This is a genomic window from Mycobacterium sp. E740 (assembly GCF_001672895.1).
Classification (GTDB): domain Bacteria; phylum Actinomycetota; class Actinomycetes; order Mycobacteriales; family Mycobacteriaceae; genus Mycobacterium.
On the sequence record NZ_LZKP01000008.1, the window covers coordinates 1 to 47,282 of the forward strand.

At 67.6% G+C, this 47,282-nt stretch carries 47 protein-coding genes and 3 pseudogenes; 25 read left to right on the forward strand and 25 right to left on the reverse strand.

The features are described from left to right. Positions 1–179: aldehyde dehydrogenase family protein (locus A5663_RS22410; RefSeq protein WP_369816568.1), on the reverse strand; the 179-nt coding region annotated here is incomplete at its 3' end. Between A5663_RS22410 and A5663_RS00420 the strand changes: the two are divergent. Together A5663_RS00420 and A5663_RS00425 are read left to right on the forward strand one after the other, a co-directional pair. Beyond that, positions 149–790, forward strand: a pseudogene (locus tag A5663_RS00420) (aldehyde dehydrogenase family protein); the annotation flags it as partial. The gene A5663_RS22410 and the pseudogene A5663_RS00420 overlap by 31 nt on opposite strands. Before the next feature lie 26 nt (positions 791–816). Next, positions 817–1,236, forward strand: a complete 420-nt coding sequence (locus tag A5663_RS00425; protein ID WP_068142938.1) for a nuclear transport factor 2 family protein — start codon at positions 817–819, stop codon at positions 1,234–1,236. 86 nt (positions 1,237–1,322) lie between these two features. Here the strand turns inward: A5663_RS00425 and rlmN are convergent, their stop codons facing one another. Both rlmN and A5663_RS00435 read right to left on the reverse strand, forming a co-directional pair. Next, on the reverse strand, positions 1,323–2,456 hold the full coding sequence (gene rlmN / locus A5663_RS00430) for a 23S rRNA (adenine(2503)-C(2))-methyltransferase RlmN (RefSeq protein WP_068142978.1): 1,134 nt from the start codon (positions 2,454–2,456) through the stop codon (positions 1,323–1,325). A gap of 37 nt (positions 2,457–2,493) precedes the next feature. After that, positions 2,494–2,964, reverse strand: a complete 471-nt coding sequence (locus A5663_RS00435; protein ID WP_068142939.1) for a MarR family winged helix-turn-helix transcriptional regulator — start codon at positions 2,962–2,964, stop codon at positions 2,494–2,496. Between the two features lie 87 nt (positions 2,965–3,051). Here A5663_RS00435 and A5663_RS00440 point away from each other — a divergent pair, with 87 nt between their 5' ends. The 10 genes from A5663_RS00440 to A5663_RS00485 all read left to right on the forward strand — a co-directional run bounded on the left by A5663_RS00440 (position 3,052) and on the right by A5663_RS00485 (position 14,722). Next, positions 3,052–4,110: a glucose 1-dehydrogenase gene (locus A5663_RS00440; RefSeq protein WP_068142940.1), complete on the forward strand. Its 1,059-nt coding sequence runs from the start codon at positions 3,052–3,054 to the stop codon at positions 4,108–4,110. Then, positions 4,107–5,921, forward strand: coding sequence for a glycoside hydrolase family 15 protein (locus tag A5663_RS00445; RefSeq protein WP_197503251.1), 1,815 nt, complete (start codon positions 4,107–4,109; stop codon positions 5,919–5,921). The genes A5663_RS00440 and A5663_RS00445 overlap by 4 nt, the downstream gene beginning before the upstream one ends. A gap of 118 nt (positions 5,922–6,039) precedes the next feature. Next, a complete protein-coding gene (locus A5663_RS00450; RefSeq protein WP_068142942.1) occupies positions 6,040–7,833 on the forward strand; it encodes a thiamine pyrophosphate-requiring protein in 1,794 nt (597 codons plus the stop codon). Further along, positions 7,830–8,972, forward strand: a complete 1,143-nt coding sequence (locus A5663_RS00455; protein WP_068142943.1) for an enolase C-terminal domain-like protein — start codon at positions 7,830–7,832, stop codon at positions 8,970–8,972. The genes A5663_RS00450 and A5663_RS00455 overlap by 4 nt, the downstream gene beginning before the upstream one ends. A 19-nt stretch (positions 8,973–8,991) precedes the next feature. Then, positions 8,992–11,883: an FAD-binding and (Fe-S)-binding domain-containing protein gene (locus A5663_RS00460; RefSeq protein ID WP_068142944.1), complete on the forward strand. Its 2,892-nt coding sequence runs from the start codon at positions 8,992–8,994 to the stop codon at positions 11,881–11,883. Next, complete coding sequence (locus tag A5663_RS00465; protein WP_068142945.1) at positions 11,880–12,209, forward strand: ANTAR domain-containing response regulator; 330 nt, start codon at positions 11,880–11,882, stop codon at positions 12,207–12,209. Before A5663_RS00460 ends, A5663_RS00465 begins: the two co-directional genes overlap by 4 nt. A gap of 84 nt (positions 12,210–12,293) precedes the next feature. Further along, positions 12,294–12,773 carry a hypothetical protein gene (locus A5663_RS00470; RefSeq protein ID WP_231976639.1) on the forward strand — a complete coding sequence of 160 codons (480 nt, stop codon included), beginning with the start codon at positions 12,294–12,296 and terminating at the stop codon, positions 12,771–12,773. After that, positions 12,770–13,999, forward strand: coding sequence for an NRAMP family divalent metal transporter (locus A5663_RS00475; RefSeq protein ID WP_068142946.1), 1,230 nt, complete (start codon positions 12,770–12,772; stop codon positions 13,997–13,999). The genes A5663_RS00470 and A5663_RS00475 overlap by 4 nt, the downstream gene beginning before the upstream one ends. After that, entirely contained in the window at positions 13,996–14,397 is a 402-nt protein-coding gene (locus A5663_RS00480) for a hypothetical protein (protein WP_068142947.1), read from the forward strand. Before A5663_RS00475 ends, A5663_RS00480 begins: the two co-directional genes overlap by 4 nt. Beyond that, complete coding sequence (locus A5663_RS00485; protein WP_068142948.1) at positions 14,384–14,722, forward strand: hypothetical protein; 339 nt, start codon at positions 14,384–14,386, stop codon at positions 14,720–14,722. Before A5663_RS00480 ends, A5663_RS00485 begins: the two co-directional genes overlap by 14 nt. A 9-nt stretch (positions 14,723–14,731) precedes the next feature. On the opposite strand, the gene A5663_RS00490 is transcribed toward A5663_RS00485, so the two are convergent. From A5663_RS00490 to A5663_RS00505, 4 genes are all read right to left on the reverse strand, one after another. Beyond that, positions 14,732–15,610 carry a phosphatidate cytidylyltransferase gene (locus tag A5663_RS00490; protein WP_068142949.1) on the reverse strand — a complete coding sequence of 293 codons (879 nt, stop codon included), beginning with the start codon at positions 15,608–15,610 and terminating at the stop codon, positions 14,732–14,734. Next, positions 15,610–16,167 (reverse strand): ribosome recycling factor, encoded by a 558-nt coding sequence (gene frr, locus A5663_RS00495; protein ID WP_068142950.1) that lies wholly within the window; start codon positions 16,165–16,167, stop codon positions 15,610–15,612. The genes A5663_RS00490 and frr overlap by 1 nt, the downstream gene beginning before the upstream one ends. A 66-nt stretch (positions 16,168–16,233) precedes the next feature. Continuing rightward, the gene (gene pyrH, locus A5663_RS00500; protein ID WP_068142951.1) at positions 16,234–17,019 is read right to left on the reverse strand and encodes a UMP kinase; all 786 of its coding nucleotides are present in this window, start codon (positions 17,017–17,019) and stop codon (positions 16,234–16,236) included. An 88-nt stretch (positions 17,020–17,107) separates the two neighbouring features. Then, positions 17,108–17,785: a class I SAM-dependent methyltransferase gene (locus A5663_RS00505; RefSeq protein WP_068142952.1), complete on the reverse strand. Its 678-nt coding sequence runs from the start codon at positions 17,783–17,785 to the stop codon at positions 17,108–17,110. 45 nt (positions 17,786–17,830) lie between these two features. Between A5663_RS00505 and A5663_RS00510 the strand changes: the two genes are divergently transcribed. Both A5663_RS00510 and A5663_RS00515 read left to right on the forward strand, forming a co-directional pair. Beyond that, the gene (locus A5663_RS00510; protein ID WP_068142953.1) at positions 17,831–18,256 is read left to right on the forward strand and encodes a MarR family winged helix-turn-helix transcriptional regulator; all 426 of its coding nucleotides are present in this window, start codon (positions 17,831–17,833) and stop codon (positions 18,254–18,256) included. 20 nt (positions 18,257–18,276) lie between these two features. Continuing rightward, a complete protein-coding gene (locus A5663_RS00515) occupies positions 18,277–19,401 on the forward strand; it encodes a glycerate kinase (protein ID WP_068142954.1) in 1,125 nt (374 codons plus the stop codon). A gap of 10 nt (positions 19,402–19,411) precedes the next feature. Here the strand turns inward: A5663_RS00515 and A5663_RS00520 are convergent, their stop codons facing one another. Genes A5663_RS00520 through rpsB form a run of 3 tightly spaced genes read right to left on the reverse strand, consistent with a single transcriptional unit; the run spans position 19,412 to position 22,570 of the window. Next, positions 19,412–20,818 (reverse strand): amidase, encoded by a 1,407-nt coding sequence (locus A5663_RS00520; protein ID WP_068142955.1) that lies wholly within the window; start codon positions 20,816–20,818, stop codon positions 19,412–19,414. Positions 20,819–20,876: 58 nt separating this feature from the next. Then, positions 20,877–21,692 carry a translation elongation factor Ts gene (gene tsf, locus A5663_RS00525; RefSeq protein WP_068142956.1) on the reverse strand — a complete coding sequence of 272 codons (816 nt, stop codon included), beginning with the start codon at positions 21,690–21,692 and terminating at the stop codon, positions 20,877–20,879. Between the two features lie 11 nt (positions 21,693–21,703). Continuing rightward, on the reverse strand, positions 21,704–22,570 hold the full coding sequence (rpsB, locus tag A5663_RS00530) for a 30S ribosomal protein S2 (protein WP_068142957.1): 867 nt from the start codon (positions 22,568–22,570) through the stop codon (positions 21,704–21,706). A gap of 291 nt (positions 22,571–22,861) precedes the next feature. Between rpsB and A5663_RS00535 the strand changes: the two genes are divergently transcribed. Further along, positions 22,862–23,365 carry a M23 family metallopeptidase gene (locus tag A5663_RS00535; RefSeq protein WP_068142958.1) on the forward strand — a complete coding sequence of 168 codons (504 nt, stop codon included), beginning with the start codon at positions 22,862–22,864 and terminating at the stop codon, positions 23,363–23,365. Positions 23,366–23,440: 75 nt separating this feature from the next. On the opposite strand, the gene A5663_RS00540 is transcribed toward A5663_RS00535, so the two are convergent. The 7 genes and pseudogenes from A5663_RS00540 to A5663_RS00570 all read right to left on the reverse strand — a co-directional run bounded on the left by A5663_RS00540 (position 23,441) and on the right by A5663_RS00570 (position 30,822). Beyond that, entirely contained in the window at positions 23,441–24,340 is a 900-nt protein-coding gene (locus A5663_RS00540) for a tyrosine recombinase XerC (RefSeq protein ID WP_068142959.1), read from the reverse strand. Positions 24,341–24,371: 31 nt separating this feature from the next. Further along, positions 24,372–25,532 carry a lactate 2-monooxygenase gene (locus A5663_RS00545; protein WP_068142960.1) on the reverse strand — a complete coding sequence of 387 codons (1,161 nt, stop codon included), beginning with the start codon at positions 25,530–25,532 and terminating at the stop codon, positions 24,372–24,374. 227 nt (positions 25,533–25,759) lie between these two features. Continuing rightward, complete coding sequence (locus A5663_RS00550; protein WP_156744220.1) at positions 25,760–26,851, reverse strand: hypothetical protein; 1,092 nt, start codon at positions 26,849–26,851, stop codon at positions 25,760–25,762. Positions 26,852–26,947: 96 nt separating this feature from the next. Beyond that, a complete protein-coding gene (locus A5663_RS00555; protein WP_068142980.1) occupies positions 26,948–27,805 on the reverse strand; it encodes a siderophore-interacting protein in 858 nt (285 codons plus the stop codon). A gap of 41 nt (positions 27,806–27,846) precedes the next feature. Continuing rightward, a pseudogene (dprA, locus tag A5663_RS00560) lies at positions 27,847–28,946 on the reverse strand (DNA-processing protein DprA). Continuing rightward, entirely contained in the window at positions 28,943–30,454 is a 1,512-nt protein-coding gene (locus A5663_RS00565; protein WP_068142962.1) for a YifB family Mg chelatase-like AAA ATPase, read from the reverse strand. The pseudogene dprA and the gene A5663_RS00565 overlap by 4 nt, the downstream one beginning before the upstream one ends. Continuing rightward, on the reverse strand, positions 30,454–30,822 hold the full coding sequence (locus A5663_RS00570) for a YraN family protein (RefSeq protein WP_068142963.1): 369 nt from the start codon (positions 30,820–30,822) through the stop codon (positions 30,454–30,456). Before A5663_RS00570 ends, A5663_RS00565 begins: the two co-directional genes overlap by 1 nt. 137 nt (positions 30,823–30,959) lie before the next feature. On the opposite strand from A5663_RS00570, the gene A5663_RS00575 reads away from it, so the two are divergent. Further along, positions 30,960–31,778 carry a DUF1206 domain-containing protein gene (locus A5663_RS00575; RefSeq protein ID WP_068142964.1) on the forward strand — a complete coding sequence of 273 codons (819 nt, stop codon included), beginning with the start codon at positions 30,960–30,962 and terminating at the stop codon, positions 31,776–31,778. Here the strand turns inward: A5663_RS00575 and A5663_RS00580 are convergent, their stop codons facing one another. Then, positions 31,779–32,150, reverse strand: coding sequence for a heme-binding protein (locus A5663_RS00580; RefSeq protein ID WP_068142965.1), 372 nt, complete (start codon positions 32,148–32,150; stop codon positions 31,779–31,781). A gap of 201 nt (positions 32,151–32,351) precedes the next feature. Here A5663_RS00580 and A5663_RS00585 point away from each other — a divergent pair, with 201 nt between their 5' ends. The 4 genes from A5663_RS00585 to A5663_RS00600 are packed head-to-tail and all read left to right on the forward strand — an operon-like array spanning position 32,352 to position 38,469. After that, on the forward strand, positions 32,352–33,368 hold the full coding sequence (locus tag A5663_RS00585) for an iron ABC transporter substrate-binding protein (protein ID WP_068142966.1): 1,017 nt from the start codon (positions 32,352–32,354) through the stop codon (positions 33,366–33,368). Continuing rightward, on the forward strand, positions 33,369–34,949 hold the full coding sequence (locus tag A5663_RS00590) for an iron ABC transporter permease (RefSeq protein ID WP_068142967.1): 1,581 nt from the start codon (positions 33,369–33,371) through the stop codon (positions 34,947–34,949). It abuts the gene before it with no gap. Further along, positions 34,946–35,995 carry an ABC transporter ATP-binding protein gene (locus A5663_RS00595; protein WP_068142968.1) on the forward strand — a complete coding sequence of 350 codons (1,050 nt, stop codon included), beginning with the start codon at positions 34,946–34,948 and terminating at the stop codon, positions 35,993–35,995. Before A5663_RS00590 ends, A5663_RS00595 begins: the two co-directional genes overlap by 4 nt. Next, positions 35,992–38,469: an AMP-binding protein gene (locus A5663_RS00600; RefSeq protein ID WP_068142969.1), complete on the forward strand. Its 2,478-nt coding sequence runs from the start codon at positions 35,992–35,994 to the stop codon at positions 38,467–38,469. The genes A5663_RS00595 and A5663_RS00600 overlap by 4 nt, the downstream gene beginning before the upstream one ends. Here A5663_RS00600 and A5663_RS00605 read toward each other — a convergent pair. From A5663_RS00605 to A5663_RS22415, 4 genes are read right to left on the reverse strand one after another with little or no spacing between them, the layout of a single operon-like run. Next, positions 38,447–39,250 (reverse strand): acyl-CoA thioesterase II, encoded by an 804-nt coding sequence (locus A5663_RS00605; protein WP_068142970.1) that lies wholly within the window; start codon positions 39,248–39,250, stop codon positions 38,447–38,449. The two genes, A5663_RS00600 and A5663_RS00605, sit on opposite strands and share 23 nt — an antisense overlap. Next, complete coding sequence (locus tag A5663_RS00610; protein ID WP_068142971.1) at positions 39,247–40,467, reverse strand: CoA transferase; 1,221 nt, start codon at positions 40,465–40,467, stop codon at positions 39,247–39,249. Before A5663_RS00610 ends, A5663_RS00605 begins: the two co-directional genes overlap by 4 nt. Positions 40,468–40,508: 41 nt before the next feature. Further along, the gene (locus tag A5663_RS00615) at positions 40,509–40,853 is read right to left on the reverse strand and encodes a heme-binding protein (RefSeq protein ID WP_156744228.1); all 345 of its coding nucleotides are present in this window, start codon (positions 40,851–40,853) and stop codon (positions 40,509–40,511) included. 33 nt (positions 40,854–40,886) lie between these two features. Then, entirely contained in the window at positions 40,887–41,183 is a 297-nt protein-coding gene (locus A5663_RS22415) for a hypothetical protein (protein ID WP_082973867.1), read from the reverse strand. A 288-nt stretch (positions 41,184–41,471) separates the two neighbouring features. Between A5663_RS22415 and A5663_RS00620 the strand changes: the two genes are divergently transcribed. From A5663_RS00620 to A5663_RS00630, 3 genes are read left to right on the forward strand one after another with little or no spacing between them, the layout of a single operon-like run. After that, positions 41,472–42,032, forward strand: coding sequence for a hypothetical protein (locus tag A5663_RS00620; RefSeq protein ID WP_068142973.1), 561 nt, complete (start codon positions 41,472–41,474; stop codon positions 42,030–42,032). Positions 42,033–42,040: 8 nt separating this feature from the next. After that, the gene (locus A5663_RS00625) at positions 42,041–43,378 is read left to right on the forward strand and encodes a peroxidase (RefSeq protein WP_068142981.1); all 1,338 of its coding nucleotides are present in this window, start codon (positions 42,041–42,043) and stop codon (positions 43,376–43,378) included. After that, entirely contained in the window at positions 43,375–44,388 is a 1,014-nt protein-coding gene (locus A5663_RS00630) for a hypothetical protein (protein WP_068142974.1), read from the forward strand. Before A5663_RS00625 ends, A5663_RS00630 begins: the two co-directional genes overlap by 4 nt. A gap of 14 nt (positions 44,389–44,402) precedes the next feature. On the opposite strand, the gene A5663_RS00635 is transcribed toward A5663_RS00630, so the two are convergent. Together A5663_RS00635 and A5663_RS23710 are read right to left on the reverse strand one after the other, a co-directional pair. Continuing rightward, positions 44,403–45,191, reverse strand: a complete 789-nt coding sequence (locus A5663_RS00635) for a spirocyclase AveC family protein (RefSeq protein ID WP_068142975.1) — start codon at positions 45,189–45,191, stop codon at positions 44,403–44,405. Beyond that, the gene (locus tag A5663_RS23710; protein WP_255396083.1) at positions 45,188–45,316 is read right to left on the reverse strand and encodes a hypothetical protein; all 129 of its coding nucleotides are present in this window, start codon (positions 45,314–45,316) and stop codon (positions 45,188–45,190) included. Before A5663_RS23710 ends, A5663_RS00635 begins: the two co-directional genes overlap by 4 nt. 86 nt (positions 45,317–45,402) lie before the next feature. On the opposite strand from A5663_RS23710, the gene A5663_RS00640 reads away from it, so the two are divergent. After that, complete coding sequence (locus tag A5663_RS00640; RefSeq protein ID WP_068142976.1) at positions 45,403–46,059, forward strand: TetR/AcrR family transcriptional regulator; 657 nt, start codon at positions 45,403–45,405, stop codon at positions 46,057–46,059. On the opposite strand, the gene A5663_RS00645 is transcribed toward A5663_RS00640, so the two are convergent. Continuing rightward, positions 46,056–46,937, reverse strand: a complete 882-nt coding sequence (locus tag A5663_RS00645) for a mycofactocin-coupled SDR family oxidoreductase (protein WP_068142977.1) — start codon at positions 46,935–46,937, stop codon at positions 46,056–46,058. The two genes, A5663_RS00640 and A5663_RS00645, sit on opposite strands and share 4 nt — an antisense overlap. Before the next feature lie 98 nt (positions 46,938–47,035). Here A5663_RS00645 and A5663_RS00650 point away from each other — a divergent pair. Then, positions 47,036–47,282, forward strand: a pseudogene (locus tag A5663_RS00650) (cytochrome P450); the annotation flags it as partial.

Here is a 47,282-nt window from a genome sequence, read left to right on the forward strand (position 1 = left end):
AACAGGATCCGGCTGGGCAGGATGCAGCTCTGCCCCGACATCACGCATGCCATCATCACCGCCAACGGCAGAGCCGAGTTCAGGTCGGCGTCGTCGAGCACGATGTGCGCGGACTTGCCGCCCAACTCCAGCAGCGTCTTCTTCACCGTCGGCGCTGCCGATGGCGGCGATGATGGCATGCGTGATGTCGGGGCAGAGCTGCATCCTGCCCAGCCGGATCCTGTTGCCGCGCAGTCGATACGACGAAGGCGTCGAGATCCTCAAGACGATGATGGAGGGCTTCCCGGTCGGTGATCCGTGGACGCCGGGCAACATGCAGGGCCCGCAGATCAGCGAGACGCAACGGAAGAAGGTACTCGGGTTGGTCAAGAGCGGCATCGACTCGGGCGCGCGTCTCGTCACCGGCGGCGGCATTCCGGAGAACCTGCCGACCGGCTACTACACCCAGCCGACCCTGCTCGCCGACGTCGATCCCAATTCCCAAGTGGCACAGGAGGAGATCTTCGGGCCCGTTCTCACCGTCACCCCGTACGACACCGACGACGAGGCGGTCGCGATCGCCAACAACTCGATCTACGGCCTGTCCGGCGAGGTGAGCAGCACTGACGTGGACCGCGCGTTCGACGTGGCCAAGCGCATGCGCACCGGCAACGTGACGATCAACGGTAAGAGCCACTTCGGCATCGGCAGCCCGTTCGGTGGCACCAAGCAGAGCGGTCTGGGCTATCGCAACGGCGAAGAGGGATACAAGGAGTACCTGGAAGCCAAGACCATCGGCATGCCGGAGTGAGCGATGCTTGCGAGCGAACCACGGATATGAGCGACGAAGCCGAGATCTCCGCGCTGCTGTACCGCTACGCACGCGCCGTCGATACCAAGGACTGGGAGCTGTACCGCTCGGTCTTCACCGACGACGCGATCGTGGACTACTCGTCGGCGGGCATCCCGGCGGCCGGCCGCGACGAGATCGCCGAGCTGTTCAGCCAGGCGTTCACCGCGATCCCGTGGAGCATGCACTACATCACGAACATCGAGATCCTCGAGAGCGGTCCGGACACGGCGACGGTCCGCGCGATGTTCTACAACCCGATGCAGCTGTCCGGCATGACCGAGCAAAGCTCTTGTGGCGGTTACTATTTCCACGACCTGGTGCGCACCGCCGACGGCTGGCGCAGCCGCCATCTGCGCGAGGACAACGTGTGGTTCATCAACCGGCCTGACACACCTGCCTCATAACGACACGATTTGCAGCAGAAGTTCGAGAAGCGCGCGACAAAACGTTGGTCGGTGTGACAGCTCAGCTCAGCTCAGCTCAGCACAGCTCAGCTCTGCGCCGCCAGCTGCCCGCACGCGGCGGCGATCTCGCGACCGCGGGTGTCGCGCACCGTGCATGACACGCCGCGCTCCCGCACCCGTCGCACGAACTCGCGTTCGGCGGGCTTGGGACTGGCATCCCATTCGCTGCCGGGCGTCGGGTTCAGCGGTATGACGTTGACGTGGGCCAGCGCACCGAGCGCTCCATGCAGCCGCTTGCCCAAAAGGTCAGCGCGCCAAGGCTGGTCGTTGACATCGCGGATCAACGCATACTCGATCGACACCCGCCGGCCGGTCACGTCGGCGTAGTACCGGGCGGCGTCGAGCGCCTCGGACACCTTCCAGCGGTTGTTCACCGGGACGAGCGTGTCGCGCAGCTCGTCGTCGGGGGCGTGCAACGACAGCGCCAGCGTGACCCCGAGCCGTTCGTCGGCGAGCTTCCGGATCGCCGGCGCCAGCCCGACGGTCGACACGGTGACCGACCGCGCCGAGATACCGAAGCCGTTGGGCGCGGGCGCGATGATCCGCCGCACCGCGGCCAGCACGCGGTTGTAGTTCGCCAGCGGTTCGCCCATCCCCATGAACACGATGTTCGACAGCCTGCCCCCGCGCGCCACCGGCGTGATGCCCTCGCCGTCGCGGTCACGCAGCTCGACCGCGGCCGCGCGCACCTGCTCGAGGATCTCGGCGGTCGACAGGTTGCGCTTGAGGCCGCCCTGGCCGGTCGCGCAGAACGGACACGCCATTCCGCAGCCCGCTTGCGACGAGATGCACACGGTGTTGCGCTGCGGATAACGCATCAGCACCGACTCGAACGTCGTACCGTCCACGGCACGCCACAACACCTTGCGCGTCTCGCCCGCATCGGTCTCGATCTCGCGCACCGCGTGCAGCAGCTCCGGGAACAGCGCCCCGGCCACCTGGTCGCGCACGGCTGCGGGCAGGTCGGTCATCGCGTGCGAGTCCGCGATCAGCCTTCCGTAGTACTGGTTGGCCAACTGCTTGGCGCGAAACGCCGGCAACCCCAGTTCGCTGACGGCTGTGCCGCGCCCACCCTCGTCGAGGTCGGCGAAGTGCCGCGGCGGCATCGAGCGTCGCGGCGGATCGAACACGAGCGGCAGGGCCGCGGAGGGGTCGGGCATGATCGCCACCCAGTATTCCATCGGCCCCGCGAGCAGCTCAGATGAGCGCGTGCCGATGTTCGTCGAGGGGTTCGCCCGCCGCGGTCGCGAAATCCTCGAGGACCTCCGCGAGCAGGTCCCGCTGACGCGGGGGCATCTGGCGCAGCACGCCGCGGATTGCGTTGCGTCGATGGTGGATCACGCGGTCGATCAGCGCTTGCCCGTCTGCGGTGAGCGTAAGCGCGATGTTGCGCCGGTCGGCCGGATCCTCGCGCCGGTCGAGCATGCCGATCTTGAGCAGCCGGTCGCAGATCCTGCTGGCGTTGGACGGGCTGACGCCCAGACCCTCCGCAACTCCCGCGAGGTTCATCGCCCCGCGCGTGGTGATCATCATCATCACCCGCAGCTGTGGCACGGTCACCACATCGTCGACGGTGGAGATCGACGCCGCGGTGATGCCGACCAGAGCCCGCGACGCCCGCATGACCGATTCCACCTGGTCACTCGTCACACCGCCGCGTCCGGCCATGTCCGCCTCACTTCCCCGAAGATAATAGTTATCAAAGCGCAATTGTTTGGTGTTTGCAATTACTGCCGGACGGCAAGTCATCTTCGTATGCAGGCATTGACAGTCACGCCCGGCAAGGCCGGCACCCTCTCCGTCGCCGATGTGGAGGAACCGCATCGCGGATCCGATGATCTGTTGGTAGACGGCCTGGCGATCGGCGTGTGCGGCACCGACAAGGAGATCGCGAGCGGGCAGTACGGCTGGGCGCCCCCCGGCCAGGACTCGCTGGTGATCGGCCATGAATCGCTGGGGCGGGTGGCCGAGGCGCCGTCCGGCAGCACGTTCTCAGCCGGCGACCTGGTGGTGGGTGTGGTGCGCCGGCCCGACCCGGTGCCGTGTCGCGCGTGCGCACACGGCGAGTTCGACATGTGTCGCAATGGCCGCTACACCGAACGCGGCATCAAGGAGATCGACGGCTACGGCAGCAGCCGGTGGCGCGTCGAAACCGACTACGCGGTCGCGCTCGACGACAGCCTCGAGGACGTCGGCATGCTCATGGAGCCGACGACTGTGGTGGCCAAGGCTTGGGAGCAGGTGCGGCGCGTCGGCCAGCGTGCCTACTTCGAACCCGAGCGGGCGCTGATCACCGGCGCCGGTCCCATCGGCCTGCTGGCCGCCCTGCTGTCGGTCCAGCAGGGCCTGGACACCCACATCCTCGACCGCGTCACCGACGGACCCAAACCCGCGATCGCCGCGGCGCTGGGTGCGACGTATCACCACGACGACATCGACGACGTCGCGTCCCGCCTGCAGCCCGACGTGGTGATCGAGGCGACCGGGGCGGGGCCGGTGGTGTTCGGGGCCATCGCCAACACGTCTGCCTACGGCATCGTCTGCCTGACCGGCGTGTCTCCCACCGGACGACGGCTGCAGATCGACGCCGGTGCCGTCAACCGGGAACTGGTGTTGGAGAACGACGCCGTCGTGGGTTCGGTCAACGCCAACCTGCGCCACTACCGGCAGGCCGCCGACGCGCTGGCCAAAGCCGACAAGGATTGGCTCGCCAGCCTGATCACCCGGCGCGTGCCGCTGCACAAGGCCACCGACGCCTTCACCGCGCAGCCCGATGACGTGAAGGTGGTCATCACGCTCGACGACGGGCACTGACCGTGGCAGCGATCGAAGACTATGCGCTGATCGGAGATCTGCAGACCGCGGCGCTCGTCGGCCGCGACGGAGCGGTCGACTGGCTCTGCCTTCCTCACTTCGACTCACCTGCCTGTTTTGCGGCGCTGCTCGGCGGCCAGGACGCCGGGACGTGGCGCGTGGCCCCGGCCGAGGGCGGCCCCGCGACGCGCCGGCAGTACCGCGACGACTCGCTGGTGCTCGAAACCGAGTGGGACACCGACGACGGACGCGTCCGCCTCATCGACTTCATGCCACCGCGCGGAGAGGCCGCCGACGTGGTCCGCATCGTCGAGGGAGTCAGCGGCAAGGTTCCGATGACGATGACCCTGTGCCTGCGCTTCGACTACGGCCACGTGGTGCCGTGGGTGCGCCGCAGCGACGGCGGCGTGTCGGCCATCGCCGGTCCGGACGCGGTCTGGCTGCGCACGCCGGTCCAGACACACGGACACGGATTGACCACCGTCGCCGAGTTCACCGTCGCCGAGGGTCAACGCATTCCGTTCGTCCTCACCCATCAGCTCTCCCATCTGCCACCACCGAAGCCCGCCGACGCCGAGCAGGCGCTGGCGAAAACCGAACGCTGGTGGAGCGACTGGATGAAGCAGTGCCAGTACAACGGCCGCTGGCAGGCCGAGGTGCGCCGCGCCCTGCTGCTGCTCAAAGCGCTCACCTTCACCCCCACCGGCGGCATCCTCGCCGCGGCCACGACGTCACTGCCCGAGCAGGTCGGCGGCCCTCGCAACTGGGACTACCGCTACTGCTGGCTTCGCGACGCCACGTTCACGTTGCAGGCGCTGCTCGGCACCGGCTTCGTCGAGGAGGCCCGGGCGTGGCGCGAATGGCTGGTGCGCGCGGTCGCCGGAGATCCGGCCGACCTGCAGATCATGTACGGCCTCGACGGGCGGCGGCGACTGCCCGAATTCGAACTCCCGTGGCTGCCCGGATACGAGAAGTCTTCCCCGGTGCGGGTCGGCAACGCCGCCGCGGCGCAACTGCAACTCGACGTGTGGGGTGAAGTCCTCGACGGCCTGCACCTGGCCCGCGACGCCGGCCTGCCAACCGACGACACGGCCTGGGACGTCCAATGCGCACTGCTCGACTTCCTGGAGGGCAACTGGACCGAACCCGACTGCAGTCTGTGGGAAATCCGCGGCCCCAGACGCCATTTCGTGCACTCGAAGGTCATGGCGTGGGCCGGGGTGGACCGCGCGGTGCGAACCGTCGAACATCATGACCTGTCGGGACCACTGGACCGATGGCGCCAGCTGCGCGACGAGATTCACGACGACATCTGCAACCGTGGCTACAACGCCGAACGCGGAACCTTCACCCAGTCCTACGGCTCCGACGACCTCGACGCGGCACTGCTGCTGCTCCCCCGCGTCGGCTTCCTGCCCTACGACGATCCCCGCATCGTCGGCACCATCACCGCGGTGCAAGAGGAACTCAGCTGCGACGGGCTGCTGTTGCGCTACCACCCGCAGCGCAGCGACGACGGCCTGCCCGGCGGCGAAGGCGTCTTTCTCGCGTGCAGCTTCTGGCTCGTCGACGCACTGTGTGGCATCGGCCGCGACGACGAAGCCACCGCTCTCTACGAGCGACTGCTCGGGCTGCGCAACGACGTCGGAATGCTCAGCGAGGAGTACGACCCGAAAGCCCAGCGCCATCTCGGCAACACGCCCCAGGCGTTCAGCCTCGTCGGGATGATCAACAGTGCGCGACAGCTCAGCGGACACCACACCACCACCTCGGCACACAGCGGCCAACAGCATCTGCATCCCGACGACTAGGCGGTGACGGACGACAAGTCTTAATTGATTCCCAGGACGCAATCGTTGCGCAACAGCAATCAAAGGCGTAGGACGGAGATAACGGCCCACGCACGGATCGATCCGAAGAGGAGCAGCCATGCCTGATCAGACCGTCGCCGACTACCTGCTCGACCGGTTACGCGCCTGGGGAGTGCGGCAGGTGTTCGCCTATCCCGGTGACGGGATCAACGCGATCCTGGCCGCCTGGGGGCGCGCCGACGACAACCCGCAGTTCATCCAGTCCCGGCACGAGGAGATGAGCGCGTTCGAGGCCGTCGGCTATGCCAAGTTCAGCGGAACCTTCGGGGTCTGCATGGCGACGTCGGGTCCCGGCGCGGTCCATCTTCTCAACGGTCTCTACGACGCCAAACTCGACCACGTCCCGGTCGTGGCGATCGTCGGACAGACCAATCGCAGCGCGATGGGCGGCTCCTACCAGCAGGAGATAGACCTGCTCAGCCTCTACAAAGACGTCGCCGCCGACTACGTGCAGATGGTCACGGTGCCCGAGCAGCTCCCCAATGTCCTCGATCGGGCCATCCGCACCGCGGTGGGACGCCGCGCTCCGACGGCACTGATCATCCCCGCCGACGTCCAGGAGCTGCCTTACAGCCCGCCAGAGCACGCGTTCAAGATGGTGCCGTCGAGTCTCGGCGTCGACTGGCCGGCCGTCACCCCCGACGACGCCGCGATCGGTCGCGCCGCCGAAATCCTCAACGCGGGAACGAAAGTCGCCATGCTCGTCGGCAACGGCGCCCGCGGGGCCGAGGCCGAACTGTCCGAGGTCGCCGACCTGCTCGGCGCCGGAGCGGCCAAAGCGCTGCTGGGCAAGGATGTGCTGTCCGACGAACTCCCGTGGGTGACAGGTTCCATCGGCCTGCTGGGCACGCGACCCAGCTACGAGTTGATGCGCGACTGCGACACGTTGCTCACCATCGGGTCGAGTTTCCCCTACTCCCAATTCCTCCCCGAATTCGGGCAGGCGCGCAGCGTGCAGATCGACATCGACCCCACGCTGATCGGGATGCGCTACCCCTACGACGTCAATCTCGTCGCGGACGCGAAAGCCGGCCTGCGAGCGCTGATCCCCCACCTGAAACGCAAGGCCGACCGCTCGTGGCGAGAGACGATCGAGTCGAACGTCAACCGCTGGTGGGAAACGATGGCCAAGGAGGCCGGCGTCGACACCGAAGTGGTCAACCCGCTGCGCCTGTTCTCCGAATTCTCGGCGCAACTTCCCGACGACGCGATCGTCACCGCCGATTCGGGGTCCGCCGCCAACTGGTACGCCCGGCAGCTTCGCTTCCGCCCGGGCATCCGCGGTTCACTGTCGGGAACACTGGCGACGATGGGCCCCGGCGTCCCGTACGCGATCGGCGCCAAGTTCGCCCACCCCGACCGTCCCGTCGTCGCCTTCGTCGGCGACGGCGCCATGCAGATGAACGGTATGGCCGAGCTGATCACCATCAAGCACTACTACGAGCAGTGGGCCGATCCGCGGCTGATCGTGGCGATCCTGCACAACAACGACCTCAACCAGGTGACGTGGGAGATGCGCGCAATGAACGGATCGCCGAAATTCGCTGCCTCCCAGACACTTCCGGATGTCGACTTCGCCGGATTCGCGGCAAGCCTCGGACTGGGGGCATACACCGTCCGCGACCCCGGCGAGCTGGCCGACGTGTGGCGCTCGGCTCTGTCGGCCGACCGCCCCACCGTGCTCGACGTACACACCGATCCGAACATGCCGCCCATCCCGCCGCACGCCACCTTCGAACAGGCCAAGGCGACCGTCACCGCGGTGCTCAAGGGCGACGAGGACAGCCGCGGCTTCATCAAGCAAGGCCTCAAGACGAAGGTGCAAGAGTTCTTACCGCACTCCCGCTCATGACGAGCACCGACGAGGCCGTACTGCCGAAGGCCCGCGCGGTCACCCCCGCTGTCGCCGTCACCGGCCTGCACGCCGCCGCCTACACCATTCCCACCGACGTGCCGGAGGCCGACGGGACACTGGCGTGGGACCACACCACCCTGGTGGTCGCCAGCGCCGAGTGTGGGCAGGTCACCGGAACAGGGTGGACGTACGGACACCCGGCCTGTGTGGACGTCATCGCCGAGAACCTCGCCGCACACGTCGTCGGTCGCGACGCCCTCGACGTCGGCGGGGCCTTCGACGCCATGACCAAAGCCGTGCGCAACATCGGACGGGGCGGAATCGCCGGGCAGGCGCTCTCCGCGGTCGACGTGGCGCTGTGGGACCTCAAGGCAAGACTGCTCGGCACACCGCTGCACCGGCTCCTCGGCGCGGTCCGCGACACGGTACCGGTATACGGCAGTGGCGGATTCACCACCTACGACCACCATCAGCTGTGCGATCAGTTGAGAGGCTGGGTGCACGACCTCGGCATCCCGCGCGTCAAGATCAAGATCGGGCAGTCGTGGGGAACGTGCACCGCGCGCGACATGTCGCGAATGCACCAGGCCCGCGCGGTGATCGGTTCCAACGCCCAACTGTTCGTCGACGCCAATGGCGCCTACACCGCCAAACAGGCCATCCGGTTGATGTCGGCGGTCGACGAGCTCGAAGTCACCTGGCTGGAGGAACCGGTCTCGTCCGACGACCTCACCGGGCTGCGTGCGGTGCGCGACGCGGTCAGCGCCGATGTCACGGCAGGCGAATACGGTTACCGGTTAGATGATTTCGTCCCGCTGTGCGCCGTGGTGGACTGCCTGCAGGCCGACGTCTCGCGGTGCGGCGGGCTCACCGAGTGGCAGCGCGTGGCCGCCCTGGCCGCCGCGCACCACCTCGACATCTCCGGCCACTGCGCACCGTGGTTGCACGCCAGTGTCGGCGCAGCGACGCCGAACCTACGCCACCTCGAGTGGTTCCACGATCACGCGCGCATCGAGACACGGTACTTCGAGGGCGCGACGCCGCCCGTCGACGGCGCGCTGCGACCCGATCCAGCCAGCGCCGGACACGGCCTCGCCGTACGCAGTCCCGATCTCGAACCGTACCGCGTCCGTTGACACCGAAGGACTTTCGACCATGAGCGCTCTCCTCTACGACAAGCTCGCCGCCGAACTCGACCGTGAAATCGCAGGAGAGATCCGGTTCGACGCCGGATCGCGCGCCGCATACTCCACCGACGCGTCGAACTACCGCCAGGTGCCCATCGGCGTCGTCGTACCCCACACACCCGACGACGCGGCCGCTGCCGTCGCGGTGTGCCGGGACAACGACATCCCCGTGCTCTCCCGCGGCGGCGGCACCAGCCTCGCCGGGCAATGCTGCAACGCCGCAGTGGTGCTCGACTGGAGCAAATACTGCACCCGCGTCCACACCGTCGACACCGACAACGGTACGGCCGTCGTCGAACCGGGCATCAAGCTCGACGTCCTCAATGACCGGCTCGCCCCCACCGGCTGGATGGTCGGACCCAAACCGTCGACACATGTGAGCTGCACGATCGGTGGGATGATCGGCAACAACTCCTGCGGCTCCACCGCGCAGGCGTACGGCAAGATGGTCGATTCGGTTCGCGCGCTGGAGATCTTGACCTACGACGGCGTGCGGCGCTGGGTCGGTGCAGCCGACGACACCGAGGTCGAGCAGATCATCGCCACGGGCGGCCGGGTCGGCGAACTCTACGGCGGGCTACGGTCGATCATTACCGAATTCGCCGACGACATCCGGGCCAAGTACCCCCACATCCCGCGCCGGGTGTCGGGATACAACCTCGACAGCCTGTTGCCGGAGAATGGCTTTCACCTCGCCAAAGCCTTGGTCGGCAGTGAGAGCACCCTGGTCACCCTCACGCGCGCCGAGATCGAACTGGTCCGGCGGCCCGCCGCGAGCGCGCTGGTGCTGTTGGGCTTTAGCGACATCGCCGCCGCCGCGGACGCGGTCCCCGCCGTCCTGGAGCACGAGCCGTCCGCGCTGGAAGGGCTGGACCATCGGCTGGTCGAACTCGAACACTCCCGGCGGCTGGCCGAGAAGGCGCTGCACCAACTTCCGCGCGGCCGCGGCTGGCTCATGGTGCAGATGGACGGCGAAGACCAGGACGACGCCGACCACCGGGCCAAAGCCCTGATCGAGGCGCTGCAGAAGGTGGCCGACTGCGATGCCGCGGTCCTGGACGACCCGCTGCACAAGAAACAGGTGTGGGCGGCCCGCGAGGCCGGCCTCGGGGCGACGGCCTATCCACCGGTCGGCCCGGAGACGCACGAAGGGTGGGAGGACGCGGCGGTCCCGCCACAACGCCTGGGTGACTACCTGCGCGACTTCCGCAAGCTGCTGGACCGCTACGACTACGAATCATCATCCCTCTACGGGCATTTCGGGCAGGGCTGCGTGCACACCCGGATCCCGTTCGACCTGCGCACGGCCGACGGAATCGCCAAATATCGGCGGTTCGCCTACGACGCGGCCCACCTCGTCGTCGACTACGGCGGGTCATTGTCCGGTGAGCACGGCGACGGGCAGTCGCGCGGCGAACTGCTGCCGATCATGTTCGGGGAGCGCGTCGTGCACGCGTTCGAGAAGACCAAGGCACTGTTCGATCCCGGCAATCACATGAACCCGGGGAAGATCGTCCACCCCTACCGCCTCGACGAGAACCTGCGCTTCGGCACCGGGTATCTGCCGATAGAACCCGCGACGGCGTTCGCCTATGCCGAAGACGGGCACCGCTTCTCGCACGCGGCCGCGCGCTGCGTCGGTGTCGGGAAATGTCGCGGCGACGAGTCCGGTGTCATGTGTCCCAGCTATCGCGCCACCGGGGAGGAACACCACTCGACCCGCGGCCGTGCCCGGTTGCTGTTCGAGATGCTGCAAGGCGAGGTGATCACCGACGGGTGGGCCTCGACCGAGGTGCGCGACGCCCTCGACCTCTGCCTCGCCTGCAAGGGCTGCCTGAGTGACTGTCCGGTCAACGTCGACATGGCAACGTACAAGGCGGAGTTCCTCTTTCACCACTACCACCACCGACTGCGCCCGATGGCCCACTACTCGATGGGATGGATTCCGCTGTGGGCGCGGTTGGCGGCGGCGGCGCCCCGGCTGGTCAACGCCGTGGCCCACACACCGCGACTGGACGCCGCGCTCAAAGCCGCCGGCGGAATCGACGGCCACCGCGACGTGCCGCGCTTTGCGGCGCAACGCTTCACCTCGTGGTGGCGCGAGCAGCCCCGTCCGGTCGGTGACCGCGGACCGGTGCTGTTGTGGCCGGACACGTTCACCAACAACTTCGATCCGGCCATCGCGCGCGACGCCGTGGAGGTGCTGCAGTCGGCCGGCTTCACCGTCACCGTTCCCGACCGGACGCTCTGCTGTGGACTGACCTGGATCTCCACCGGTCAACTCGGCGTCGCGAAGAAGGTCCTGGGCCGGACACTGCGGGCGCTGCGGCCCGCGCTGCGCGCCGGCACTCCGGTCCTGGTGCTCGAACCCAGTTGCGCCGCGGTGTTCCGCTCCGATGCGCTCGATCTGCTGCACGGCAACGAAGACGCGCACCGGCTCGCGGCCCAGACCTACACGATCGGTGAACTTCTGCACCGGAAAGCGCCCGACTGGCATCCTCCTCGCAGCGGGGGCCGCGCGCTCGTTCAGCCCCACTGCCACCAGCACGCGGTGCTGCACTACACGCACGAGAAGGAACTCCTCGACGACGCCGGTGTCGACGCAGAGGTACTGGACGCCGGATGTTGCGGTCTGGCAGGCAATTTCGGCTTCCAACGCGGCCATCACGACGTCTCCGTCGCATGTGCCGAGGACAAACTCCTGCCCGCGCTGCGCGCCGTCGAACCCGACACATCGGTGCTCGCCGACGGGTTCAGCTGCCGAACCCAGATCCGTGACCTCGCCGGACACTGCACCCCGCGACACACCGCCTCCGTCCTCGCCGACGCCGTCAGGGCTCGAAAGGAGCAGCCACGATGAGCACCGTCACCGACTCCGACGAGACCGAGACCGACCGGCTGCGCCTGGAGGTCGCCCACTTGCGGGAGAAGCTGGCCGGCCAACCCGCCATCGAACAAGCCAAGGGGATGCTCATGCAGACCTTCGGCATCTCCGCCGACGACGCGTTCGACATCCTTCGCGTGCTGTCGCAGAACAGCAACGTGAGGTTGCGCTGGATCGCGCACTGCATCGTCGAGTCCTGGACGCGGCGCGGTCCTCGTGCCGACTTCGACGCGGCGTCGGAATTTCTGGTGGATCTGCGCGAGCGGTTACGCGCGCTACACGCGACGATGTGCGCTGACTGAAGCCACCGCAGTCTCTGACACTGCGCGCGACACGCCGCGCAGTACCGCCGCTGAGCGCGGGTCTGGGCGCAAGATGCTACGAATGTGGCCCTGCGACGTCTGCCGCACTTGATGCACGCCCACAATCGTGTGCGCCTCGCCGTCGTCCTGCTCCTGCTGGCCGGTGTGCTCGCGCTGATACTGACCAGCTGCCCGAGTAACCGCGACGGGATGCCCGGCAAATTGGCGTCGGCCAAGGAGGAAACGGAGTCGGCGGCGCGCATGGGCGCGCAAGCGCTCGATCTCTGGATCAAGCGCCGGTCGACGGGGAATCTGACCGCGGTGCAACTCAGCGATGCGCGCGACCAGATCGCCAAAGCCTATTCGGGTATCGCGGTACTCAGGGCCGAAGATCCGCAGGACCTACGCCGTCAGTCCCTGCTGACCGAGACGATGACAACCCTCATCGGTCAGCTCAACACCGCCAACGCCGTGGTGCGCGCGGTGGACGGCCAGCCCGACGCGCGGCAACTGCGTCAGTCCATGCTCGACGCCGTCGACCGCCTCACGGCGACGTACCGATGAAACGCATCTTCGCCGTAGCCCTCGGCATCCTCACCGCGATCGGCGGCTTCCTCGACATCGGTGACCTGGTGACCAACGCCGTGGTCGGTTCACGGTTCGGCCTCGGGCTCGTCTGGGTCATACCGGTCGGCGTGCTCGGCATCTGCCTGTTCGCCCAGATGTCCGGCCGGGTGGCTGCGGTCAGCGGACGGGCCACGTTCGAGATCATCCGCGAACGCCTGGGCCCACGCACCGCGGCGGCCAACCTGGGCGCCTCGTTCTTCATCAACCTGATGACCGTCACCGCCGAGATCGGCGGCGTCGCACTGGCTTTGCAGCTGGCCACCGACGTCGGCCCCAACCTCTGGTTCCCGGTGGTGGCATTCGCGGTCTGGGTGGTCATCTGGCGGGTGAAGTTCTCCCACATGGAAAACGTCACCGGCATGCTCGGGCTGGCGCTGATCGTCTTCGCCGTCGCGGTGTTCCTGCTGTCACCCGACTGGGGCGAGCTGGCCGCCCAGGCCACCGGACCCACCATCCCGGAGACCGAATCGGCGGCCACCTACTGGTACTTCGCGGTCGCGTTGTTCGGCGCGGCGATGACGCCTTACGAGGTCTTCTTCTTCTCCTCCGGGGCAGTGGAAGAGGGCTGGACCGTCAAGGACCTCAGCACCTCACGGCTCAACGTGCTGGTCGGATTCCCGCTGGGTGGGGTGCTCTCGGTCGCGATCGCCGCCTGCGCGACAATCGTGCTGCTACCGGCGCAGATCGAGGTCACCTCACTGTCGGAGGTGGTGATGCCGATCGTGGCCGCCGGCGGCCAGCTGGCCCTGGCCTTCGCGATCGTCGGTATCGTCGCCGCCACCTTCGGCGCCGCGCTCGAGACCACCCTGTCCTCGGGTTACACCCTGGCCCAGTTCCTCGGCTGGACGTGGGGCAAATTCCGTCGCCCGGCCGAGGCGTCGCGGTTTCACGTCGTCATGCTCGTGGCGCTGATCGTCTGTACCGCAGTGCTTTTCAGCGGAGTCGACCCCATCCAGGTTACCGAGTTCTCTGTGGTGTTCTCCGCGATCGCGCTGCCGCTGACGTATCTGCCGATCCTGATCGTGGCCAACGATCCCGGTTACATGGGCGACCACGTGAACGGCCGGGTCACCAACGCGTTGGCGTCGGTGTACCTGGTCATCATCCTCGTCGCGTCGCTGGCCGCGATCCCGCTGATGATCGTGACAGGAGCGGGTCAATGAGCTCGTACGACTTTCCCGAAGCCCCGCACCGCGGGCGGCTGCTCGACGCGCGACTGCAGTTACTGGACCGGCAACTCGTCGACGACGACGGCGACCCCGTCGGCATCGTCGACGACCTCGAACTCGACGGCATCTCCGTCGGCGCCGACCTCGACAGCGGCGCTCCGGCGCCCACCGTAAGCGCGATCCTGACCGGCGACGTGCTCATCACCCGTATCTTCGGCGGCCGCCCTCCGGTCTCGCGGATGCAGTCGATCGCCTGGCAGGCGGTCGCCAAGATCGGTGCCGTCGTCCAGGTCAACATCGACGACACCGACCTGGACCCGCCGTGGATCGAGAGGTGGTTGCGCGAACGGCTGATCGTCCACATACCGGGAGGACGCCATGCAGCTGAGTGAGATCCTCGGCCTGCCGGTGTGCGACGCGGACGCGCAGCCGGTGGGCACCGTGATCGACGTCCGGCTGAGCACCCGCGATCGAGGCGATCCCGCCTCCGCCACGCCGCAACTGTTCGGCCTGATCGTCAGCCCGCACACCCGTTCGTCGTATCTCGGTTACGAGCGCTCCGGCGTCAACAAGCCCCGCACGCTGGCCGCACTCCTGCGCTGGCGGCACCGCGGCACGCACCTGGTCCTGTGGAACGACGTCGCCCGCATCGACTCGGATTCCGTGACGCTTCGCGGCGGCTACCGGCGCTATTCGCCCGTCCTGCCGGCGTCGTGACCGGCGCGGCTATGCCAGGAGCGTCAGCACGATCCAGCCGACCACGACCGAGGGCAGCATCGCGTCGATACGGTCCATGATCCCGCCGTGCCCGGGCAGCAGCGAGCCCATGTCCTTGATCTCGAGGTCACGTTTGACCTGAGACTCGACCAGGTCGCCGAGCACTCCGGTGATCACCAGCATCAGGCCCAACGGGACGCCGACCCACGCCGGCTTGTCCAGCAGGAACACCAACGAGAGCACCGCAGCCGCGATGCCGAACAGCAGCGAGCCGCCCAGCCCCTCCCATGACTTCTTCGGGCTGATCGCGGGTGCCAGCAGATGCTTGCCGAACAGCACCCCGGCCGCATAGCCACCGATGTCGGCGAACACGACCGTGGCGATCACCGTGAACACCCGGAAGCCACCGTCGTCCTGGAAGATCAGCAGTGCGCTGAAGCCGGCGAAGAACGGCACCCACGTCGCGAGCAGCACCGAAGCGGAGATGTCGCGCAGGTAGTTGACCGGCTGATGGCGCAGGCCCTGACCGACGAGGCGCCACACCATGCAGACGACGATGGTCCCGCCGTAGGCGCCGAGGAGGCCGGCCGGGCCGAACGGCCAGGTCAGCCAGATCATCGCCTGCCCGCCCAACAGCAGCGGTAGCGCGGGCAGTGCATAGCCCGCGTCACCGAGCCGCCGGATCACCTCGTGGGTAGCGATCGGGATGAAGACCGCCAGCACCGCCAGCCAGCCGATCTTCGCGAACAGCAGCGTGCCGATCGCCATCGCGCCGAGGAGCACTCCGACCGCGATCGCCGCGGGCAGGTCACGGCCCGCCCGCGACTTCTTCTTGGGCGGTTCTTCGACCGGCGTCTCTGCCACGGGAGTCTCGTGCTGTTCGGTCACTAGACCTCCAGCAGTTCGCCTTCTTTGTGCTTGACGAGTTCGTCGATCTGGCTGGTGTAGGTCGCGGTGGACTTGTCGAGATCCTTCTCCGCGCGCGCCACCTCGTCCTCGCCTGCCTCGCCGTCCTTCTTGATGCGGTGCAGCTCTTCCATTGCCTTGCGGCGGATGTTGCGGACCGACACCTTCGCGTCCTCGCCCTTTGCCTTCGCTTGTTTGACGAGGTCGCGGCGGCGCTCCTCGGTCAGCTGCGGGATGGCGACGCGGATGACGTTTCCGTCGTTGGTGGGGTTCACACCGAGGTCGGAGTGGCGGATCGCATCCTCGATGTTGCGCAGCTGGTTGGCCTCGTAAGGCTTGATCACCACCAGCCGGGCCTCGGGCACGTTGATGCTCGACAGTTGTGTGATCGGCGTGGCCGCTCCGTAGTAGTCGACGTGGACGCGCGCGAACATCCCGGGGTTGGCGCGGCCGGTGCGGATCGACGACAGGTCGTCACGCGCGACCGACACCGCCTTCTCCATCTTCTCCTCGGCGTCGAAGAGGGTTTCGTCGATCACGGTGCTTCTCCTTCATCGGCCTGGTGATCCGCGTACGTCGTCTTCGTCGTGCCCCTCGCGCACAGCTCAGGTGGTGACCAGCGTTCCGATCTTCTCACCCGCGACCGCTCGCGCGATATTGCCGTCGGTGAGCAGGTTGAACACCAGGATGGGCATGCCGTTGTCCATGCACAGGCTGAACGCGGTGGCGTCGGCGACCTTCAGTCCGCGGTCGATGACCTCGCGGTGGCTGATCGCGGTGAGCAGCTCGGCGTCGGAATGCTGGCGCGGGTCGGCGGTGAAGACACCGTCGACGGCCTTGGCCATCAGCACCACTTCCGCGCCGATCTCCAGCGCGCGTTGGGCAGCGGTGGTGTCGGTGGAGAAGTACGGCAGACCCATACCGGCCCCGAAGATCACGACGCGCCCCTTCTCGAGATGTCGCACCGCCCGCAGCGGGATGTAGGGCTCGGCGACCTGCCCCATAGTGATCGCGGTCTGGACCCGGGTCGCGATGCCTTCTCTTTCCAGGAAGTCCTGCAGGGCAAGGCTGTTCATGACGGTGCCGAGCATGCCCATGTAGTCGCTTCGGGTGCGTTCCATCCCGCGCTGCTGGAGTTGCGCTCCGCGGAAGAAGTTGCCGCCGCCGATGACGACCGCGACCTGCACGCCGCTGCGGACCACTTCGGCGATCTGGCGCGCCACAAGGTGCACTACGTCCGGGTCGAGGCCCACTTCCCCGCCGCCGAACATCTCGCCGCCGAGCTTGAGCAGGACACGGCTGTACATCGGCCTGATCGAATCCACCGGAGCCGCTTGGCCGGCGACATGTGGCACCGGAGCCGCTTGGCCGGCGACATCTGGCTCCGCCATCCGACTCCTTCGGGGTCCTCGCTGAGATCCCCTTTATCCTGCCTCATCGGCGGCCGAAGAGCCGCGACCGGGTCGCGACTTGCGCAAGTCAGTCCGGCAGATGGGCCGTCAGCAGCCAGGCGGGCACGGACTTGCGTCCTTTCGGCTCGTCGCGCACATCGGTCACCGGGAAGAACTCCTCGAAGCCCTCCGGGAACACGGCGTGGATACGCGCAGGCCTGATCTCGTCGATAGTCCAGTACTTCGACACGACGTCGCGCAGCTCGTCCTCGGTGACCGGGTTGGCCGGACCGTCGGGCATTCCCGACTTGTCGAACACGAGCACGAAGTAGGAGGCGCCCGGCGCCGCGGCTCGCACTATCGAGCGCTGGTAGCCCTCGCGTAGTTCGACCGGCATCGAGTGGAACAGCGTCGAGTCGACGATCGTGCCAAACCGGCCGTCGTAGCCGTCGAAATCGCTGATGTCCGCGACGTCGAAGGTGGCGTTGTCCAGGCCGCGCTTCTCGGCCTCCTCGCGCGCCAGCCTGATCGCGGTCGGCGACTGGTCGAGACCGACCGTGGTGAAACCGCGCTCCGCGAGGTCCAGGGCGATGGCGGCCTCACCGCAACCGGCGTCGAGCACGTCGCCGTGGAACTTGCCCTGCTCGATCAGGGCGGCGAGCTCGGGCTGCGGTTCGCCGATGCTCCACGGCGGCTTGGCGCCGCTCATCTCGGGCGCCTCGCCCTTGTATGCGCTTTCAAACATCTCGCCGGTGGGTTCGGTCATGATTCGTTGATATCAATCTCCTTGATATATGTCAAGATAGTTGACATGGAAGGCGCCCTGGAGGATCAGCCACTGGGTTTCCTGTTGTCCCGGGTGGCGAACGCGTTGCGTGCCGAGGTCACCGCGACGGTCCTCGAACCCCTGGGCGTGGCGTTCCCGCAGTACCTGTGCATGCGGATCCTGTCGCAGCACCCCGGGCGGTCGAACGCCGAGCTGGCCCGCGACTTCAACGTCTCGCCGCAGGCGATGAACATGGTGTTGCGCGGCTTGGAGGACCGCGGCCTGGTCACCCGGCCGCAGCGGGTGACGTCGGGGCGCTCACTACCGGCACAGCTGACCCGCGAGGGCCGAGAGTTGTTGGAGAACAGCAACTCTGGCGTGCGCGCGGCCGAGCGCAAGTTGATGGCCAACCTGTCGCAGCGACAGCAGCACGAGTTCAAGCGGATCCTGGCGACACTCGGTACCGACTGACTTCTGCGAGACTACGGTCCATGAAGATCGTCCTGGCGCCGGACTCGTTCAAGGAGTCGATGACCGCGCCCGAAGCGGTCGCCGCGATGCGCGCCGGCGTGGCAGCGGTGCTGCCGGACGCCGAGGTCGCCGGCGTACCGATGGCCGACGGCGGAGAAGGGACCGTCGACGCCGTCGTCGAAGCGCTGCACGGCCGCCATGTCGAGGTGCCCGTCCGTGATGCGCTGGGACGCACGGTCACCGCTCGATACGGCTTCGTGCCGCTGCGTCAGCTCGCCGTGATCGAGATGGCAGCCGCCGCCGGCCTGGAACTCGTTCCGCCTGCCCTACGAGACATTCTGCGCGCCAGCACCTTTGGCGTAGGTGAGCTGATCCGGTCGGCCTTGGACCGCGGCGCCGAGGACTTCCTGATCGGGCTCGGCGGCTCGGCGACCAACGACGGCGGCACGGGCATGCTCACCGCGCTTGGCGCAAGATTCCTCGACGCCGACGGCGCGCCGCTCACACCGGGCGGCGCGGATCTCGAACGCCTGGAACACATCGACCTCACGGGCCTCGATCCCCGGCTGCGCGATGCGCGTATCCGGGTGGCCTGCGACGTCACCGCGCCACTGCTCGGGCCCGGCGGCGCCAGCGCGGTGTTCGGGCCGCAGAAGGGGGCGACCCCCTCCGACGTGACGCGTCTCGAGTGCGGGTTGTCGCGGCTGGCCACTGTTGCCTCCGCGACTCTCGGCGGCACCCAGCCGCAGCGCCCAGGGGCGGGCGCAGCCGGCGGCATGGGTTTTGCGCTCGTCGAATTCCTCGGCGCCACAAGCAGACCGGGTGTCGAAGAAGTCGCCGAAACCGTCGGTCTGGATCGAGCGCTGCACGGTGCCGACTGGGTGTTCACCGGTGAAGGCAGCGTGGACGCGCAGACAGTCATGGGCAAGACGCCGTTCGGCGTCGCTGCGGCCGCGGCGCGCGTCGGCGTCCCGGTGATCGTCTTCGCCGGCCGGGTAGGCGCGGACGCCACGGTGCTGCTGGATCACGGCGTCGAGCGGATGGTCGCGATCACCGCCGAAGGAACCCCGATCGAACAGGCGCTGCGTGACGGTGCTGCGGCGCTCACCCGCGCCACGGCCGACGTCTGCCGCGACCTCTCCTAGCGCGGGTCTTTCAGCCCTGGATGCGCCGCCAGGGCCGTGCTTCCTCGAGTTCGTACGCGAGCCGCAACAACCGGCCCTCGTGGCCCACCGGTGCTGCGAACATCATCCCGATCGGCAGGCCGCTCGCGGATTCGGCGAGCGGCAGCGAGATCGCCGGCTCGCCGGTGGCGTTCTGCAGCGGCGTGAACGCAACCCATTCGACGAGGCGGTCGATGATCTGCTGGTAGTCCAGCGTCGGGTCGAAGTGGCCGATCCGCGGTGTGGCGTCGGCCAGCGTCGGCGTCAGCACCACGTCGTAGGTCTCGGTGAGGCGCGAGGTGATCCGGCGCACCCGCGCCAGCCGCGCGATCGCCCACGGCACTCGATGCAGGTTTCGCGACGCGTTGCGGTCGAGGCCCAGCGTCAGGTTGTCGAGGCGTCCGCGGTCGAAAGTGGGACCCAACGTGCGGCGTCCGCTGCGAACGAGGGCGAACGCCAAAAACGACCAGTACAGCAGGAAGTCCGTCATGAAGTGCGACGGCACGGGGTTGTCGATGGTGGTGACCTTGTGTCCCAGCTCCTCGAGCAGCGCCGCGTTCTTCAGCGTCAGCTCACGCACCTCCGGGCTGGCTTCTCGGGCGATCGACTGGGTGCACACCGCGATCCGCAGCCGCTGCCCGCCGGAGCTGGTGACGTCGCCGATCTGCGGCAGCCGCGGGTTGCGGTACACCCGCTCCATCTCGCGGTAGAAGGCCGCGGTGTCGCGCACGGACCGGGTGACCACGCCGTTGGCGACAATGCGCAGCGGCATCTGGCGCAGCTTGCTGTCCAGCGGCAAGCGGCCACGCGACGGCTTGAGCCCCACCAAACCGTTGCAGGCCGCCGGGATCCTGATAGAGCCACCACCGTCGTTGGCGTGTGCGATCGGCACCGCGCCGGCCGCGACGAACGCCGCCGATCCCGACGACGACGCGCCCGCGGTGTGCTCGGGGTTCCACGGGTTGCGCACCGGGCCGAGCCGCGGATGTTCAGCCGAGGCGCTGAAGCCAAACTCGGACATTCGCGTTTTGCCCAGCGTGACCAGGCCCGTCTGCACGAACGAGCGCGCGAACGCGCCGTGTGCGCGTTCCGGGCGGGGCTCCCACGCGTCGGTACCGCTCATCGTCGGCATGCCCTCGACCGCCACGTTGTCCTTCTGATAGGACGGCACCCCGGCGAAGTAGCCACCGGACCGGCGGGGCGCGGCGGCATCGGTGCGGGCCCGGTCGAATGCCTCGAACGCCACGCCGTTCAGCGCCGGGTTGAGGCGCTCCGTGCGGGCGATGGCGGCGTCGACGAGTTCGATTGGCGATACCTCACGCGAAGCGAGCGCTTGCACCATCCCGACAGCATCGAGATCACCGAGTGCGTCGTCGCCGAAGGCGTGTATGCGTTCCATGCCGTGACGGTACCAACTCGTACCGTGGCGCCGTCAGAGCATGCTCAGCACAGGAGGCTTACGCCTGGCCGACCTCGAAGCGGACGAACCGGGTCACGGTCACGCCCGCCTCGTCCAGCAGAGCCTTGACGGTCTTCTTGTTGTCGGACACCGACGGCTGGTCGAGCAGCACGACGTCCTTGTAGAAGCCGGTGACCCTGCCCTCGACGATCTTCGGCAGCGCCTGCTCGGGCTTGCCCTCGTTGCGGGCCGTCTCCTCGGCGATACGGCGCTCGTTGGCGACGACATCCTCGGGCACGTCCTCGCGGGTGAGGTACTTGGCCTTGAGCGCGGCGATCTGCAGGGCGACCGCGTGAGCGGCGGACTTGTCGTCTCCGGTGTACTCGACCAGTACGCCGACGCCCGGCGGCAGGTCCGCGGCGCGCTTGTGCAGATAGGTCTCGACAGTGCCGTCGAAGTAGGCGACGCGGCGCAGCTCGAGCTTCTCGCCGATCTTCGCCGACAGGTCCGCGATGAGCTGTTCGACGGTCTGGTCACCGACCTTGGCGGACTTGAGCGCGTCGACGTCGCCCGCCTTGGCGGCGGCCGCCGCGGCGACGATCTGCTCGGCGACCGACTGGAACTCGGCGTTCTTGGCGACGAAGTCGGTCTCGGAGTTCAGCTCGATCAGCGCGCCGTCCTTCGCGGCGACCAGGCCCTCGGCCGTCGCGCGCTCGGCGCGCTTACCGACATCTTTGGCGCCCTTGATGCGCAGCAGCTCGACGGCCTTGTCGAAGTCGCCGTCGGCCTCGACGAGCGCGTTCTTGCTGTCGAGCATGCCGGCGCCGGTCAGCTCCCGCAGTCGCTTGACGTCGGCGGCGGTGTAGTTGGCCATATCAGGTCTCCCTAAGCGTCTGGAGTCGTCGGTTCGGTCTGGATGTCCGCCTCCGGAGTGCCGGGCTCGGCACCTGCGGCGGTGGGCGACGCGGTCACGGTGCTCGTCGCGGTGGCCAGCAGTTCCTGCTCCCACTCGGCGAGCGGCTCGGCGGCCTCAGCGTCCGGCTTGTCGCCGTCGCGGCCCACGCCCGCGCGCGCCTGCAGGCCCTCGGCGACCGCGGCGGCGATCACCTTGGTCAGCAATGCGGCTGAGCGGATCGCGTCGTCGTTGCCCGGGATCGGGTAGTCGACGAGATCGGGGTCGCAGTTGGTGTCGAGGATCGCGATGACCGGGATGCCCAGCTTGCGTGCCTCGCCGACGGCGATGTGCTCCTTGTTGGTGTCGACGACCCACACGGCCGAGGGCACCTTGGCCATGTCGCGAATACCGCCGAGGCTGCGCTCGAGCTTGTTCTTCTCGCGGGTCAGCATCAAGATCTCTTTCTTGGTGCGGCCCTCGAAGCCACCGGTCTGCTCCATCGTCTCGAGTTCCTTGAGACGCTGCAGCCGCTTGTGCACGGTCGAGAAGTTGGTGAGCATGCCGCCCAGCCAGCGCTGGTTCACATAGGGCATGCCGACCCGGGTCGCCTCTTCGGCGATCGACTCCTGCGCCTGCTTCTTGGTGCCGACGAACATGATCGTGCCGCCGTGCGCGACGGTCTCCTTGACGAACTCGTACGCCTTGTCGATGTAGGTCAGCGTCTGCTGCAGATCGATGATGTAGATGCCGTTGCGGTCGGTGAAGATGAACCGCTTCATCTTGGGATTCCAGCGGCGGGTCTGATGCCCGAAGTGGGCGCCGCTGTCGAGCAGCTGTTTCATGGTCACAACAGCCATGAGTCCATGGTTCCTTTTCGTCGGTTGATGCCAGCGTCGGGTGACGCCTGGCCCTGGTGCCCGCTCGGAATGCCAGACCCGTCTCGGACAATCCGAGTCGGGACCGACGGCATCCGGGTTACGACCTAGTGGAACGGGCCGTGGTGCAGACACGCGAAGTCAGCCCGCGCAAGCGAGCTGCGGTTAGCAGTTTACACCGGGTGAGGGCGTGCTTTTGCACAGCGACCGGTTCATCCCCAGGGCGGCACGACGGGCCTGGTGCCGGTGCGGCCGTCGCGGTGAGCTGGTCGGATGCGGTGGTCTGCGCTGGCGGTGGTCACGCTCGTCCTCGGGTTGGCGGGGGTGGCGCCCGCAACAGCCGAGTCCGGCCGGTTCGCTTGGCCACTGCGGCCACGCCCGGAGGTGACGCGGGTGTTCGACGCCCCGTCCCCGAACTGGACGCCCGGGCATCGCGGTGTCGATCTGGCTGGCAGCGCTGGTCAGCGAGTGCTCGCCGCGGCCGAGGGCGTCGTGGTGTTCGCAAGCCAGCTGGCTGGTAGGCCCGTCGTGTCGATAGCGCACCCCGGCGGCCTGCGGACCAGCTACGAACCGGTGCGGGCGACGGTGAAGCCGGGGCAATCCGTCGATCCGGAGACCGTGATCGGGGTGTTGGAGGCCGGGCATCCCGGCTGTCCGGTGGCCGCGTGTCTGCACTGGGGCGCGATGTGGGGTCCCGCGTCGCGGGCCGACTACGTCGACCCGCTCGGTCTGGTGGTCACCACCCCGATCCGCCTCAAACCCCTCGGCGGTGGTTGATCGACTTCCGCAAGCGACCGTGTTTGCACACGACACGCCGTCGAGAGGTGTGCATTTAGCGGTCGCTCGCGGCGGTTAAGCGCGCGGGTGCGCCTGGTCGTGGACCGCCCGCAGCCGTGCGACCGTGACATGTGTGTAGAGCTGCGTGGTGGCCAGCGTCGAGTGCCCGAGCAGTTCCTGGACGACGCGCAGGTCCGCTCCCCCTTCGAGCAGATGCGTTGCGGCACTGTGCCGCAGACCGTGCGGTCCGATGTCGGGCGCACCGTCGACCGCGGCGACGGTCTGGTGCACGACGGTGCGCGCCTGCCGGGGGTCGAGCCGGCGACCGCGCGCACCCAGCAGCAGGGCCGGTCCGGAACTAGCGGTCACCAGCTGAGGCCGACCGTCGCTCAGCCAGGCGGCCAGCGCTGCTTGCCCCGGCTCGCCGTACGGCACCGTGCGTTGCTTGTCGCCCTTGCCGGTTACGCGCAGTAGCCGCCGCGAGGTGTCGACGTCGTCGACGTCGAGCCCGCACAGCTCGCTGACGCGAATTCCGGTGGCGTACAACAACTCCACGATCAACTGATCGCGCAAGGCCAGTGGATCGCCTTGCTGCGCACCGGATTTCGCAGCTGCCATCGCGTCGAGCGCCTGATCCTCGCGCAGGACGGCCGGCAGAGAGCGGCGGGCCTTCGGCACCTGAAGCCGGACGGCCGGATCGGTCGCCAACACGCCACGGCGCACCGCCCATGCGGTGAAAGTCTTGATCGCGGACGTGCGCCGGGCCAGCGTCGTGCGCGCCGACCCGGATGCGGCCTGTGTGGCCAGCCACGACCGCAGTACCGGCAAGCTCAGAGCGGTCACTCCTTCGTCGCCCCGCTCGGCCATGAACGCGGACAACGACCGCAGGTCTGCGAGATAGGCGCGACGGGTGTGCTCGGAACGACCTCGTTCGAGCGCGAGGTACTCGTCGAACTCCGCCAGGACTGCGTCCACCGCCCTACCGTCGCAGAGCACCGACGGGTGTCTAGCCGACGCGCCGCAGTGTGTCCGGAGTGAGATCGGCCAGCGTGGGATAGCCGTCGACCGCCATCGTGAGGTCGGTCTCGGCGAGCAGGGAGCGCAGCACGTGGACGACGCCGTCGACACCGCCCAAGGCCAGCCCGTACGCGTAGGGCCTGCCGACTCCGACAGCGGTGGCGCCGAGGGCCAGCGCCTTGACGATGTCGGCGCCGCTGCGGATTCCGGAGTCGAAGAGCACCGGCAGACCGTCGGCCGCCTCCACCACGCCGGGTAGGCAGTCGATGGCCGCGAGCCCGCCGTTGGCCTGCCGGCCGCCGTGGTTGGAGCAGTAGATCGCGTCGACGCCGCCGTCCTTGGCCCGGCGCGTGTCGTCGGGGTGACAGATGCCTTTGACGATGAGGGGCAATTCGGTCAGCGACCGCAGCCACGGCAGGTCGTCCCACGTCAGCGGGTTTCCGAAGAGGCTGACCCAGTGCAGGACCGCGGCTTGCGGGTTCTCCTCGGGCGGCTGCGCCAAGCCGGCGCGGAACACCGGGTCGCTGGTGTAGTTGGCCAGACACTTGCCGCGCAGCTGCGGGAAGTTCGACGTCGACAGGTCGCGGGGACGCCAGCCGGGCACCCAGGTGTCGAGGGTGACGACGATGCCTTTGTATCCGGCGGCTTCCGCGCGGTTGACCAGGCTTGCGGCGAGTTCTCGGTCGGTAGGCGTGTACAACTGGAAAAAGCCTGGGGTGTCACCGAATTCGGCGGCGACGTCCTCCAGCGGATCTTCGGTCAACGTCGAGACCACCATCGGCACACCGGTGCGCGCCGCGGCCCGGGCGGTGGCCACGTCGCCGTGGCCGTCCTGTGCGCAGATGCCGATCACGCCGATCGGGGCCATGAACACCGGCGACGGCAGCGTCAGTCCGAACAGGTTTACGGACAGGTCGCGGTCGCGGGTGGCGCGAAACATCCTCGGCATCAGGCCCCAGTTGTCGAACGCGGTCCGGTTGAGCCGTTGCGTCCGCTCGTCACCGGCGCCGCCGGCGACGTAGGAGTACACCGACGGCGGCATCGCCGACTCGGCCTTGGCCTCCCAATCCGCGAACGTCATGGGCATCGTCGGCACGACACCGGACAGACCTTGCAGGTAGATCTCGAACTGGTAGTTACCGAACGTCATGCCGCCCCTTCGCCTTCTACCTGCCGACTTACAGCCGCAGTCGAAGACTGTAGCTCCCGGATCTCCGTGTGCCACTCACCAGGGCACCGTCCATTGTGCGGTAGAAAGCGCAGCGGCCGCCGGCGTAGCAGTCTTGTGGTGGAAACGGTTGTGTCAGAAGCGCTTCGCCACGCCCGGCGGCGTGTCCGGTTCGGAGAACACGCGACGCCGGGCGGGCCTGTCCTCGACTAGTTCGCCGGCGGCTCGATGTCGGTGCCTCCGTTGGATGCCGTGGCGCTGTAGCCGTTGTTGCCGTCGCTCAATGAGCCCGCGTAGGCGTTGGTATCAGTGCCGTCGACGCTGTTCGTACCGGTCGCGGTGTTGTTCGTATTGCTGCTGCCTCCAGCCCCGGCCGCGGCGGTCATCGTCGCGTCGTTTGCGGTGTTGGTTACAGACGCATTGTTGCCGCTGTTGTTGTCGCCGTTGGTGCCGGCGTCGGCCACGAGGCCGAAGTCGCCGGTGCTGCCGCTGTTCGTGGCAGTGGCGGTGTTGTTCGTGTTGCCGTTGCCGCTCACGCCGGCCCCGGCCAGGACAAAGCTGTCGCTGCTGCCCGTATTGGTGGCGGTCGCGACGTTGCCACTGCTGTTGCTGCCCGGATCGCCACCGAACTCCGGTGTCGTGCCGCCGCCGGCGAAGGCGAAGGTGTTGTCGCCGGTGGCTGTGGCGGTGTTGTTGGTGTTGTTGTCGCCGAAGGATCCCGCGCTCGCCAGGTTGTTGTCGCCGGTGGCGGTCGCGGTGTTGTTGCTGTTGCCCGTGCCGTCAGCGCCTGCGTAAGCGGCGCTGTTTTCACCTCTGGCGGAGGCGGTGTTGTTGTTGCTGCCGGTGCCGGAACCCGCGACAGCGGTGCTGTTGTCACCGTTGGCCTTGGCCTTGTTCTTGGCGCCGCCGGCCGCCGTCGCATTGGCACCATCACCGGTGGCGGTGGCGCTGCTGTTGTTGCCGCTGTCCACGCTCGCTGTAGCGCCGTCGCCTCTGGCCTTGGCTTTTGTGCCGGTGCTGCCTTCCGGGGTGAAGGCGGTCGCGGTGCCGCTTCGTTTCTTCTCCACACCGTTCTTGGAAACGGCCACGTTCTTGGCTGGCTTGGGCGCCGCCTGCGCGGACTCCCCGGTCGACGAGCTCGTGTCATCGTGCGGCTTGGCTGCAGCCACCCACGGCGTCGAGGTCAGCCCGACGCCGATGCCCAGCGCGACCGCTAGCGCGCCGACGCGCCCGACGTACTTTGCGTTTGCCATGATGATCCCCCTAATGCCCCGAATACTGTTTGTCGCGAATGCGGACACAAACAGTATTGGCAGCGGCGCAACCCGGGATCAAGGGACTTCCGTCACTTTTTTGAATTTGCTGCGTCGATCATTCGGTCGTGAGCGCGGCCGGGTCTAACCCGCCTCAGTGCCGGCTTCGGCCTTGGCCAGTTCGGCCTTCCACTGGCGAAACGTCTCCTCCGTGCGGCCTCGACGCCAATATCCGGAAATCGACGACGCCCACTTGGCCGGGACGCCGCGTTCCTTGCGGATGTAGGGCCGCAGGTTGTGCATAACCGTCTGCGCCTCGCCGTGGATGAAGACCTGCACCTGCCCTGCCAGCCACGGCGTCTCCTTGACCGCGGCGATCAGCGGCGCGTTGTCGCCGGCCACATCCTCGGGTACCAGGTCGGCCCGGCCGCCGCGGTAGATCCAGCGCACCTCGACGCCGTCGGGCTTCTTCAACGGGACCTCGTCGTCGGGGCCGGCGACTTCGATCAACACGGTGCCGATCGCGTCGTCGGGCAACGCCTCCAACGCAGCGCTGATCGCCGGTACCGCCGCTTCGTCGCCGGCCATCAAGTGCCAGTCCGCGGCCGGGTCGGGCGCATACGCGCCGCTGGGCCCCATCAGATAGGCGGGTTGACCGGGAGTCGCGGCGGCCGCCCACGGTCCGGCGACACCGTGCTCCCCGTGGACCACGAAGTCGATGTAGATCTCGCGGCGCTCGGGATCGACGTGATGCACGGTGTAGGTGCGCACGGTCGGCCGCTGCTCCGGCGGCAGCGACGAGAAGCTGTCCAGGGTCAGCGGTTGCGGCAGGCCGGCCACGTCGATGGCCGGGTTCACGATCGCGATCTTCACGTAAGCGTCGGTGAACTCGTTCGGCGTGAAGGTGTCGAATCCCTCCCCACCGAGCACGAGACGGATGAGATGCGGTGTCAACCGCTCGGTACGCACCACCTCGAAGGTGTGTATCGGACGCCCTGCCACGTGATCCTCCAAACTCCTGCCGACCAGATCATTAGTCGGTCTTATCGACTATACGAGCGGATGAGCCTGACCAGGGCGCTACGTCGTGCCGCCTTGCGGCCGGGCCGCCAGCTTCCACCGGCCGTCCCGGCACACCAACAGGCCGCAGAGTTCGAGGCTCGCGAGCGGACCGAGCACCTGACGGGCCGGCAGGCCGGAGGCCACCGCGATCTCGTCGGCGGTGCGCCACCCGCGGCGCGGAAGCGCGTCGTACACCCGTTTGTCGGCGTCGCTCAACCTGTCGAGTCACCAGGCGCGCTCCCTCCCGGAGCAGCGCGTGGCATCCGACGGATGCCGACGACGTGACCGGTCCGGGCACCGCGCACACCACGCGCCCGAGCGCGCGCGCCCAGGCCGCGGTGTTGGCCGCACCACTGCGAGCGCCGGCTTCCACGACCACGGTGGCACCGGCCAGCGATGCGACCAGTCGGTTGCGGGTCAGGAACCGGTGGCGCGCGGGCCGCACGCCGGGCGGATATTCACTGAGCACCAGACCCCGCTCCGCGACCCGTCGCAGGAGCGACGTATGTCCTGCCGGATACGGGACATCGATGCCGCCGGCGAGCACCGCGACGGTCAACCCGTCGGCGGCCAGGGCCGAGCGGTGCGCCGCCCCGTCGATCCCGTACGCGCCGCCCGACACCACCGCGACGTCGCGTCCCGCGAGCCCGGCGACCAGATCGGCCGCGACGAACTCTCCATACGCCGTCGCGGCTCGAGTCCCCACCACGGCCGCCGCCCGGTAGGCGACCTCGTCGAGCGCCGCGCCCCCGACGACCCACAACGCCATCGGCGGATGGCCTTGCGGTCGCCGGTCGCCGATACCCCTGAACGCGGCGAACGCCAACAGTGGCCACTCTTCGTCGTCCGCCGTGACCAGTCGCCCGCCCAGCCGGGCCAGCACAGCGAGATCTTCTGCAGCACAATCGATATCGCGACGCGCCTCGGCGTGCCGATCGATTCGCTCTCCTGCTTCGCCGCGTCGCACCCGCTCTGCCGCCTCGACAGCACCGACCTTCGCCGCCAGCGCCGCCAGTTCCGGGCACGGCGGCTCAACCACCCGCGACAGATAGGCCCACGCCGAAGTCACTTCGTCGGTCATCGCACGTTCCCCCCTTGCCGGAAGCTCAGCGCCGCGGTCACGTCCTCGAGGTTCGGTGACGTCCTGCCTGCCAAGTCAGACAATGACCACGCGACCCGCATCGTTCGGTCCATCCCGCGGACGCTGAGCACACCGCGGTCGAGCGCGACGTGCAGCGGCTTCATGACCGCCGCGGGCAGCCGGAACCTTCGGCGCAGCAGCGAGCCACTGACTTCGGCGTTGGTGGAGATACCGTGCGGACGCCAGCGCGCGGCGGCAGCCTCCCGCGCCGCGGCGACCCGGCTGCGCACCGCTGCGGTCGACTCGCCGTCCTGCGCGACGATCGCACCCGCCCGCAGCGAATGCATCTCCACCCGCAGATCCACCCGGTCGATCAGGGGTCCGGAGAGCTTGCCGAGATAACGGCGCCTGTCGTGTCCGCTGCAGATGCAGTCACCGGGATTGGGCGGCGCGCACGGACACGGATTGGCCGCCAGCACCAGTTGGAACCGCGCCGGGTAACACGCGACACCGTCGCGGCGGGCCAGCCGAATCTCCCCGTCCTCCAACGGAGTTCGCAACGCCTCGAGGACGCTGGTGCCGATCTCCGCGCATTCGTCCAGGAAAAGCACCCCGCGGTGCGCTCGGCTTACCGCTCCGGGGCGCGCCATTCCGGTACCGCCGCCGACCATCGCCGCAACGCTCGATGTGTGGTGCGGCGCCACGAACGGCGGCCGGGTGATCAGCGGCGTGCTGCCTGACAGCAGGCCGGCCACCGAGTGGATCGCTGTCACCTCCAGCGCCTCGCCCTCAAGGAGTTGGGGCAGGAGGCCCGGGAGGCGTTGCGCCAACATGGTTTTGCCCACGCCGGGCGGACCGGTCAGCATCAGATGGTGCCCGCCGGCCGCGGCGACCTCGACCGCGTACTTGGCCTGGGTCTGACCGATCACGTCGGCGAGATCGGCCGCGGGCTCCTGCGGCGACGACGCTGACTCGATCCGCGGTTTGAGTGTGCCCTTGCCCTTGATCCAAGCCTGCAGCTGTCGCAGTGTGCGTACCCCGTACACGTCGATCCCGTCCACCAGACATGCTTCGGCGAGGTTGTCCATCGGCACGACCACCGCGGGCCATCCCTCGCGCTTTGCCGCCAGCACCGCCGGCAGCACGCCCTTGACCGGCCGCACCCGTCCGTCGAGCGCCAGTTCGCCAAGCAGGACCGTCTTTCCGAGCCGCGGCCACTGTTGCTTCTTTTCGGCCGAGAGCACCGACAGGGCCAGCGCCAGGTCGTACACCGAGCCCATCTTCGGCAGCGTCGCCGGGGAGAGCGCCAGCGTCAGCCGCGTCATCGGCCAGGAGTTGCCGCAGTTGGTGATCGCCGCACGGACCCGGTCGCGCGACTCCTGCAGGGCCACATCGGCGAGTCCGACGAGGTGAACTCCGGGCAGCCCTGCGGCGATGTCGGCTTCGATCTCGACGAGCTGCCCGTCGAGTCCGCGGACCGCCACCGAGTAGGCCCGTCCCAGTGCCATCAACCCACCCCCTGCAGGTGGGTGATCTCAGGCGTGCGCTGCCTGCCGATCCGCACACCGACCACGTCGATGCGGACCTGCGACCAGGCGGCGTCCTGCGCCGCCAGCCACAGCCCGGTGAGAAGCCGCAGCCGGCGCACTTTCCGGGGTGTCACGGCCTGTTCGACACCGCCGAACTGATCGCCGGTGCGGGTCTTCACTTCGACGAACACCGCGATTCGGGCCGCGTCGTCGGCGACGACCACATCCAGTTCGCCGTACCGGCATCGCCAATTGCGGTCGAGCACTCGCAGGCCGAGCGACCGTAGGTGTTCGACGGCGAGTTCCTCTCCCAAAGCGCCGATCTCGGCACGGGTCAACGGAGTCATGGCCTCACCCTGACGGTGCCGGCCGACACCTCACCGCAGTTCGGGTCTCATCAGCGCCAGTTATCCCCAACCGGCGATTCATCCCCAATCCGCGCAAATCCGGTTTCCCCCGCGTCAAAAAGCGGGTACTCGCCGGCATGGCCGACAAGTCATTGCAGGGCATCGCCGACCGCGCCACCGACAGTGACGCGTTCGAGTACACCGCGCGTGCCGGCTTTGCGATCAGCGGCGTGCTGCATCTTCTCGTCGGCTATCTGATCCTGCGGATCGCGCTGGGCTCGGGAGGCAACGCCGACCAGTCCGGCGCGTTGGCGACGCTGGCGCAGCAGACGGGTGGCGCGGTGCTGTTGTGGGTCGTCGCCGCGGGGCTGGCGGCGCTGGGCCTGTGGCGGATCGCGGAAGCGATCCTCGGCTCCAAACCCGGTGAGGGTGCGGGGCCGCACAACGACGACACCCCGGCGTGGAAGCGGGCGAAATCCCTGGGGCTCGCCGCGGTGAACGTCGCCATCGCGCTCTCCGCCGCGCGTTTCGCCATGGGCAGCGGGCAACAGAGCAGTCAGCAGAACGCCGGCCTCAGCGGGCAGATGATGGAATCCGGCTGGGGCAAGGCGGTGCTGATCGCGATAGGGCTGGGGCTGATCGCTGTCGGGGGCTACCACGTCTACAAGGGCGTGGCGAAGAAATTCTTCAAAGACCTGCGCGTCTCCGGCGGCACCGGCGTCGCCGCCGTCGGGATCACCGGCTACGTGGCGAAAGGCCTGGTGCTCGCCGGGGCGGGCCTGCTCGTCATCGTGGCCACGCTGCAAGCCGATCCCGCCAAGGCAACAGGACTCGACGCGGCCGTCAAGACGCTCGGACAGGCGCCGTTCGGCCGGATTCTCCTCGTGTTAGCGGCGATCGGAATCGCGGCGTTCGGCGTCTACAACTTCGTGCGCGCCCGCCACGGAAGGATGTGACTATCCGCCCATGGCGTCGAACAGTGTCGCGAACTGCCCGGGACTGACCGCAATCCCACACTGATCACGCATGCCCGTCAGCGGACCAACGATCCGCTGCAGGTCGAGGTACTCGTTCGGGTGAGCCATGAAGTACGCCCGCACCGCACCTTTCGCCTGCTCGGGCGGCTGGCTCGCCGCCGCGGTCAGCACATCGTTGGCGCCAGGATGCGCCTCGAGGTATCCGCCGGCTTGCGCGAGCACACCGCTGGCCGTGGTCGCCAGACCGCTCGCGGTGCACGGCGCCGCACCCGCCGTTGGCGCGGCGCACAACGCGCCGACCACGCCTACGGTAACCGCGCCGGCCAACACCGCTGCCCTGGATACGTTCATCCGTCCACCTCCGGTGTCCGCGCCGCGGGCCTCTGCCCCATCCCGGCAAACGTACCGCGCTGACGGACCCTGCGCGGGCGTGGCGGCGAATAACGGCCACACGAGACCGGGCGCCAGTGCCGAAAGGGTATGTTCGATTAGGTAAACCTCAGCTAAAGCTCTTGCGATCTGACCTGCACCGACGGCGAAAGGATCCTGTGAATGCGCGCACGGTGGAGGCGGATCGCTGCGCTGTTGTCGGTCTTCGCCCTGACGGCCTCCGCCACGGCTTGCTCGGGTTCGCAGGACAGCGACGAGTTGTTGATCTACAACGCCCAGCACGAGTCGCTGACCAAAGAATGGATCGACGCCTTCACCAAGGAGACCGGTATCAAGGTCACCTACCGCCAGGGGGGCGACACCGAACTCGGCAATCAGCTTGTGGCAGAAGGGAAAGCCTCGCCGGCCGACATCTTCCTGACCGAGAACTCGCCGGCAATGGCTGCCGTCGAGCGTGCCGGTCTCTTCGCCGACCTCGACCCGGAGACCCTCAACCAGGTTCCGCCGCAATACCGGCCGCCGGACGGCAAGTGGACCGGGGTCGCCGCCCGTACCACCGTGTTCGTCTACAACACCGCCAGGCTGCAACCCGACCAACTGCCGAAGTCCCTGCTCGACCTGCAGCAGCCCCAGTGGAAGGGCCGATGGGGTGCGCCGCCGACCAAGGCCGACTTCCAGGCGATCGTCGCGGCACTGCTCCAGCTCAAGGGCGAATCCGCGACCGCGCAGTGGCTGTCCGCGATGAAGGCCAACGCCAAGCTGTACAGCGACAACATCGCGACGCTGAAGGCCGTCAACGCCGGCGAGGTCGACGGCGGCGTCATCTACCACTACTACTGGTTCCGCGATCAGGCGAAAACCAAAGAGATGAGCGGCAATACAGCGCTGCATTACTTCAAGAACCAAGACCCCGGCGCCTTCGTCAGCTTGTCCGGCGGCGGGGTGCTCGCCTCCACCGACAAGATGGACGAGGCGCAGCAGTTCATCCGGTTCGTCACCGGCAAGGCCGGACAGGAGGTGCTCGAGAACGGCGCCTCGTTCGAGTACCCCGTGGCCAGCGCCGTGCCCGCGAATTCCGCGCTGCCCCCGCTGAACACGCTGCAGGCACCCAACGTCAACCCGTCGGAGCTGGATGCACAGAAGGTGACCGACCTCATGACGAAGGCTGGCTTGCTGTAGGTGGTCGCCGCCGCTCCTCCCGTTCCACCTCCCGCGGCGCCGCTGTCGCGGTCCGACAAGGCAGCCCGGCCGGGTCCGCTCGTTTCGGTGACGGTCGCCGTTCTCGTCGCAGCGACCTTCATCCCCCTCGGATACGTGGCGTGGGCGGCAGTTTCGGTCGGATGGACCCGTGCCTACGAACTGATCGTTCGTCCGCGTGTCGGGGAGCTGCTCGTCAACACGGTCGCGCTGCTCTTCATCACGGTTCCCCTGTGCGTGGTCATCGGAGTCGGCCTGGCATGGCTCGTTGAGCGAACGGATGTGCCCGGGCGTAGTGTGTGGCGCCCGTTGTTCGTTGCGCCGCTGGCGATTCCGGCGTTCGTCAACAGCTACGCGTGGGTCGGGACCATACCGTCGCTGCACGGGTTGTGGGCCGGGGTGCTGGTCACCACGTTGTCGTACTTCCCCTTCATGTACCTGCCGGCCGCCGCGACGTTGCGCAGGCTCGACCCGGCCGTCGAGGAGTCGGCGCGCGCGCTCGGATCGGACTCGGCCGGGGTCTTCTTCCGGGTCGTGCTACCGCAGTTGCGGCTCGCGATCCTCGGTGGCGCGCTGCTGGTCGGCGTGCACCTGCTCGCCGAATTCGGCGCGTTCGCAATGGTGCGCTTCGACACCTTCACCGTCGCGATCTTCCAGCAGTTCCAAGCCACCTTCGATGGCGCAGCAGGCAGCATGCTCGCGGGCGTGCTCGTACTGCTATGCCTGGCGCTGCTCACCGCCGAGGCAGCGGCCCGCGGCAACTCGCGGTTCGCCCGCATCGGCTCGGGAGCGCCACGCGCTGTGATGCCGATCCGGCTGCGGCACAGCATGATTCCAGCACTTGCGGCCCTACTGGCTGTCACGGGGCTGGCCCTCGGAGTTCCGGTGTGGACCATCGTGCGCTGGTTGTCGCTCGGCGGCGCCGCCGTCTGGGACATCGACGAGATCCTGCCCGCCCTCGGGCAGACGATCGGGTTGGCCTCGGCCGCAGCGGTTCTCACAACACTTCTCGCGTTTCCGGTCGCGTGGGTGGCAGTGCGCTCCAGCGGCTTCCTGGCCCGTGCAGTCGAGGGCGCCAACTACGTGACCAGCTCGCTTCCCGGCATCGTCACCGCGCTCGCGCTGGTGACCGTCTCGATCCACTTCGCCCGGCCGCTCTATCAGAGCGTGGCGCTGATCGTGTTCGCCTACGTCCTGCTCTTCATGCCGCGCGCGCTGGTCAATGTCCGGGCCGGTCTCGCCCAGGTGCCGACGAGCCTCGAGGAGGCGTCCCGCTCACTGGGCAGTTCACCGACGGCGACGTTCTTCCGCGTGACGCTACGGCTGACCGCGCCCGCCGCGGCGGCCGGGGCCTCCCTCGTCTTCGTCGCCGTGGCAACGGAATTGACCGCGACCCTGCTGCTCGCGCCGACCGGCACCCGTACGCTGTCGATGCTGTTCTGGTCGTTCTCCAGCGAATTGGACTACGCCGCTGCCGCGCCATACGCGCTGGCTCTGGTGCTACTCGCGATACCGGTCACGCTGCTGCTGTACCGGCAGTCGACGAAGGCGGCGGCGCTGTGAGCATCCTGCAGGCCCGCGGACTCGGCAAGTCGTTCAACGGACACACGGTGCTCGACCACATCGACCTCGACCTGCACGCGGGGACCATCACCGCCGTCGTCGGAGCGTCGGGCTGCGGCAAAACCACGCTGCTGCGGTTGATCGCCGGCTTTGAGAACCCCGACACCGGCACGGTGACCATCGCGGGGCGGCAGGTGGCCGGCCCGGCCGGCGCGATCGCGCCGCACAGACGAGCGGTCGGGTACGTCGCCCAGGACGGCGCGCTGTTCCCCCACCTGACAGTCGGCCAGAACATCGCCTACGGACTGACCGGTGCACGGCGCAGCGCCGATGTGCGCCGCCGGGTGAACGAACTGCTCGAAACGGTTTCGCTCGACCCGTCCTACGCCAAGCGCCGGCCCCATCAACTGTCGGGCGGTCAGCAGCAGCGCGTCGCCCTGGCCCGTGCGCTGGCCCGCAAACCGGCCGTGATGCTGCTCGACGAACCGTTCAGCGCACTCGACACGGGATTGCGCGCGTCCACCCGAAAAGCCGTCGCGGGCCTGCTCACCGACGCCGGCGTCACCACCCTGCTGGTCACCCACGACCAGGAGGAGGCGCTGTCCATCGCCGACCAGGTGGCGGTGATGCGCGACGGGCGATTCACCCAGGTCGGCCCGCCCCAGCAGGTGTACCGCGAGCCCAGCGACCACTTCACCGCGGCCTTCCTCGGTGACTGCATTTCGCTGCCCTGCACGGTCGTCGACGGGGTCGCCGAGTGCGCGCTCGGGCGAATTCCGGTGCACGGCGCCCAATCCCGCGCCGCGGGTCCCGCCACATTGCTGTTGCGGCCCGAACAGCTTGTCGCCACCGTGGTCTCGGACGCCGAGCGGCTCGACGGCACAGGCACTGTGCTGGCCGTCGAGTTCCTCGGCCACGACGTGCTGCTGACCGTGGATCCCGCCGGCGGTGCGGACCCGATCGTCGTGCGTCAGCACAGTCTCGATCCGCCTGCTGTCGACACGAAGGTGCACATCGAGGTGATCGGCAGCGGAGTCGCGTTGTGACGCAATCGCTTACCGACCATCTGCGCTCCTACGGTGACAACGTCGCCGTCTACACCGATACGCTGAAACTCACCTATGGCGACCTGGCCGACCGGGTGGCGGCCGCGGCATCCAGCTTCGGCCGCGGCCGACGGTTGATAGTGCTCGAGGCCCGCAACGACGTCGACACGCTGGTCCATTATCTCGGAGCACTGGCAGGCCGGCACGTCGTGCTTCTCGTGCCCGCGGGGCGCAACCACGATGCCGTGCTGCAGACGTACGACCCCGACACCGTCGTCGCCAATGGAGCCGTCCACCACCGACGTCTCACCGGCAAGCACCGATTGCACGACGATCTGGCCATGCTGATGTCGACGTCGGGCAGCACCGGCTCACCGAAGCTGGTACGCCTGTCGCGAACCAACCTGATCTGCAATTCCGAGGCCATCGCCGACTACCTCGGTATCGGCGAATCCGACGTCGCCGCAACGACACTGCCGCTCGCATACTGCTACGGGCTGTCCGTCGTCAACAGCCACCTGATCCGCGGCGCCGGACTCATCCTCACCGATCGCTCGGTGACCGACGAACGGTTCTGGCAGCTGTTCCGCCGCCACCGCGCAACCTCGTTCGCCGGAGTGCCCTACACGTTCGAACTGCTCGAGCGCACCGGTTTCGATGCGAAGGACCTGCCCCACCTGCGCTACGTCACCCAGGCGGGCGGACGGATGCCGGCCGAGCGGGTTCGTCGGTTCGCCGAACAGGCCCGCGCCGGCGGCTGGCAGCTCTTCGTGATGTACGGGGCCACCGAAGCGACCGCGCGAATGGCCTATCTGCCACCTGAGTTGGCGCTCGCGCGGCCCGAGTCGATCGGGCGCCCCATCACCTGCGGATCGTTCACCATCGAGCCGAGCGCGGACGGAGCCGGCGATGCGATCGGCGAACTGGTCTACCGCGGGCCGAACGTGATGATGGGCTACGCCCACGGCCCGGCCGACCTGGCTCTCGGGAAAACAGTGGAAGCACTGCACACGGGGGATCTGGCCCGCCGCGCCTCCGACGGGATGTTCGAGATCGTCGGACGCACCAGCCGGTTCGTGAAGATGTACGGCCTGCGCATCGATCTTCAGCGGGTCGAGTCCGCGCTGAGCGCCGACGGGATCACCGCGTTCTGCACGGACGACGGCGACCAGCTCGTGGTCGCGGCGACCGGCACACGCGCCGGAGACGTCCAACGCATCGCAGCCGACGTGGCCGGTGTACCGGCGTCGGCGGTCCGAGTCGTCACGGTCGACGAACTGCCGTTGCTGGCGTCCGGCAAGCCCGACTACGGCGCCGTGCGCGAGAAGGCGCGCCGGCACGACGGACATCCCGCGGCGAATCTGCGCGAACTGTTCGCCGACGTCCTGCATCTCGACCCCGCCGGCATCGACGCCGACGCCACCTTCGTCGACCTCGGCGGCAACTCGCTCACCTACGTCGCTATGTCGGTTCGGTTGGAACGCAAGCTCGGTCACCTGCCCGCCGAATGGCACCGGCGATCGTTGCGAGAACTCGAATCGGTCGTCAAACCCCAGAGGCGGCCGTGGGCGGCGACGCTGGAGACCAGCGTGGCACTGCGCGCCGCCGCGATCGTGTTGATCGTCGGCTCGCACGCCGGGTTGTTCGAGCTGTGGGGCGGCGCTCACCTGCTGCTCGGCATCGCCGGATACAACTTCGGGCGGTTCTGCCTGACACCGTTGCCGCGCACCGACCGAGTTCGCCACCTGCGCAACACCATCGGATGGATCGCGCTGCCGTCGGTGCTGTGGGTGGCGCTCGCGTTGTCGATGACCGACGACTACACCTGGACCAACCTCTTGCTGGCCAACAAGATTCTGGGCCCTCACGACAGCATGACCGCGGGCCGGCTGTGGTTCGTCGAGGTGCTGGTGTGGACGCTCGTCGCGTTGGCGCTACTGATGTGGGTTCCGGCGCTGGATCGCCTCGAGCGGCAGCGCCCGTTCGCCGTCGCTGCGGCGTTCCTGGCCATCGGCTTGGCGTTGCGCTACGACGTCCTGGGACTGGGTCTGGGCCGCGAAGCCTGGTTCACGATGCTCGCATTCTGGTTCTTCGCCGTCGGATGGGCGGCATCGAAAGCCGCGACGACCGGTCAGCGCGCGCTGCTGACGGCGGTGTTGGCGCTCTCCTTGGCCGGGTATTTCGACAGCCTCACCCGCGGGCTGCTCGGGTTCGGTGGACTCACACTGGTCATCTGGCTGCCGACGATCCGCTGTCCCGCCGCACTGACGGTCGCGGCCTGTGTCCTCGCCGAGGCGTCGCTGTACACATATCTTGTGCACTACCAGGTGTACGCGATGTTCAAGGCGCACCCCGGAATCGGAGTCGCCGCATCGCTTGCTGTCGGCATTCTGCTCACTCAGCTGGTGACAGCTCTACGGCGGCGGGTGCGGACCACTTCCACAGACGCGGTCAGGATTCCCGCTCCGCGATAAGGCCTTCTTGGGCCAACGTCGCGGCGACGACGCCGTCGGAGCGGATCAGGCTGGCGGTCACGACGCCGCGGCCTCGTGCCGCAGCGGGCGACGTCGATTCGAGCAGGTTCCACTGGTCGGCGGACACCGGATGGTGAAACCAGATCGACGAATCCGTTGTGCCGCTTCGGTGTGTGCGCGCCATCATCGAGTGGCCATGGACCTGCAGAGCGGGATCGATCATGTAGACGTCGCAGACGTAGACCGCGATCAAGGTGTGCAGCATCGGGTCATCCGGAAGCGGTACGGTCGCCCGCCACCACAGCCGGCGCACGAACCCACCGGCCGACCGGTCGTCGGCAATCCTGATGTCGAGTTCGTCGAGCGGCATGGACGGCGCCGGTCCGGCCGGGCCGGTCTGCGGCAGCGACTCCGGATCGTGCGGCATCGACTGTCGGCGCCCGTGCTGTGGGCCGCGAACGGGCAACGCGAAGGACACCGTCGCCGCCGTCAACAACCGCTGCTGCTGACGGGATTCGATCCGGCGGGCCGACGACGTCCGGCCGTCGAACACTCTCATCACGCGGTACTCCACGTCGTCGCCGGCTTCGCCCCCACGCAGGAACTGCAGGTGCATGCTGGTGGGCAACCGGTCGGCCTCGACGGTATGCCACGCAGCCGCCAGACTCTGCGCAACGAACTGACCACCGTAGGCGCGCTTTCCCTCCGGACCGCTTGCCGGACCGATCCAGGCGTCGTCGCCGCCGCCTCGCAGCTCGAGCAGGTCCAGCAGGCGGCTCACTCGGCGCGGCCCGTCGCCACACTGCCCGCCGCGACGAGTCGATCGATCTCGTCGGCCGACAGACCCAGCCAGTCGCTCAGCACACCGACCGTGTCGTCACCCAATGCCGGGGACGCGACAGCAGGCGCATACTGACCGTCGATCGAGATCGGCAGTCCGGCAGCCAGATACGTTCCGATGCGAGGTTGGTCGAGCGGGGTGAAGAGTGGGTTGTCGGTGACCCTTTTCTGGGTCGCCGCCTCGGCGAACGTGCGGTACCGCTCCCACAACACCGAGGTGCCCGACAGCGCAACGGTGATCTCGTCGGCGGTGTGCGCTGCAAACCACTCACCGAACAGACCCGTCAGCGCTTCGCGGTGCTCGAACCGCTGACCTTCGTCAGTGAAGTCAGCATCCAGCGTTTCAGCGAGTGCGGCAACAGCTTTCGTCGTCCCAGTGACTTCGGCGAGGTCGCGGAAGTGTCTGCCGGTCAGCGCGACGACCATGAACGAGACGCCGTCGCTGCTCAAGAAGTCCTGGCCGTACTGGCCGTACACCGAATTGCCGATGCGCTCACGCGCGGTGCCGTTGACCATCGCCTCGGTGAACAAACTGAGATTGCCCGCTGTGGCAAGAGCGACGTTCTCCAGTGGGATGCTGATCTGCTGGCCCTGCCCGGTTGCGTCCCGGTGCCGCAACGCAGTGACCACGGCCAGGGCGGTATAGATTCCGCACGCGACATCCCATGCCGGCAGCACGTGGTTGACCGGCGTCGCCAGTTCAGCCGGACCGGTGACCAGCGGAAAACCAATGCCGGCGTTGACGGTGTAGTCGACACCGGTGCCGCCGTCGGCGCGTCCGGAGACCTCGACGTGGATCAGATCGGGCCGCAAACGGGACAACGCCTCGTACGAATGCCATTCGCGCCCAGCAACATTGGTGATCAACACCCCGCTCTCGGCGATCAAGCGCTGAATCAGCGCCTGACCGTCACCGGCGCGGACGTCGGCGGCCACGGAACGCTTGCCCTTGTTCAGACCCGCCCAGTAGATGCTCTCACCGTCGGCAGTGACCGGCCAGCGGCGATAGTCGGCGGCGCCGCCGATCGGATCGACGCGAGTCACCTCCGCACCGAGTTGCGCCAGCGTCATCCCTGCCAGCGGGACCGCGACGAAACTGGAGATCTCGACGATGCGCACCCCGGCCAGCGGCCGCGTCACATCGGGCGTGTCGGTCATCGCCCACAGTCTAGGTGGCGGCAGCAGGGCCGCCGACGTCGCTAGCCCCTCGGCAGATCGGGCATCGCGACGCCGCAGCGGTCGCGGAAGTCGGCCGCGGGCTGCCGGACCGCCCTCAGCTCGTCGCGGACCCGAGGGTTCGCGTCGAAGTATGACTGGATCTCCGCGGACATCTGTTCCCGCGTTTTGCCTTTGAGGCCGGTGAAGAAGGCGTTGACGTCTGGATGCGTGAACAGGTACGAGGAGGTACCTGCGGACACACCGGACATCACACCGGACAGATCAGCTGCCGTGCAATTCGGCGGGTCGGCCGCAGCGGTCGCCTCGGCGCCGAAAAGCACGACGCCCGCGAGCACCCCGGCTCCGATTATTGTGCGTGAAAACAACATTGGCAGCTCCCTCTCCATGAGACCAATCTCCTAGCGTGGACCGACGACGGGCCGTCCCGGACGTCCGATATCTATGGGCGGCCTCGGGTTGAGGTCGATGTCGATGCCCCAATCGTCGCTGCAGTACCACGGGTCGGCGCAGTAGCCGGGATAGACGGGCCCGGCTTGCGGCGCGTCGGGCCCGCCTCCGCGCACTGTGCCCTGGGCGCACACGGTGGCAGCGCCCGCACTAGTGCACTCCGCCCAGGCGAGAGGGCTGCTCGCGACCCCGATCGCGCACAACGTCGCCGCAATTCCGACGACCAGGTAATGCTGTGAGAGTTTCACGGCCGCTCCCCTTTCTTGACAGAGGCGCTCCACCACCGCCGACGCTTCGGGCAGCACCGAGTGCAGGTATTCGCGCAGCGTAGATGTATTGACCGCCTATTTCGGCAAATCTGCCATATCGGGACGTTTCTCGCGCGCTGGCTTTCGCACCCCGGATAGCTCGGCCGTCGAAATCTCCCACGATTTGCACTCCGAAAACGAGGGTGACCTGTACAAAGCAAACCCGGTGCCCCGCCGCCCGACCGGTGCTAGTGTCCGGCCATCGGATTCCTCCGAAAGAGGCGTGTTATGCCACGAGATAATCAAGATTGGTCCAAGCCGGCCGCGATGGCGATCCCCGAAGAGGGGTACTTCGAACTCGAACGCGGCCGCTACGGTCCGCTGTTCCCCAAGACGCCAGCCTGCTACGGCTTCTCGATCATCGCCAAGGTCAAGGAGGGCCGCGAAGAAGCCGTCCGGGCCTACGGCAAACAGATCGAGGACGCCGTCGCGGGCAGTCCGGACGTCCTGGCGCCTCTGCGGCTGCATTACCTGAGGTGGCAACTGTTCGACGTGGGTTCTGGACTGCACTTCCAGTATCAGGGCATCTTCGACACCGACTTCGACAAATACACCGAGGACGCGGTGCAATTGTTCAGCCAGACCGGCATCACGACGGTGTTCACGAACCTCGAAGGCTTCCCGGAGGACTGGAAGGAGAACCCGGAGGCGTTCGTGAGATTTGTTCGGGAACACCAGGTTCCCAGCTTCCTGGAGTACGGCGAGTATCCCTATGTGACCGCCGACGAGATCAAGAAGGCGTTGCGGCTCAAGGCGGCGTTCTCCACCATGCTCGACCAGATGCAGTGACCGACGAGATGACCGTGGGCGACCTCGAACTCGACGACATCCAGCACATCCTGCTCACCCGAACTCCGGCCATCACCGGACGGTACGAATTCCTGACTTTCGACACGCCCGCGGGTGGCCGCACCTGGCTCACCGCACTACTCGACAAGGTCGAGTCCGCAGCGAGCGTGCCCGTGACAATGGAGACCACCCGGCGGTGGGTCACGCTGGCCTTCACCTGGACGGGGTTGCGCGCCCTGGGCGTACCGGAACAGTCGCTGCTCACCTTCCCCGACGCGTTTCGCGAGGGAATGGCTTCGCGTGCAGACATTCTCGGCGACTCCGGCGAGAACCATCCGGACAACTGGGTCGGCGGGCTGGCGAGCGACGAGTTGCATGCCATTGCCATCCTCTTCGCGCGCGACGACGAACAGTGCCGGATCTCTCTCGCGCAGCACGACAATCTGCTGACGCAGACCGACGGCGTGCGCAGCCTCTCGCATCTCGACCTCAACGCGACCCCGCCGTTCAACTACGCCCACGACCATTTCGGCTTCCGTGACCGGTTGTCCCAGCCGGTGATGAAGGGTTCCGGTGAAGAGCCGACGCCCGGCTCCGGCGCGCCACTCGAGCCGGGCGAATTCATACTCGGCTACCCCGACGAAGAAGGGCCGGTGACCAACCTCCCTCAGCCCGAGGCGCTGTCGCGAAACGGCAGCTACCTGGCCTACCGCCGGCTGCAGGAACACGTCGGCATGTTCCGCGACTACCTGAGAGCGAATTCGAAGAACGCAGAGGATGAGGAGTTGCTCGCCGCGAAGTTCATGGGACGCTGGCGAAGCGGTGCGCCGCTGGTTCTCGCACCCGACCAGGACGACCCCGAACTGGGCGCTGACCCGATGCGCAACAACGACTTCAACTACCAGGAAATGGACCCGTTCGGGTACGCATGCCCGCTGGGCTCGCATGCGAGACGGCTCAACCCTCGCGACACCGCCCATTTCATGAACCGCCGCCGGATGATCCGTCGGGGTGCGACGTACGGCCCCGCACTGCCCGACGGTGCGCCCGACGACGGCGTCGATCGCGGCATCGCCGCGTTCATCATCTGCGCCGACCTCGTGCGCCAGTTCGAGTTCGCGCAGAACGTGTGGATCAACGACAAGACGTTCCACGAACTCGGCAACGAACACGACCCGATCTGCGGGACGCAGGACGGCACGCTCGACTTCACCGTGCCGAAGCGGCCGATACGCAAGGTGCACAAGGGAATACCCGCGTTCACCACGCTGCGGGGCGGCGCTTACTTCTTTCTGCCCGGGATAGGCGGCCTGAGGTACCTTGCCACGCTGAAAGAGGCAGCATGACCACCGCCGCCCGCACGTACAACCAGGGCCACATCCCGCGCGGACACGACGGCCACAGGCGAATCAGTATCTACTGGGCGTGGAGCTACCCGTGGGAAGCGCAGCGCGACCCAGGCGAGATGTACAACCGGTTCTCCACCATGACCGAAGTGCGAAACGCGTTGTGGCCCAACTACGAAACCGTCGAATACGACGAGGCTCACTTCCTGCAGGGCATTGCCGGAACGCTGGAACTCTTCCACCGTTCGACACTGGCCTTCCAGGAGCTCGCCGGCGCGGCCACCGGCCACGCGGTAGCCGTGTTCCAGCGCATCGACCAAGCGGGTTACCCGCTACCGATCGACGAGCGGATCCTCGCGGACACCGACACGCTGATGGTGTTCGGTCTCGACCACATCCTGTCCCAACAGGAAGCCACCGCCGACGAGATCGAGGCGATCGAGCGATGGCTGCAACGGGAGGGCACCTGCCTGTTACTCGCCCCGCACCACGACGTCGGCTTCACCGACGATTTCGACCAGCGCCAGGTGGAGTTCGCACACCACGGCGATCCGCTGGTGCCGCGCCAGCAGCGGTTCGGCCAATACACCAGGTCGTTGATGACGGCGCTCGACGTCCCCGTGCACAACATCTGGGGGCTTCGGCCCGCAGTGGTCGAGGGCACCCGAGAAATAGCCCCGCTGAGCGGATTCCGCGATCTGGACACGGCGCGACTGCTCGACAATGTGACCACATTCAACTTCCACCCGCACCTACCCCACTACGAGTTGACCGCCCCTGAGAGCGAAAGCCTGCGCGTGCTGGGACGCCAACGCGTCGATCTGAACAGACCGCACCCGTTCACCGCCGCGGGAAATACCGAGTTCAACGCGCTGATCTGGATGCCGCCGACCGGTCGGCGTGCCGGTGACATCGTGCTGATCGATTCCACGCACTTCACGACGTTGTTCGGCGGCACCGACAGCCTGCGCAACCTCTGGCACAACCTCGCAACGATGCCGTCCGGCTGATCGCGACCTACACCTCACCGGGGCTGGTTGGACACCCCGGGGAACAGCTGCTCCGTCGGACCGGACGTCACGTAGCCGCCGAGTTTCGTCACGAGGTGTGGCGCGAAAACCGCGCCGTACATGAGATGTCCGGCGACGATGACGGCCGCGATGGACAGCAGAGACGAGCCGACACGGCTCGTCGACCGGCTGTCCGCCCACACTTCGATGGCGTTGCGGCCCGAAGCGTCGGTGCGCCCGAGAAGATAGGTGAACACCATCATCTGCAGACCCATCGCGATGGCGTCGTAGATCGGGTACTGGAACTTGCTTCCCTCGAAGATCGCCAGCCCCGGAATCACGTAGCCGTAGTAGAAGACACCGAGCCGTGGCCCGAAGAACCCGTTGAACAGCAGGGCCCAGCAGAATCCGACGAGGAGCCCGACGACGAGCAGCGTCTGGGGTCGGCGCCAGCCGAAGCGCCGGATCAGCCGGCGTCCGAGCGCGGCCCCGATCACGGCGGGCAGCACGAAGTACGCGATGTAACCGATCGGCACCGACGACGGAAGCCCTCCGCCCCAGGTCATGTTCAACGGCCACCACGACGGCATCCGCGGAAGCGCGGGCGGGAACTGGGCGTACATCGTCCAGTCGTAGGGTGCCTCGATCCACGAGAACGAGATGGCCGAGATGGACACGAGCAGCAGCGGGTGGATGCGGCCGCGCCGGATGCTCAGGTACACGCCGAACGCCAGGAACAGCACACCGCCGACGTAGGCGAAGGACAGTCCGGCGATCAACGCCGGTGTCAGCTCGGTGTTCATCGGTCGTGCTCCATGACCGCGTCATCACCACCGTTGCCGCGCGCTTCGGGGTCGAAGTACAGCACCAGGCCGAAGATCACGGCCATCAACCCGAACAGCGTTCCCAGCATGATGAGTTGACCCATGACACTGCCCCTTCCGCACCTCTACCGCATTAATAGTGGACACTATTACCCGGCGTGCGGTCAAGGGACGGCTATCGTCGGTTGCCATGCCCCAGCGACGTTCGTCGAAGAAGGGATCCGCCGGGGAGGCGCCCGGCGCGCGCAGGCCTCCCGGCGAGGCCCGGCGGCTCCTGCTCGACGCCGCGCGTGATCTCTTCGCGCGCCGCGACTATCGGAGCACGACGACGCGGGAGATCGCCGAGGCGGCCGGCGTCACGGAGTATCTGCTGTTCCGCCACTTCGGTTCGAAGGCCGGACTTTTCCGCGAAGCTCTCGTGCTTCCGTTCACGAACTTCGTCGACGATTTCGGCAATACCTGGCAAGCCGTCGTTCCCGAGGAGACCGACGAGGAGGAGTTGTCCCGTCAATTCGTCGGCCGGCTCTACGACGTTCTCATCGAGCACCGGGGCCTGCTGCTGACCCTTGTCGCCTCGGACGGGCTCACCGACGAGGAAATAGAAAGTGCCGGCATCGCCGACATCAGACGGGCACTGACGCTGCTCGGTCAGATCAGCGCCGAAGGTATCCGGCTGCGCGGATTGCGTTCGGAGCAGCCGGATCTGCCCGCACACTCGACGGTCGCGATGATCGTCGGCATGGTGGCCCTGCGTTCCACCTTCTTCGGCAACCGACCGCCGTCGCGTGAGGCGATCGTCGAGGAGCTCGTCCAGGCGGTGCTACACGGTTTCCTGCACCGGCCTTAACCGCCCGGCCCGTTGGGCCACTTGAGCAGTGAGCCCGCGTCGACGCGGATCTGCTGGCCGGTGATGTAGCGGCTGTCGTCACTGGCGAGGAAAACGCCGAGGTTCGCCATGTCCTCCGGTTCGATGTAGGGAATGGGCATCGCCTGGAAGATCGTGAACAGCGGTTCGGCATCCGCACGGGTGGCCTGCTTGCCCTCGGCGGTGAGGTCGGGACGGAACATGCTGTACATCCCGTCGTTCTGCAGCAGGTGAGTGTTGCAGTTCGTGGGGTGGATCGCGTTGACACGAATCAACCTCTCCGCCAACGCCATCGACATCTCTTCGACATACTCGATCAGCACCCGCTTGCTCCAGCCGTAACCCCTGCCACCGGGTCCCATGTTCGGGTTGTCCGTGGTGCCCCGGATCATCCCTGCCGTCGAGCCGGTGATGATGACCGACGATCCGTCGGGTAAGTGTGGAACCGTGACCGCGACGGTGTTCATCACGCCGAGCAGGTCGACGTCGGAGGCATCGACGAACGACATCGCGTCGTGCGGTCTGCCCATCGCCATCGGCAGTATGCCCGCGTTGGCGACGACGATGTCGATCTTGCCGAGGTCAGCGACGCCGGCTTCGACGGCATCCCGCAGTTCGTGGCGCTCACGGACATCGGCGATGCGCGCCACCACCCGTCGCCCGATTTCCTTGACCGCACGCTCGGTTTCGGAAAGATCCTCGGGTGTCGCGAGCGGATACGGGTTCGACGGGATGTCGCGGCAGATGTCGACCGCGATGATGTCGGCGCCTTCCCTGGCCATCGCGATCGCGTGCGCGCGGCCCTGGCCGCGAGCCGCGCCGGTGATGAAAGCGACCTTGCCCTCGAGCTTTCCGGTCATGTCGTTCTCCTGTAATCGATCAGCCGATCGGCGTGAACGTGATGTGCAGTTCGCTGAGCCCCCGCATGATGAAGGTCGGCTCGTAGGTGAAGTGGCGGTTGCCCGCCGGCACGACGGTGATGCTGCTTCCCGGTGCCTGCAACCGCGACGAACGGAAGTTCGCCGATGCCAACACATTCCGGCCTGACCGGGCAAACGTTCGCGAGCAGATCGCGTTCATCCGCGGTGTCCACTCGTGCCCCGGCGCCCCGCTCGCACGAGCGGAAGGCCGGATCTCGTTGAACAGGATTCTCGACCGGATGCGCGACATCACGATCTGCACCGAGCATCACGGGCCGGCGGGCA

Bases quoted from the DNA above. Each gene is read 5' to 3' on its own strand.
- A5663_RS00475 (WP_068142946.1), top strand. From the start codon at position 12,770: ATGAAACGCATCTTCGCCGTAGCCCTCGGCATCCTCACCGCGATCGGC.
- A5663_RS00620 (WP_068142973.1), top strand. From the start codon at position 41,472: ATGCCACGAGATAATCAAGATTGGTCCAAGCCGGCCGCGATGGCGATC.
- A5663_RS00535 (WP_068142958.1), top strand. From the start codon at position 22,862: ATGCGGTGGTCTGCGCTGGCGGTGGTCACGCTCGTCCTCGGGTTGGCG.
- A5663_RS00425 (WP_068142938.1), top strand. From the start codon at position 817: ATGAGCGACGAAGCCGAGATCTCCGCGCTGCTGTACCGCTACGCACGC.
- A5663_RS00610 (WP_068142971.1), bottom strand. From the start codon at position 40,467: ATGACCGACACGCCCGATGTGACGCGGCCGCTGGCCGGGGTGCGCATC.
- A5663_RS00460 (WP_068142944.1), top strand. From the start codon at position 8,992: ATGAGCGCTCTCCTCTACGACAAGCTCGCCGCCGAACTCGACCGTGAA.
- A5663_RS00585 (WP_068142966.1), top strand. From the start codon at position 32,352: ATGCGCGCACGGTGGAGGCGGATCGCTGCGCTGTTGTCGGTCTTCGCC.
- A5663_RS00505 (WP_068142952.1), bottom strand. From the start codon at position 17,785: ATGACCGAACCCACCGGCGAGATGTTTGAAAGCGCATACAAGGGCGAG.
- A5663_RS00565 (WP_068142962.1), bottom strand. From the start codon at position 30,454: ATGGCACTGGGACGGGCCTACTCGGTGGCGGTCCGCGGACTCGACGGG.
- A5663_RS00520 (WP_068142955.1), bottom strand. From the start codon at position 20,818: ATGGAACGCATACACGCCTTCGGCGACGACGCACTCGGTGATCTCGAT.
- A5663_RS00485 (WP_068142948.1), top strand. From the start codon at position 14,384: ATGCAGCTGAGTGAGATCCTCGGCCTGCCGGTGTGCGACGCGGACGCG.
- tsf (WP_068142956.1), bottom strand. From the start codon at position 21,692: ATGGCCAACTACACCGCCGCCGACGTCAAGCGACTGCGGGAGCTGACC.
- A5663_RS00480 (WP_068142947.1), top strand. From the start codon at position 13,996: ATGAGCTCGTACGACTTTCCCGAAGCCCCGCACCGCGGGCGGCTGCTC.
- A5663_RS00465 (WP_068142945.1), top strand. From the start codon at position 11,880: ATGAGCACCGTCACCGACTCCGACGAGACCGAGACCGACCGGCTGCGC.
- A5663_RS00440 (WP_068142940.1), top strand. From the start codon at position 3,052: ATGCAGGCATTGACAGTCACGCCCGGCAAGGCCGGCACCCTCTCCGTC.
- A5663_RS00510 (WP_068142953.1), top strand. From the start codon at position 17,831: ATGGAAGGCGCCCTGGAGGATCAGCCACTGGGTTTCCTGTTGTCCCGG.
- pyrH (WP_068142951.1), bottom strand. From the start codon at position 17,019: ATGGCGGAGCCAGATGTCGCCGGCCAAGCGGCTCCGGTGCCACATGTC.
- A5663_RS00515 (WP_068142954.1), top strand. From the start codon at position 18,277: ATGAAGATCGTCCTGGCGCCGGACTCGTTCAAGGAGTCGATGACCGCG.
- A5663_RS00630 (WP_068142974.1), top strand. From the start codon at position 43,375: ATGACCACCGCCGCCCGCACGTACAACCAGGGCCACATCCCGCGCGGA.
- A5663_RS00455 (WP_068142943.1), top strand. From the start codon at position 7,830: ATGACGAGCACCGACGAGGCCGTACTGCCGAAGGCCCGCGCGGTCACC.
- rpsB (WP_068142957.1), bottom strand. From the start codon at position 22,570: ATGGCTGTTGTGACCATGAAACAGCTGCTCGACAGCGGCGCCCACTTC.
- A5663_RS00645 (WP_068142977.1), bottom strand. From the start codon at position 46,937: ATGACCGGAAAGCTCGAGGGCAAGGTCGCTTTCATCACCGGCGCGGCT.
- A5663_RS00580 (WP_068142965.1), bottom strand. From the start codon at position 32,150: ATGAACGTATCCAGGGCAGCGGTGTTGGCCGGCGCGGTTACCGTAGGC.
- rlmN (WP_068142978.1), bottom strand. From the start codon at position 2,456: ATGCCCGACCCCTCCGCGGCCCTGCCGCTCGTGTTCGATCCGCCGCGA.
- A5663_RS00625 (WP_068142981.1), top strand. From the start codon at position 42,041: ATGACCGTGGGCGACCTCGAACTCGACGACATCCAGCACATCCTGCTC.
- A5663_RS00545 (WP_068142960.1), bottom strand. From the start codon at position 25,532: ATGACGTTCGGTAACTACCAGTTCGAGATCTACCTGCAAGGTCTGTCC.
- A5663_RS00575 (WP_068142964.1), top strand. From the start codon at position 30,960: ATGGCCGACAAGTCATTGCAGGGCATCGCCGACCGCGCCACCGACAGT.
- A5663_RS00450 (WP_068142942.1), top strand. From the start codon at position 6,040: ATGCCTGATCAGACCGTCGCCGACTACCTGCTCGACCGGTTACGCGCC.
- A5663_RS00435 (WP_068142939.1), bottom strand. From the start codon at position 2,964: ATGGCCGGACGCGGCGGTGTGACGAGTGACCAGGTGGAATCGGTCATG.
- A5663_RS23710 (WP_255396083.1), bottom strand. From the start codon at position 45,316: ATGGGTCAACTCATCATGCTGGGAACGCTGTTCGGGTTGATGGCCGTG.
- A5663_RS00640 (WP_068142976.1), top strand. From the start codon at position 45,403: ATGCCCCAGCGACGTTCGTCGAAGAAGGGATCCGCCGGGGAGGCGCCC.
- A5663_RS00635 (WP_068142975.1), bottom strand. From the start codon at position 45,191: ATGAACACCGAGCTGACACCGGCGTTGATCGCCGGACTGTCCTTCGCC.
- A5663_RS00570 (WP_068142963.1), bottom strand. From the start codon at position 30,822: ATGACTCCGTTGACCCGTGCCGAGATCGGCGCTTTGGGAGAGGAACTC.